The organism is Nocardia brasiliensis NBRC 14402 (assembly GCF_000308475.2).
Classification (GTDB): Bacteria; Actinomycetota; Actinomycetes; order Mycobacteriales; family Mycobacteriaceae; genus Nocardia; species Nocardia brasiliensis.
In genome coordinates this window covers 1-57,355 of sequence record NZ_BAFT02000016.1, presented here as the reverse complement: position 1 = coordinate 57,355, position 57,355 = coordinate 1, and the positions used below count along the sequence as shown (strand labels likewise).

Annotated in this window: 54 protein-coding genes and 1 pseudogene (1 of these 55 cut by a window edge); 32 read left to right on the top strand and 23 right to left on the bottom strand. The window is 68.3% G+C overall.

Annotation, left to right across the window (positions count from 1 at the left end):
• The 4 genes in view from TY25_RS03200 to TY25_RS03185 are tightly spaced (each overlapping or abutting the next) and all read left to right on the top strand, a layout consistent with a single transcriptional unit that may run on beyond the window.
• Nucleotides 1-7,705 carry the 3' portion of a non-ribosomal peptide synthetase gene (locus TY25_RS03200; protein ID WP_042253990.1) on the top strand. It extends 5,624 nt beyond the left edge of the window, so only the last 7,705 of its 13,329 coding nucleotides appear in the window; the start codon falls outside the window, past its left edge; it ends in the stop codon at nt 7,703-7,705.
• Nucleotides 7,702-8,694 (top strand): ATP-binding cassette domain-containing protein, encoded by a 993-nt coding sequence (locus tag TY25_RS03195; RefSeq protein WP_042253989.1) that lies wholly within the window; start codon nt 7,702-7,704, stop codon nt 8,692-8,694. Before TY25_RS03200 ends, TY25_RS03195 begins: the two co-directional genes overlap by 4 nt.
• Nucleotides 8,691-9,509, top strand: coding sequence for an ABC-2 transporter permease (locus tag TY25_RS03190; protein ID WP_042253987.1), 819 nt, complete (start codon nt 8,691-8,693; stop codon nt 9,507-9,509). The genes TY25_RS03195 and TY25_RS03190 overlap by 4 nt, the downstream gene beginning before the upstream one ends.
• Nucleotides 9,509-10,324, top strand: a complete 816-nt coding sequence (locus TY25_RS03185) for an ABC transporter permease (RefSeq protein WP_042253986.1) — start codon at nt 9,509-9,511, stop codon at nt 10,322-10,324. Before TY25_RS03190 ends, TY25_RS03185 begins: the two co-directional genes overlap by 1 nt.
• Before the next feature lie 35 nt (nt 10,325-10,359).
• Here TY25_RS03185 and TY25_RS43870 read toward each other — a convergent pair whose 3' ends face one another.
• The 3 genes from TY25_RS43870 to nrdF form a co-directional block, all read right to left on the bottom strand.
• Nucleotides 10,360-10,572 (bottom strand): hypothetical protein, encoded by a 213-nt coding sequence (locus tag TY25_RS43870; RefSeq protein WP_226887215.1) that lies wholly within the window; start codon nt 10,570-10,572, stop codon nt 10,360-10,362.
• Between the two features lie 144 nt (nt 10,573-10,716).
• Entirely contained in the window at nt 10,717-11,175 is a 459-nt protein-coding gene (locus TY25_RS40300) for a hypothetical protein (RefSeq protein ID WP_146154172.1), read from the bottom strand.
• Nucleotides 11,176-11,314: 139 nt separating this feature from the next.
• Nucleotides 11,315-12,277 (bottom strand): class 1b ribonucleoside-diphosphate reductase subunit beta, encoded by a 963-nt coding sequence (nrdF, locus tag TY25_RS03170; protein ID WP_029898323.1) that lies wholly within the window; start codon nt 12,275-12,277, stop codon nt 11,315-11,317.
• Between the two features lie 328 nt (nt 12,278-12,605).
• Here nrdF and TY25_RS03165 point away from each other — a divergent pair, with 328 nt between their 5' ends.
• The 3 genes from TY25_RS03165 to TY25_RS03155 all read left to right on the top strand — a co-directional run bounded on the left by TY25_RS03165 (nt 12,606) and on the right by TY25_RS03155 (nt 15,399).
• The gene (locus tag TY25_RS03165) at nt 12,606-13,004 is read left to right on the top strand and encodes a DUF7144 family membrane protein (protein ID WP_042253983.1); all 399 of its coding nucleotides are present in this window, start codon (nt 12,606-12,608) and stop codon (nt 13,002-13,004) included.
• A gap of 987 nt (nt 13,005-13,991) precedes the next feature.
• Complete coding sequence (locus TY25_RS03160) at nt 13,992-14,870, top strand: helix-turn-helix domain-containing protein (RefSeq protein WP_052382783.1); 879 nt, start codon at nt 13,992-13,994, stop codon at nt 14,868-14,870.
• 55 nt (nt 14,871-14,925) lie between these two features.
• On the top strand, nt 14,926-15,399 hold the full coding sequence (locus TY25_RS03155) for a GNAT family N-acetyltransferase (RefSeq protein WP_042253979.1): 474 nt from the start codon (nt 14,926-14,928) through the stop codon (nt 15,397-15,399).
• Between the two features lie 42 nt (nt 15,400-15,441).
• On the opposite strand, the gene dprE1 is transcribed toward TY25_RS03155, so the two are convergent.
• Nucleotides 15,442-16,827 carry a decaprenylphosphoryl-beta-D-ribose oxidase gene (dprE1, locus tag TY25_RS03150; RefSeq protein WP_042253976.1) on the bottom strand — a complete coding sequence of 462 codons (1,386 nt, stop codon included), beginning with the start codon at nt 16,825-16,827 and terminating at the stop codon, nt 15,442-15,444.
• Nucleotides 16,828-17,044: 217 nt separating this feature from the next.
• Between dprE1 and TY25_RS03145 the strand changes: the two genes are divergently transcribed.
• Together TY25_RS03145 and TY25_RS03140 are read left to right on the top strand one after the other, a co-directional pair.
• The gene (locus tag TY25_RS03145) at nt 17,045-17,701 is read left to right on the top strand and encodes an SRPBCC family protein (RefSeq protein ID WP_042254202.1); all 657 of its coding nucleotides are present in this window, start codon (nt 17,045-17,047) and stop codon (nt 17,699-17,701) included.
• Entirely contained in the window at nt 17,701-18,096 is a 396-nt protein-coding gene (locus tag TY25_RS03140) for an ArsR/SmtB family transcription factor (RefSeq protein ID WP_042253975.1), read from the top strand. The genes TY25_RS03145 and TY25_RS03140 overlap by 1 nt, the downstream gene beginning before the upstream one ends.
• Before the next feature lie 4 nt (nt 18,097-18,100).
• Here the strand turns inward: TY25_RS03140 and mraY are convergent, their stop codons facing one another.
• From mraY to TY25_RS03115, 5 genes are all read right to left on the bottom strand, one after another.
• Entirely contained in the window at nt 18,101-19,177 is a 1,077-nt protein-coding gene (gene mraY / locus TY25_RS03135; protein ID WP_042253974.1) for a phospho-N-acetylmuramoyl-pentapeptide-transferase, read from the bottom strand.
• A gap of 130 nt (nt 19,178-19,307) precedes the next feature.
• Complete coding sequence (locus TY25_RS40295) at nt 19,308-20,297, bottom strand: CAP domain-containing protein (protein WP_052382767.1); 990 nt, start codon at nt 20,295-20,297, stop codon at nt 19,308-19,310.
• Between the two features lie 140 nt (nt 20,298-20,437).
• The gene (gene mgtE / locus TY25_RS03125; RefSeq protein WP_042253972.1) at nt 20,438-21,802 is read right to left on the bottom strand and encodes a magnesium transporter; all 1,365 of its coding nucleotides are present in this window, start codon (nt 21,800-21,802) and stop codon (nt 20,438-20,440) included.
• 281 nt (nt 21,803-22,083) lie between these two features.
• Nucleotides 22,084-22,593, bottom strand: coding sequence for a hypothetical protein (locus TY25_RS03120; protein WP_042253971.1), 510 nt, complete (start codon nt 22,591-22,593; stop codon nt 22,084-22,086).
• A 64-nt stretch (nt 22,594-22,657) separates the two neighbouring features.
• The gene (locus TY25_RS03115) at nt 22,658-23,248 is read right to left on the bottom strand and encodes a DJ-1/PfpI family protein (protein ID WP_042253970.1); all 591 of its coding nucleotides are present in this window, start codon (nt 23,246-23,248) and stop codon (nt 22,658-22,660) included.
• Between the two features lie 245 nt (nt 23,249-23,493).
• On the opposite strand from TY25_RS03115, the gene TY25_RS03110 reads away from it, so the two are divergent.
• Both TY25_RS03110 and TY25_RS03105 read left to right on the top strand, forming a co-directional pair.
• Complete coding sequence (locus TY25_RS03110) at nt 23,494-24,879, top strand: glycosyltransferase (RefSeq protein WP_052382766.1); 1,386 nt, start codon at nt 23,494-23,496, stop codon at nt 24,877-24,879.
• A 66-nt stretch (nt 24,880-24,945) separates the two neighbouring features.
• Nucleotides 24,946-25,938, top strand: a complete 993-nt coding sequence (locus TY25_RS03105; protein ID WP_042253968.1) for an LLM class F420-dependent oxidoreductase — start codon at nt 24,946-24,948, stop codon at nt 25,936-25,938.
• A 61-nt stretch (nt 25,939-25,999) separates the two neighbouring features.
• Here TY25_RS03105 and nrdE read toward each other — a convergent pair whose 3' ends face one another.
• The 4 genes from nrdE to TY25_RS03085 form a co-directional block, all read right to left on the bottom strand.
• Nucleotides 26,000-28,081, bottom strand: coding sequence for a class 1b ribonucleoside-diphosphate reductase subunit alpha (nrdE, locus tag TY25_RS03100; RefSeq protein ID WP_052382765.1), 2,082 nt, complete (start codon nt 28,079-28,081; stop codon nt 26,000-26,002).
• 62 nt (nt 28,082-28,143) lie between these two features.
• Nucleotides 28,144-28,653, bottom strand: coding sequence for a class Ib ribonucleoside-diphosphate reductase assembly flavoprotein NrdI (gene nrdI, locus TY25_RS03095; RefSeq protein WP_042254199.1), 510 nt, complete (start codon nt 28,651-28,653; stop codon nt 28,144-28,146).
• A gap of 36 nt (nt 28,654-28,689) precedes the next feature.
• Nucleotides 28,690-28,923, bottom strand: coding sequence for a redoxin NrdH (locus TY25_RS03090; RefSeq protein WP_014987271.1), 234 nt, complete (start codon nt 28,921-28,923; stop codon nt 28,690-28,692).
• Nucleotides 28,924-29,333: 410 nt separating this feature from the next.
• On the bottom strand, nt 29,334-29,903 hold the full coding sequence (locus TY25_RS03085; RefSeq protein ID WP_042253965.1) for an NAD(P)H-dependent oxidoreductase: 570 nt from the start codon (nt 29,901-29,903) through the stop codon (nt 29,334-29,336).
• Between the two features lie 141 nt (nt 29,904-30,044).
• On the opposite strand from TY25_RS03085, the gene TY25_RS03080 reads away from it, so the two are divergent.
• A complete protein-coding gene (locus TY25_RS03080) occupies nt 30,045-30,650 on the top strand; it encodes a TetR/AcrR family transcriptional regulator (RefSeq protein ID WP_042254198.1) in 606 nt (201 codons plus the stop codon).
• A gap of 22 nt (nt 30,651-30,672) precedes the next feature.
• A complete protein-coding gene (nadE, locus tag TY25_RS03075; RefSeq protein WP_042253964.1) occupies nt 30,673-31,500 on the top strand; it encodes an NAD(+) synthase in 828 nt (275 codons plus the stop codon).
• Nucleotides 31,501-31,517: 17 nt separating this feature from the next.
• On the opposite strand, the gene TY25_RS03070 is transcribed toward nadE, so the two are convergent.
• The 5 genes from TY25_RS03070 to moaA all read right to left on the bottom strand — a co-directional run bounded on the left by TY25_RS03070 (nt 31,518) and on the right by moaA (nt 35,696).
• Nucleotides 31,518-32,765, bottom strand: a complete 1,248-nt coding sequence (locus TY25_RS03070; protein ID WP_081868641.1) for an RNA polymerase sigma factor — start codon at nt 32,763-32,765, stop codon at nt 31,518-31,520.
• Nucleotides 32,766-32,767: 2 nt separating this feature from the next.
• The gene (locus TY25_RS03065) at nt 32,768-33,481 is read right to left on the bottom strand and encodes a YciI family protein (protein WP_042253962.1); all 714 of its coding nucleotides are present in this window, start codon (nt 33,479-33,481) and stop codon (nt 32,768-32,770) included.
• A 116-nt stretch (nt 33,482-33,597) separates the two neighbouring features.
• A complete protein-coding gene (locus tag TY25_RS03060; protein ID WP_042254193.1) occupies nt 33,598-34,311 on the bottom strand; it encodes a YciI family protein in 714 nt (237 codons plus the stop codon).
• Between the two features lie 91 nt (nt 34,312-34,402).
• Nucleotides 34,403-34,645, bottom strand: coding sequence for a MoaD/ThiS family protein (locus TY25_RS03055; RefSeq protein ID WP_014987278.1), 243 nt, complete (start codon nt 34,643-34,645; stop codon nt 34,403-34,405).
• Complete coding sequence (gene moaA, locus TY25_RS03050; protein ID WP_226887214.1) at nt 34,638-35,696, bottom strand: GTP 3',8-cyclase MoaA; 1,059 nt, start codon at nt 35,694-35,696, stop codon at nt 34,638-34,640. The genes TY25_RS03055 and moaA overlap by 8 nt, the downstream gene beginning before the upstream one ends.
• Before the next feature lie 139 nt (nt 35,697-35,835).
• Here moaA and TY25_RS03045 point away from each other — a divergent pair, with 139 nt between their 5' ends.
• The 4 genes from TY25_RS03045 (at nt 35,836) to TY25_RS03030 (ending at nt 39,689) form a co-directional block, all read left to right on the top strand.
• Complete coding sequence (locus TY25_RS03045) at nt 35,836-37,083, top strand: molybdopterin molybdotransferase MoeA (protein ID WP_042253961.1); 1,248 nt, start codon at nt 35,836-35,838, stop codon at nt 37,081-37,083.
• Nucleotides 37,084-37,123: 40 nt separating this feature from the next.
• The gene (gene moaCB, locus TY25_RS03040) at nt 37,124-38,122 is read left to right on the top strand and encodes a bifunctional molybdenum cofactor biosynthesis protein MoaC/MoaB (RefSeq protein ID WP_042253959.1); all 999 of its coding nucleotides are present in this window, start codon (nt 37,124-37,126) and stop codon (nt 38,120-38,122) included.
• Entirely contained in the window at nt 38,109-38,546 is a 438-nt protein-coding gene (locus TY25_RS03035) for a molybdenum cofactor biosynthesis protein MoaE (protein WP_042253957.1), read from the top strand. Before moaCB ends, TY25_RS03035 begins: the two co-directional genes overlap by 14 nt.
• A 162-nt stretch (nt 38,547-38,708) precedes the next feature.
• Nucleotides 38,709-39,689, top strand: a complete 981-nt coding sequence (locus tag TY25_RS03030) for an AraC family transcriptional regulator (RefSeq protein ID WP_042253956.1) — start codon at nt 38,709-38,711, stop codon at nt 39,687-39,689.
• Here TY25_RS03030 and TY25_RS03025 read toward each other — a convergent pair.
• The 3 genes from TY25_RS03025 to TY25_RS44760 all read right to left on the bottom strand — a co-directional run bounded on the left by TY25_RS03025 (nt 39,679) and on the right by TY25_RS44760 (nt 42,568).
• Nucleotides 39,679-39,870: a hypothetical protein gene (locus TY25_RS03025; protein WP_042254190.1), complete on the bottom strand. Its 192-nt coding sequence runs from the start codon at nt 39,868-39,870 to the stop codon at nt 39,679-39,681. The genes TY25_RS03030 and TY25_RS03025 overlap by 11 nt on opposite strands.
• 215 nt (nt 39,871-40,085) lie before the next feature.
• A complete protein-coding gene (locus tag TY25_RS03020; protein ID WP_042254189.1) occupies nt 40,086-41,135 on the bottom strand; it encodes a CobW family GTP-binding protein in 1,050 nt (349 codons plus the stop codon).
• Nucleotides 41,136-41,212: 77 nt separating this feature from the next.
• A complete protein-coding gene (locus tag TY25_RS44760) occupies nt 41,213-42,568 on the bottom strand; it encodes an N-acetylmuramoyl-L-alanine amidase (protein ID WP_042253953.1) in 1,356 nt (451 codons plus the stop codon).
• A gap of 360 nt (nt 42,569-42,928) precedes the next feature.
• On the opposite strand from TY25_RS44760, the gene TY25_RS03010 reads away from it, so the two are divergent.
• Complete coding sequence (locus TY25_RS03010) at nt 42,929-43,528, top strand: hypothetical protein (protein WP_042253952.1); 600 nt, start codon at nt 42,929-42,931, stop codon at nt 43,526-43,528.
• A 37-nt stretch (nt 43,529-43,565) separates the two neighbouring features.
• On the opposite strand, the gene TY25_RS03005 is transcribed toward TY25_RS03010, so the two are convergent.
• On the bottom strand, nt 43,566-44,060 hold the full coding sequence (locus tag TY25_RS03005) for a sigma-70 family RNA polymerase sigma factor (protein WP_042253950.1): 495 nt from the start codon (nt 44,058-44,060) through the stop codon (nt 43,566-43,568).
• 274 nt (nt 44,061-44,334) lie between these two features.
• On the opposite strand from TY25_RS03005, the gene TY25_RS03000 reads away from it, so the two are divergent.
• From TY25_RS03000 to TY25_RS02975, 6 genes are all read left to right on the top strand, one after another.
• Entirely contained in the window at nt 44,335-44,706 is a 372-nt protein-coding gene (locus tag TY25_RS03000; RefSeq protein ID WP_042253948.1) for an Rv1352/Rv1906c domain-containing protein, read from the top strand.
• 27 nt (nt 44,707-44,733) lie between these two features.
• A complete protein-coding gene (locus tag TY25_RS02995) occupies nt 44,734-45,483 on the top strand; it encodes an SDR family oxidoreductase (RefSeq protein WP_042253947.1) in 750 nt (249 codons plus the stop codon).
• Nucleotides 45,484-45,707: 224 nt separating this feature from the next.
• On the top strand, nt 45,708-46,400 hold the full coding sequence (locus TY25_RS02990) for a DUF8020 domain-containing protein (protein WP_042253946.1): 693 nt from the start codon (nt 45,708-45,710) through the stop codon (nt 46,398-46,400).
• A 364-nt stretch (nt 46,401-46,764) separates the two neighbouring features.
• The gene (locus TY25_RS02985; protein ID WP_042253944.1) at nt 46,765-47,889 is read left to right on the top strand and encodes a transcription termination factor Rho, short form; all 1,125 of its coding nucleotides are present in this window, start codon (nt 46,765-46,767) and stop codon (nt 47,887-47,889) included.
• Between the two features lie 85 nt (nt 47,890-47,974).
• Entirely contained in the window at nt 47,975-49,189 is a 1,215-nt protein-coding gene (locus TY25_RS02980; RefSeq protein ID WP_042253942.1) for an MFS transporter, read from the top strand.
• 36 nt (nt 49,190-49,225) lie between these two features.
• Complete coding sequence (locus TY25_RS02975) at nt 49,226-49,627, top strand: PaaI family thioesterase (RefSeq protein ID WP_042253941.1); 402 nt, start codon at nt 49,226-49,228, stop codon at nt 49,625-49,627.
• A 118-nt stretch (nt 49,628-49,745) separates the two neighbouring features.
• On the opposite strand, the gene TY25_RS02970 is transcribed toward TY25_RS02975, so the two are convergent.
• Entirely contained in the window at nt 49,746-50,183 is a 438-nt protein-coding gene (locus tag TY25_RS02970; RefSeq protein ID WP_042253939.1) for a DoxX family protein, read from the bottom strand.
• A gap of 116 nt (nt 50,184-50,299) precedes the next feature.
• Between TY25_RS02970 and TY25_RS02965 the strand changes: the two genes are divergently transcribed.
• The 8 genes and pseudogenes from TY25_RS02965 to TY25_RS02930 all read left to right on the top strand — a co-directional run bounded on the left by TY25_RS02965 (nt 50,300) and on the right by TY25_RS02930 (nt 57,030).
• Nucleotides 50,300-50,866, top strand: coding sequence for a TetR/AcrR family transcriptional regulator (locus TY25_RS02965; protein ID WP_042253938.1), 567 nt, complete (start codon nt 50,300-50,302; stop codon nt 50,864-50,866).
• A 109-nt stretch (nt 50,867-50,975) separates the two neighbouring features.
• Entirely contained in the window at nt 50,976-51,347 is a 372-nt protein-coding gene (locus tag TY25_RS02960) for an SUKH-4 family immunity protein (RefSeq protein ID WP_042253935.1), read from the top strand.
• 134 nt (nt 51,348-51,481) lie between these two features.
• Nucleotides 51,482-51,847, top strand: a pseudogene (locus tag TY25_RS44755) (DUF7134 domain-containing protein); the annotation flags it as partial.
• A gap of 232 nt (nt 51,848-52,079) precedes the next feature.
• Nucleotides 52,080-52,523 (top strand): sensor histidine kinase, encoded by a 444-nt coding sequence (locus TY25_RS02950; RefSeq protein WP_052382763.1) that lies wholly within the window; start codon nt 52,080-52,082, stop codon nt 52,521-52,523.
• The gene (locus TY25_RS02945; protein ID WP_042253932.1) at nt 52,520-53,182 is read left to right on the top strand and encodes a response regulator; all 663 of its coding nucleotides are present in this window, start codon (nt 52,520-52,522) and stop codon (nt 53,180-53,182) included. Before TY25_RS02950 ends, TY25_RS02945 begins: the two co-directional genes overlap by 4 nt.
• Before the next feature lie 83 nt (nt 53,183-53,265).
• A complete protein-coding gene (locus TY25_RS02940) occupies nt 53,266-54,939 on the top strand; it encodes a nitrilase-related carbon-nitrogen hydrolase (RefSeq protein WP_042253930.1) in 1,674 nt (557 codons plus the stop codon).
• A gap of 49 nt (nt 54,940-54,988) precedes the next feature.
• Entirely contained in the window at nt 54,989-56,305 is a 1,317-nt protein-coding gene (locus TY25_RS02935; RefSeq protein ID WP_052382762.1) for an MFS transporter, read from the top strand.
• A 236-nt stretch (nt 56,306-56,541) separates the two neighbouring features.
• On the top strand, nt 56,542-57,030 hold the full coding sequence (locus TY25_RS02930; protein WP_042253927.1) for a hypothetical protein: 489 nt from the start codon (nt 56,542-56,544) through the stop codon (nt 57,028-57,030).
• The last annotated feature ends 325 nt before the right edge of the window (nt 57,031-57,355 follow it).

Below are 57,355 nucleotides of genomic sequence, written 5' to 3'. Positions count from 1 at the left end.
GGCGCTCGACATCGCGGGCATGCGGGTGCTCGACGTGGCAGGCACCGACGCCACGCCGTACCCGTTGAACCTCATGGTCATTCCGCTGCGCGGCGACAACGGCCGCGACACCCTGCGGATCACCTTGAAATTCATGGCCGACCAGCTCGAGCCCGCCGCGGCGCGACCGCTGCTCGATCGTTTCGTCCGGCTGCTCACCCAGCTCGCCGACAATCCGCGGGCGCTGGTCTCGCAGGTGCAGTACTGCGACGCGGCCGAGCGCGCGGCGCTGCTGCCGGTGCACGGGCCCGAATCGCTGGCGCTCAGCACACTTCCGGAGATCCTCGCCGCGGGTGCGGCGATCGATCCCGACGCCATCGCGGTCAGTGCGGGCGAACTCACCATGTCCTACGGCGAACTCGACGCCTGGTCGAACCGCTTCGCGCGGCTGCTGCTGAGCCGCGGTGTCGGCCGCGAGGTCTTCGTGGTGCTGGCGCTCACCCGCTCGCTGGAATCGGTGGTGGCGGTCTGGGCACTAGCCAAATCCGGCGCGGCCTTCGCGCCGCTGGACCCCAACTATCCGGTCGAGCGGATCGAGCACATGCTCACCGACTCGAAAGCGCCCATCGGGGTCACCGTCACCGCGACCGGTGAGACGCTGCCCGGCAGCATCGACTGGCTGCTGCTCGACGATCTGAACACGATCCGCCGGGTGATGACCGTGTCCGCCGACCCGATCACCGACGACGAACGCGGCGGCCCGATCGACCTCGACCAAACGGCGTACCTCATCTACACCTCGGGCTCCACCGGGAAACCGAAGGCGGTGCTGCTCAGTCACCGCGGCATCGCGAATCTCGTGTCCGCCCAACGGGAAACACTCGCCCTCGATCCGACGGCGAGTGCCCTGCAGGTGGCCTCGCCGAGCTTCGACGCCTCGGTCTTCGAACTGCTCACCGCGCACGGCGCGGGCGGCAGGCTCGTGGTGTCGCCGCCGGACGTCTACGGCGGCGCCGAGCTGGAACAGCTGCTGCGCACCGAACGGGTGACCCACGCGGTGATCACGCCCTCGGCGCTGGCCACCATGGAACCCACCGGACTCGACCAACTGCGCGTGCTCGCGGTGGCCGGCGAGGCGGCCACCCCAGAGCTCATCGACCGCTGGTCGATCGGGCGGCGGATGGTGAACCTCTACGGACCGACCGAGTTCAGCATCTGGGCGACCGGGCCCGCCGAACTCGTCGCGGGCGAACCGATCACCATCGGCGGCCCGATCCGCGGCGCCGCCACCATGGTGCTCGACACCTGGCTGCGCGCGGTCCCGGTCGGGGTACCGGGCGAGTTGTACCTGGCCGGACCGGCACTCGCCCGCGGCTACTTCAATCGTTTCGAGATGACCGCCGGTCGCTTCGTCGCCGATCCCTACGGCGCGCCCGGCGCACGGATGTACCGGACCGGGGACATGGTGCGCTGGGTCGTCGGGCAGCGCGGCGACTACGAACTGGAATACCTGGGCCGCAGCGACTTCCAGGTCAAGATCCGTGGCCTGCGCATCGAACTCGGCGAGATCGACGCCGTGCTCTCGCGCGACGAGGAGGTCGAGTACGCGGTGACGATCGGCCGCGCCGGGCCCGCCGGGGCGACGGTGCTGGTGTCCTACGTGCTGCCCGCCCCGGGCGTGCGGTTGGACACCGAAAGGCTGCGCGTGCGGGTGGCAGGCGAGCTGCCGGGATACATGGTGCCCGGCTACCTGGTCGTGCTCGACTCGATTCCGCTCACGCCGGTCGGCAAGCTGGACCGCAAAGCGCTTCCGGTGCCCGACTTCTCGGACGCCAACCGGCCGTATCTGGCGCCTCGCACGCCCGTGGAGCAGGCGGTGGCCGAGGTGTTCGCCGACGTGCTCGGCACCGAGCGGGTCGGCGTCGATCAATCGTTCTTCGAACTCGGCGGCAACTCGCTGAGCGCGACAAAGGTTGTCGCACGGGTCAATTCGGCCCTCGGCTCGACCATCGCCCTGCGCGACCTGTTCGACGCGCCCACCGTCGCGCAGCTGTCCGCCCGCGTCGTCCCAGCCACCGACGGTGCGCCGGGCCGGTTCGCGCTCGCACCGCGCATCCGCCCGGACCGCATCCCGCTCTCCCCCGCGCAACAGCGGATGTGGGTGCTGAACCGGCTCGACCCCGGCTCGCCCGCCTACAACATCGCTGTCGCACTGCGACTCACCGGCACCCTCGACGTCGATGCGATGCGCCACGCGTTGACCGATGTGGTGCGCAGGCACGAGAGCCTGCGCACGATCTACCCGGCCGATGCGGAGGGTCCGCGCCAGGTGATCATGAACGCCGAATCGGCGGATCCCGGGCTGGTCGTCGTCGACACCGAAGACGGTACGGCCCTGCGTACTCGGATCAACGCCCTCGCGGACACCGGCTTCGACATCAGCCATGAGCCGCCGTTGCGGGTCGGATTGTTCCGTGTCACAGCAGGTTCCGTCGCGGCGACCGATACCACGCGAGCGGCGGGGCCGGTGTCGTCCGGTGCGGTCGGCGGTGCTCCGGCAGTGTCGTCGGGTGCGTTCGCGGGCGTGCCCGCCGTAGCGTCCGGTCATGCCACGGCGGAGCCGTCGCCGGTCGCCGAGGCCGCGGCGGTGCACGTCGTTGTCCTGGTGGTGCACCACATCAGCGCGGACGGCGCGTCGATGGCGCCGCTGGCCACCGATCTCGTCGCCGCCTACTCCGAGCGTGCGGCGGGCGCCGACACCACACGGGTGCCGTTGACGGTGCAGTACGCCGATTTCGCGCTGTGGCATCGTGAGGTGCTCGGCAGCGAGACCGATCCGGATTCCTTGGCGGCACGCCAGATTCGGTACTGGACCGAGACCCTCGCCGACGCCCCCGAGGTGCTGGAGCTGCCCGCCGATCGCCCGCGCCCGGCCGTGCAGTCGATGCACAGCGCCGACGTCGAGTTCACGATCGAGGCCGAACTGCACAGCGCCCTGGTCGAATTCGCGGCGACGCAACAGACGAGCCTGTTCATGGTCGTGCACGCGGCCCTGGCCGTGCTGCTGGCACGGCTCGGCGGCACCGACGACGTGGTGATCGGCACACCCGTGGCGGGCCGCGGGGAGGCCGCGCTGGACGAATTGGTCGGCATGTTCGTCAACACGCTCGCGTTGCGCACCGTGGTCGATCCGGGGCTCGGCTTCGCCGAGTTCCTGCATGCCGTGCGGACGGCCGATCTCGACGCGTTCGCCCACGCCGACGTGTCCTTCGAACGTCTCGTGCAGGCGTTGAATCCGGCCCGGTCGACGGCCCACCACCCGCTGTTCCAGGTGTCGCTGTCGCTGCAGAACTTCGTCGAGCCGGTGCTGGAACTGCCCGGGCTGCGGCTGGAGGTGGAGGACTTCGACCGGCGCGCTTCGCAATTCGATCTGACCCTCGATCTGCGCGAACGCTTCGACGCGTCCGGCCCGGCGGGTCTCGCCGGTGTACTGACCTATGCGACGGACCTGTTCGACGCGGCGACCGTGTCCTCGTTCGTCACCCGCTGGCGCCGGATCCTGGCCGCGGTACTGGCCCGGCCCGACGTGCGGGTCGCCGATATCGAGCTGCTCGACGACCAGGAACGCGCGCAACTGATTCCGGTGCGCGGCTTCGACAGCGTCGGAGCGACGACGCTGCCCGCCTTGCTCGCGGCTACCGTGGCTCGATATCCGCAGCGGCCCGCCGTGGTCGCGGCCGGTGACACGACCACCTATCGCGAACTCGACACGCACGCCAATCGATTGGCCCGGCTCCTGCTCGAAGCGGGCGCCGGCCCGGAAACCGTGGTGGCCCTGGGCCTGCCGCGCTCGCCCGACCTGCTCACCGGTATGTGGGCGGCGGCGAAGATCGGCGCGGCCTTCCTGCCGGTCGATCCGAAGCACCCGATCGAGCGCATCGATCACATGCTCACCGATTCCGGTGCGCGCGTGGGACTCACACTGCGGGCCTACCGGGACCTGCTGCCGGACAGCACCGATTGGCTGGTGCTCGATGATCTCGACGTCGTGCAGCGGTGGTCCGCCGCGGACGCCCGTCCGGTGCGCGACCAAGAATTGCCGCGACCGATCCGGCTGGACAATCCCGCCTGGCTCATCTACACCTCCGGCTCCACCGGCACCCCCAAGGGCGTGTCCGTGACGCACCGCGGCATCGCCGATTTCGTCGCGGCCCAGGGCGATCTGCTCGATCTGGACGAGGAGTCGCGGGTACTGCACGTCGCCTCACCGAGTTTCGACGCGTCGATACTCGAGGCGCTGATGGCGTTCGGCTGGGGCGGCGCTTCGGTCGTCTCGCCCGCAGGGGTGTTCGGCGGCGGTGCGCTGGCCGAACTGATCGACGCCGAGCACGTCACGCACGTGATGATCACGCCGTCCGCGCTCGCCACCATCGATCCCGCCGGCGTGCCGGAGGTGCGGGTGCTCGCGGTGGGCGGCGAGGCGGTCGGCGCCGAACTCGTCGAGCGGTGGTGCGGTCATCGCCGCGGCCTGCGGATGGTGAACCTGTACGGGCCGACCGAGTTCACCGTCGTGGCAACCGGTGCCGCGGTGCGCGTCGGCGCGCCCGTCTCGCTCGGACCGCCCATTCGCGGCGCGGCCGCCATGGTGCTCGACGCCAGGCTGCGACCGGTCCCGATCGGCGTCGCGGGCGAGCTGTACCTCGCCGGGCCCGCGCTGGCGCGCGGCTACCACGCCAGGCCGAGCCTGACCGCCGGTCGTTTCGTCACGAATCCCTATGGCGCGCCGGGCGAACGGATGTATCGCACGGGCGACCTCGTGCGGTGGACGCGGGCCGATACGCATGGCGGGCCCGTGCTGGAGTATCTCGGCCGCACCGACTTCCAGGTGAAGGTGCGCGGGCAGCGGATCGAACTCGGTGAGATCGACGCGGTGCTCGGCCGGGCGGACGGCGTCGATTTCGCACTCACGCTGGGCGTCTCAGGCCCTGCGGGCACTACCGTATTGGCCGCGTATCTTGTCCGGAAGCCCGGTGTCGAACTCGATCTCGCACAGATCCGCGAGTTCGCCGCCGAGGCGCTGCCCGGCTACATGGTGCCGGCAGCGTTCGTCGTCCTGGACGAGATCCCGCTCACCGCGGTCGGCAAGCTGGATCGAAAAGCGTTGCCCGCACCGCAGTTCAGTGCCGCGGAGACCGAATACCGGGCGCCCCGTACGGCGACCGAGGAAGCCCTGGCCCAGATCGTCGCCGGGCTGCTCGGACTCGACCGCGTCGGTATCGACGCGTCGTTCTTCGAACTCGGCGGCGACAGCATTCTCGCGATCCAGCTGGTGTCCCAGGCGAAGCAGCGGGGCATCGACTGCACGCCGCTCCAGGTGTTCGAGCACCGCACCGTCGCCGCGCTGGCCGCGGCCGTGGATGGGACCGGTGCGGTCGCGCCGCTGGCGGAGCTGCCCGGTGGCGGCGTCGGTGACCTGCCGCTCCCGCCGACGACGCGGTACCTGCTGGAGCAGGACAGCGGTTTCCTGCGCGCCGCGCGCATCGCGACGCTCGAACTGCCGATCGGCATCGAGCGTGCGCAGCTGGACACCACCCTCGCGGCGGTGATCGACCGGCACGACATGCTCCGGGCCCGGCTGCGACGCGCGGGCGGCGACTGGCGACTGCAGGTGGGCGAACCCGGCTCGGTAGCGGTCGGCGCGCTGGTGCGCCGGGTCGAGTTCGATGCCGCGGCCGATTCGGTCGATCTGCGCGAATACGTACTGGCCGAACTGGATTCGCCGGCCAACCGGCAGGACCCGGCGAACGGCGTTGTGCTGCGGTGCCTCTGGCTCGATCCGGTCGGCGACGCCGGCGCCCGGACCAGCGCCGGTCGGCTGCTCGTGCTGGCGAGCCGACTGCTGATCGACGAGGCCTCGTGGGCGATTCTGCTGCCGGACCTGATCGCGGCGTGGGCGCAGGTGCGCGTCGGCAACACCGCGGTGCTCGCGGAGACCGGAACATCCATGCGCCGGTGGGCACACGCGCTCGTCGACGAAGCCCACAGCGCCACCCGCGTTCTCGAGCTCGGGTATTGGCAAGGTGTGCTCGCCGGCGCGGACCCGATGGTCGGCAGCCGGGCACTGGATCCCGCCGTCGATCGGACGCGTCGGCTGCGCACGGTGCGCTGCGAAGCGTCCGCCGAGGTCACCGCGACCGTGTGCACGGACCTGCCGAGACTGTTCGCGGCCGACACCGAGCACGTCCTGCTGACCGCGCTCACGTTGGCGCTGCTGCGCTGGCGGGCCCAGCGATCCGGGGCGGCGGGCACGGATACGCTGCTGCGCCTGGAAGGACGAGGCAGGCAAGCCGATGTCGTCCCCGGTGCGAGCTTGTCGCGCACGATCGGTTCGCTCGCCGGGCACTACCCGGTGCGGCTCGAACTCGCGCAGGTCGACGTCGACGCCGCGCTCGCGGCCGGTCCTGCGCTGGGCACGGCGATCCGTACGGTGAAGCAGCAGCTGAACGCGGTGCCGGACAACGGGATCGGGTTCGGGATGCTGCGTTACCTCAACCAGGACACCGGTGCTCAGCTGCGCACCGCCAAAGGTGCGCCGGGGCAGATCGGTTTCCGTTATCACGGGGCCGAGTCCGCTTCGGATGTCCCGGCCGGACTCGACGGCCTGGGGTGGACACGGACCGGCGAGTTCGGTGAGCTGTTCGCCGCGGCCGATGCCGACCTGCCTGTGCTCTCGGTGCTGGAGGTGCACGCGACAGTGGTCGACGGCAAGCTGCGCGCGGACTTCACGTTCCCGCAAACCCTGCTGCACCGTGCCGAGATCGCCGGGCTGGCCGGTCTGTGGCTCGATGCGCTCGGTGCCGCAGCCGAATTCGCGCGCACCCCCGCCGCGAAACTTGCGGCGGAGGAGGAAGCGGCGGCGGCCCGGCCCGCACCGGACCTCGCGCTGGGACTGGACGTGGTGTTGCCGATCCGGCCGGACGGTACCGAGCCCGCGCTGTTCTGCATCCACCCGTCGTCCGGAATCTCCTGGAGTTACTTGGGATTCGCGCAGACGCTGCGGCCGGGGCGGCCGATCTACGCCCTGCAGGCGCCGGACCTCAGCGGCCGCGAACCGTCGCTGCGCTCGATCGAGGAATTCGCCGACCGATATGCCCGCGAGATTCGGGCGCTGCAACCATCCGGGCCGTACCACCTGCTCGGCTGGTCGTTCGGCGGCGTGCTCGCACACGCCGTCGCGGCCCGGTTGCAGGCGGACGGACACCGCGTCGGCCTTGTCGCCCTACTGGATTCGGATACCGCCGACGTCGACGGTTCGGACGTCGAACAGCTCACGGCGGGCGCCTTCGTCAACAGTTTCGGCGCGATCTTCGGGATCCACGACGTGCCCGCCGAGGCCACCGCGAGCGAAGCGGCCGAGCGCATCCGCGCACGGCTCGGCGGTCTCGCGCTCGTCGACGCGGACATGATCGAGCGGCTGACCGAGTCGTACAACGCGGCCGCCCGCTCCCGCGCGGGGTATCAGCGACCCGTATTCGACGGCGACCTGCTGTATTTCAGCGCGACGGTGGACAGCTCCGACATCGTCGGACCGGACGGCTGGCGGCCGTACGCGACCGGGTCGGTCGTCAACCACGACATCGAGGTCACCCACAACGAGCTGACCGCACCACACGTGCTGCCGATCATCGCGCGCGTGCTCGACGAACATCTGGAAGGACAACAATGAATTCCGAGCAGGGAGTGGTGGTCGAGGGCATCGAGAAGTCGTTCGGTGCCGTGCAGGCCTTGCGCGGCGTCGATTTCGTGGCGACGCCGGGCGAGATCCTCGGCATCCTCGGCCCCAACGGCGCAGGCAAGACCACCACGGTGAACATCCTCTCGACGCTCATCGCCCCGGACCGCGGCCGCGCGCTCGTCGCCGGGCACGACGTCGTGACCGACCCGGCGGCCGTGCGCCGCTCCATCATGTTGACCGGGCAGTACGCCGCGCTCGATGACATGCTCAGCGGCTACGAGAATCTCGTGATGTTCGGCAGACTGATGGGCCTGCGCAAGCGCGCCGCCCGGGCCCGGGCGGACGAGTTGCTCACCGAGTTCGATCTAGTCGGTGCGGCGGGACGCCGGGTCTGCACCTACTCGGGCGGCATGCGGCGGCGCATCGATATCGCGTGCGGCCTCGTCGTCCGTCCGGACGTGGTGTTCCTCGACGAGCCCACGACCGGGCTGGATCCACGTAGTAGGCAAGGGGTTTGGGATCTCGTGCGCAGCTTCAAGAAGGCGGGCATCACCACCCTGCTCACCACCCAGTACCTCGAGGAGGCCGACGCGCTGAGCGATCGCATCATCGTGATCGACCACGGCGTGGTGATCGCCCAGGGCACCGCGGACGAGCTGAAATCCCGGACCGGCGGCAGCTATTGCGAAGTGGTGCCGCTGGATCTCACCGACCTGAACGTCATCGCCGCCGCCCTCGGGCCGCTGCTGCCCGCGGAGAATCGGGCCGCGCTGACACCGGATTCGGATCGCATCACCATCCCCGCGCCCGACGGGGCGAAGACACTCGCGGAAGCGTTGCGGCGGTTGGACGGGGCACAGGTGGAACTGGTCGACATCGCGTTGCGCAGGCCGTCGCTCGACGATGTGTTCCTGCAGTTGACCGGGCACCTCGCCACCACCGACGAGGCGAAAGCCGTTGATGTGGAGGTGGTCTCATGACCACCGGAGCTTGGCTCGCCGAGGTCGGCGCGACACCGGCGCGCGCCCGGCAATGGTGGGTGCTCACGTCCCGGCTGATCGTGCCCTCGGTCAAAACCGGTGAGGTGCTGACCTCGATCCTCGCCCCCGCGACGTTCACCGCGGGCTTCTACATTCCGCTGAAGACCGTGATGACGTTCGCGGGCACCGGATTCAGCAGCTACGCGCAGTTCATGATGCCGCTCGTCGTGCTGCAGGCCGCCGCCTTCACCGCCATCTCGGCCGCGTTCCGCGCGGCCACCGATTCCGTGGCCGGACTCAACCGGCGCTTCGGGTCGATGCCCGTCGGCCGGCTCGTGCCGGTCTCGGCGCGGATGTCGGGCAACATCTTCCGGCTGGCCCTGTCGCTGTGCGCGGCCGTCGTATGCGGGCACGTCATCGGGTTCCGGTTCTATCTCGACACCGCGCACACCCTCGGCTTCCTGCTGCTGTCGATGCTCATCGGCACCGCGCTGACGCTCGGCGCGGACGTGATCGGCACCCTGTCCCGCAGCCCGGAAGCCACCACGCAGGCATTGGTGTTGCCGCCCTTGATCTTCGGCATGCTGTCGACGGGATTGGCTCCGGCACATCAGTTTCCGGCTTGGGTCCAGGCGTTCGTCCGCAACCAGCCGGTCTCGCAGTTCGTCATCGGGCTGCGGGCGCTGGCCGGCGACTCGCTGGGCAACGCGGGCCGGGTCAGCTGGTCGCTGATGGGGCCGTCGCTGGCCTGGACGGCCGCGATTCTGCTCGTGTGCATACCGCTGACCATCCGGTTGAGCGCAGGGAGGGCATGATGGCACTGCTCGCCGATCGAAGCGAGGGCGTGCGCGCCTCGGAGGTGTCCGCCGCGGCGCTGCTGCGGCACACGCTGATCCAAACCCAGCGGCTGTTGCTGCGCTGGGCGCGCAATCCGGTCACCCTGCTGGAAGCCCTGATCATCCCGTGCCTGCTGCTGATCATGCTGGAAACGGTGGTCGGCGGGCAGATCCAGCGATTCACCGGTGAAAGCGCGCTCTACGGTTCGGTGCCGATGGTCACCATCGCCGGTGCCGTCTCCGGCGCCGTCGCGTGCGGGGTGCTGCTCGGACGGGAACGGGAAGCGGGGCTGCTCGCTCGCTTCTGGGTGCTGCCGGTGCATCGGGCGTCCGGACTCGCGTCCCGCATCGTCGCCGAAGGCTGCCGGATCTTCGCGGGCACCCTCGCCATCATCCTGGTCGGGTTCCTGCTCGGCTTCCGCTTCCACCAAGGGTTGCTGCCCACGCTCGTATTCCTGCTCATCCCGGTGCTTTTCGGCTTGGCCTTCGCGACCGTGGTCACCTCGGTCGCCGTCTTCAACGCCAAAGCCGCACTGGTCGAGGGGATCACCATCCTCACCTCGCTGATGATGTTCTTCAGCACCGGTTTCGTCCCCCTGGCCGCCTACCCCACCTGGATCCAACCGGTCGTCCGCAACCAGCCGATGTCGGTCGCCGTCGACGCCATGAAAGCCCTCGCCCTCGATGGCCCCCTCGCCCGCCCCCTGACCCTCACCTTCCTCTGGTCCCTAGGCGCCATCACCCTCTTCGCCATCCCCGCCACCATCGGCTACCGCCGAGCCAGCAGAAGGTGAAAGGTCGCCGGCTCCGAGCGAAACGACCTGCCATGTCAGTCGGTCTGTTTGGGATGCCCCGACCCGGCGAGCACCACCCACACGATGCGGACGTCGGGATCAGGGCAATACCAGATCCGGCCACCGGCCGTGACCTCGTATTGCCACTGCTCCAACACCTTTCCGCCGATGAGGCGGGTGGCGAAACGATCCCGAAGCCGGTGTTGCCGAGTCGGATTCTCCGGCGCCGTCGGGCGTTCGGTGAGCACGATCCAGGCCTCCCACGTGTTGGATCGCGCTGTCCGACACAGGTCTTCCCAACCCTTGGCAGCATCGGTCGTGGCAAATCGCGCTTCCCATGCGCCGGGACGGGCAGGAGGCGCGACCCGGTCACCCCGTTTGGCAGACATGTGTCATTCCCCCACCGGCTCGGGAACCGGCCCGAAGTCGTCATCCAGCGGATCGGACAGTTGTTCGGCAAGCACCGGATCCGCGTATACGGCTGCGGTGCTTCGCCATTCGACAACTACCTGCGCAAGTAGAGCCCATTGACCGAGCTCTGCCGAGGCTTGGAATGCACGGGCGAAGTCCTTCACGAACCGTCCCTGAGCGTCGGGCGGCAGGACATCTACCCAAGGAAATTCGTCCAAGAGTGCGCGAGCCGCGACGTCGGTCGGCAGGTGCACCAGTACGTTGCGTAGCGCCCGCGCCGCGGTCACCGAACCCTCCGAGGTTTCCTGCACCCGATCCTCCCGGATCAGCAGCAGCGGCGCACCGTCGCGGCGCCACACCCGGACATAGCCCTGATCAGCCAGTTTGGCGACCGACTTCGGGTCCCGCTGTAGCTCGCTCCACTGCACCTCAGTAACCATGGTCTCCATTCTGAACTTTTTCAGAACTCTTGCCAAGTCTCTGCACTGAGCGGTCCGAACTGCCGATCAAGGGGTGGCGAGGCGCAGGCACGGAAAACGGCGGCAGAGCGTTCTGCCGCCGTTTTCGGGTTGGGGTGGTTCAGAACTCCCAGTCTTCGTCTTCGGTGTTGACGGCCTTGCCGATGACGTAGCTGGAGCCGGAGCCGGAGAAGAAGTCGTGGTTCTCGTCGGCGTTGGGCGAAAGTGCCGACAGGATGGCCGGATTCACCTCGGTCTCGTCCTTGGGGAACAGGCCCTCGTAGCCGAGGTTCATCAGCGCCTTGTTGGCGTTGTAGCGCAGGAACTTCTTGACGTCCTCGGTGAGACCGACCTCGTCGTAGAGGTCCTGGGTGTATTCGACCTCGTTGTCGTACAACTCGAAGAGCAACTCGAACGTGTAGTTCTTCAGCTCGTCGCGCTCGGCCTGGCCGACCAGCTCCAGACCCTTCTGGTACTTGTAGCCGATGTAGTAACCGTGCACGGCCTCGTCCCGGATGATCAACCGGATCAGGTCGGCGGTGTTGGTGAGCTTGGCCCGCGAGGACCAGTACATCGGCAGGTAGAAGCCGGAGTAGAACAGAAAGCTCTCCAGCAGGGTCGAGGCGACCTTGCGCTTGAGCGGATCGTCGCCGTTGTAGTAGTCGAGCACGATCTCGGCCTTGCGCTGCAGGTTACGGTTCTCCTCCGACCAGCGGAACGCGTCGTCGATCTCGCGGGTGGAGCACAGCGTCGAGAAGATCGAACTGTAGCTCTTGGCGTGCACCGACTCCATGAACGCGATGTTGGTGTACACCGCTTCCTCGTGCGGGGTCAGCGCATCCGGGATCAGGCTCACCGCACCGACGGTGCCCTGAATGGTGTCCAGCAGCGTCAGACCGGTGAAGACGCGCATGGTCAGCTGCTTCTCATCGGTGGTCAACGTGCCCCAGGAGGGGATGTCGTTGGACACCGGAACCTTCTCGGGCAGCCAGAAGTTGCCGGTCAGCCGATCCCAGACCTCGGCATCCTTCTCGTCGGGCACCCGATTCCAGTTGATGGCCGATACCCGATCGATCAGTTTCATGCTGCCTCCACACCTTTCCCGAGCCCGCGGCCGTCACGGAATTTCTCTCCCCCGGACACTACTCCTTGGGGGTGACAAGTCCGTGCAGCACAACACCTTGTGTCGCAGCGATGTGTGTCACCTGGACGGAAACGGCCGGGAGCCACCGCGTGCGGCCCCTATTGTGCGCCACCGGCACCCGAACGACCACATCGATGCTGGCGCGCCGCGCGAGATCGCGGAAAGTTTGCCACAGCGGTTCCCATCCCCCGATCTGCGCCGGTTTCGCCTGATCAGGGGCTACGTTGAGGCGATAGGTGTACCACGCGTTTCGGAAGGAGTGTGTGTTATGACCAGTCCCGGACCCGTCCGCACCGGCCCGGTGCTCAACGACATGACCATTTTCGCCGGTGTCCTGATCCTCGTCACCGGTCTGCTGCATCTGATGAGCGCCGTCGCCGCGATCGCGGGACGCGACATCTTCGTCGTCACCGAAGACCAGGTGTTCCTCGTCGACGTCTCGACGTGGGGTTGGATCCACCTGGTGATCGCGATCCTCGTCCTGGTCGCGGGTTTCGGCATCGTCACCGGCAAGACCTGGGGTTACCTCGCGGGCATCGTCATGGCGGCGATCAGCATCCTGGACAACTTCCTCTTCGCTCCTATCTATCCGTTCTGGGCCCTGGTGATCATCGCGATCGATGTTCTGGTGATCTGGGCGCTGGCCCGGCAACTCGCCGCGCAGTAAGCGCGCACGTTTTCGACCCCAGCGTTGCTCGCCAGCGCTGGGGTCAACGTGTGTCGGCGTCCAAACAAATTGGGGCGCAGCAAATTTCACGTCCAGGAACGCTCACTGCCACGGACGACGCAGTCCACCACCGCTACCGCGGATCAGAGTCGGGCAATTCGCAACAATGCTCGGCCAGTCCAGGAGGGTTCAAGAGCCACCTTCGGCGCATCACACTCGCTCTGCCACGCCAAAACGGGTGCTACACGCCAGAAAACCCATAACGGCTCGACAGCGTCCGCTGCCCCCAACTCCCACATAACCCCGACCATTCGCCAACGGTGGCGTCCTCGGCTTGCCATTCGAACCGACCGCCGCCCACAGTGTTCGCGCACCCTTCACGATTTCACGCACCCCTTACAGGTTCGCGCACCTCCTTCCACTCGCCAGAACGGGTGCGACAACACAAAACGGGTGCGACGAGCCGAATTGCACGGGTGCGGCGGGTGCGGCACACCGAAAAGGGTGCATGGGAATCAGGATGCGCGCCAAATCGGGCAGCAATGCCGAGTACAGGAACGCCCTGAATGCGGACGATCGCATTGGAACGTTCCACTTTGTGCCGGACGTACGCCGGGAAAAATGCGTCTACCGTCCGGTCAAATGGCGGCAATAACCCACCCGCGAGGGAAATCGCGATTCTGGAATGTTCCAGTTGGAACGCGACATTTTTCTACCCTGCGGGGTCGATTCACTTGACGCAGTGAGCAATTCGGTGAAATGGCAATCCTCCTATACAGTCGCCTGGTTGGATGATCGCGGAAACCGAAACGGGATGGCGGGCCGGTCGGGTTTCCGCGAACACCAGCAATGCAACAGCACAGCCACCCGATTGGGACCCGGCACCACCGAGTTTGTCGAGCATTTTCGGCAAGGTTCCAAAATCGGCGCCATATTCAGGTTCCAAAACGGACCCAATCCATTAGCAACCCTTCGGAGATGCTGCCCATGACGACTGGCTCGACCCTGCCCCGCCGGCTACTGGCCCGCGAGCTCCGCCGCGCACGCCTCGAGGCATGCGTGACCGCGGAGGTCGCACGGAACGAGATCGGCGTCAGCAAACAGACCTTCTGGCGGATGGAGAACGGCGTCCAGATCCGCCTGAATCCGCTGTACATCAAGCGGTTGTGCGAGGTCTACGAGTTGCCGACGAGTCTGACCCGCACGCTACTGGGCCTCGTAGAGGAGACGCAGACCAAAGCGTGGTGGCACGGCTACGACGACGCGCTGCCTTCCCACGGCGGACTGTTCGTCGGGTTGGAAGAGGCCGCGCATCACGTCATTTCGTATCAGCCGACATTGCTGCCCGGACTGGTGCAGACCGCCGACTACCGCCGCGCCGTAACCTGGATGCTGCACCCCAACTGGCCGACCGCCGACATCGAGACGAACGTCGAGGTGATGGCGCGGCGACAGTCGCGGCTCACCGACAGCACGAACCCGCTCAGGTTCGATGTTTTCATCGACGAAACCGCGCTGCGGCGGATGGCGAGCAGCACGCGGGTGATGGCCGATCAGCTGACCCATCTCGCCGATCTTGCTCGGCTGCCGAACGTTTCGGTGCGGGTCCTGTCACGAACGGCCGGCGCCTACCAGGGTCTGCTCGTGGGCACGTTCGCGCTGCTGGAGTTCCCTCCGCATCCGACCGCGTATCTGTCCGAGCCGCCGGTCGTCTACGTCCAAGGATTCACCGGCGACCTGTACCTGGAACGTCCCGAAGAGATCGCCACATACCGAGCGATATGCATCGATCTCAAACGTCTGGCGCTGAACGAGGCCGACAGCCGCGCGCACATCCTCGACGTCGCCGCAGAATTCACCGACTGACCCGAACCTCTTCCTACGGTGCCGACTGCGGGGCACCGGCCTTAGCCTGACCCGTATGGAACTGGTGGCGCGGGCTTATGACAGTCCGGACGCGCGGAAGTTGATCGCGGAGGTGCAGCAGGAGTATGTGGTGCGGTATGGCGGGCCGGACGAGAGTCCGACCCATCCGGGTGAGTTCGCGCCGCCGTTGGGCGCGTTCCTGATCGGGTACGTCGAGGGGATCCCGGTGGCGTGTGCCGGGTGGCGGGCGCACGAGGGCGACGAACCCGAATTCCGGGACGGGGACGCCGAACTCAAACGGATGTATGTGGCGCCGGAGGTGCGCGGCCGCGGGCTCGCCCGGCAGCTACTGGCCGCCATCGAACACGATGCGGCGGCCGCCGGACGCCGCCGCATCGTGCTGGAAACCGGTACCCGCCAACCGGAAGCCATCGCCCTCTACACCTCCGCCGGCTACCGCCCCATCCCCGGCTTCGGCCGCTACCGCGAAGAATCCGGCAGCCGACACTACGCGCGAGACCTGACCTGACCTGACCTCACCGTTGCCCGTCACGGGCAACGCTTCCGCCGGTCATCGACGAGGTCCGACCCATTCGTCATTGGTCAAGCGCAGGCGGCGGGCGAGGTCGGAGACGAAGAGGTGCTCCGGATCGACACCGTCACGGACTCGACGCCACGCGTCCAGTTGCGGATACATGGCGCGAACCGTCTCCGGTGTAGTGCGCGAGTCTTTAGCGAAGTACAGGCGGCCTCCGGCGCTGAGGACACGCTGATCCAATTCGATACAGAGACGGTCGAGTCCGGGTTTCAGCGCAAAGTCGAGGCTGAGCATGAAGCCCGGATGGGGCCAGGACAACGGCGCGCGGTTTCCCGGGCCCATCCGTTTGAAGACGTTGAGAAACGACCGATGACCGGAATGAGCGATGACGCGAACAGCGTCGGCGAGTTGGTCCTCGGCACCGAACGGCATCGAGAACTGGTACTGCATGAATCCGCGGCCGCCGTAGCCGCGATTCCATTCACCGAGCAGATCCAGCGGATGCAGGAACTGGGTGATGTTCTGGATCAAGCCCCGCCCGCGCTTCGCGAACGTGCGATATGCGACTCCGCCGCCGACGCGGGTGGTCAGGTTGTTCACCATGCCCGCTGGGAAGATGTCCGGCACCGTGAACAGCTGCGGCGCACGGAAACCCAGCGGATCGCGACGCAACTTGACGGGCAGTTGGTCCACTTTTGCCAGGTTCCCGCGACTGAACCCCGCTCGCCCCGACTTCGCGCCGGTGCTGATCGTGTCGGGTACGGCCACCGAATATTCGTAACCTTCGTCGGAGCCACCAGTCAGTAGGTCCATCGTCTCGTCGAGATCGGCGGTGCGGTCGCTGTCTACCAGAAAGTACGCGGTTTCGGTGCGCTTCATTCGTAACCGCGCGCGTACGACGATGCCGGTGAGACCCATACCGCCGACCGTGGCCCAGAACAGCTCCGCCTCAGCACCTTCCGGCGTCAGGGTACGCACAGAGCCGTCCGCGGTCAGCAGGTCCATCGACAGCACATGGTTACCGAAGCTGCCCTGTGAATGATGGTTTTTACCGTGGATATCAGAGGCGATCGCACCGCCGACGGTGACCTGCCGGGTGCCCGGTAAAACCGGAACCCACAGGCCGTGTGGCAGCACCGCGCGCATCAACATATCCAGGCTGACACCGGCATCCACGTCGACCACTCCGGTGTCCGGATCGATGGTGTGAATGCGATCGAACGCGGTCATGTCGACGACAAGGCCACCACCGTTCTGTGCCGGATCACCATAGCTGCGCCCCAGTCCCCTCGCGATGACCCCACGCGCACCCGCTGTGCGCACACTCTCCGCAACGATGTCCAGGTCGGGCGTCGAAAGCACTTGCGCGACAGTTGGTGCGGTACGGCTCCAACCGGTCAATGGGCGCTGCTCGAGCACGGATCCCCCTCTTGTGAACTGCACTTCGCCACGGTAGCGGTCGGATACTGAGGAACAGCTGTGAATGCGGCCGAGTTCGGGTACCGGTGAGACCGCGGCGACCCCACCCCTACTGTTCGCCGACTTGCGGTTCTCTTACGGGCAATAGACGAGTGCACTCCGGGCGTGGCAGTATGGTGGCGTCTAATATAAGTTGAAACTTATTAAGGAGAGGATGATGGCTTTGTTGAGCGACCCTGTCACTCTTGCTGGACTGGTGACGCGGGAGATTCGTAGTGGGGTGCGCGATGGCGTGCCGACGAAGGTCGCGGTGGCGCGGCGGAACTATTCGACCGATCAGGCCGATCTGTGGGCGGCGCTGACCGATCCGGAGCGGATTCCGCGCTGGTTCCTGCCGATCAGCGGGGAGTTGGCGCTCGGCGGGCGCTACCAGCTGGAGGGGAATGCGGGCGGGGTGGTCGAAGAGTGTGACGAGCCCAAGGGTTTCGCGGTGACCTGGGAGATGGGACCACAGGTGTCCTGGGTGCGGGTCGGCCTCACACCGGGCGAGGCGGGCACGCTGCTCGAACTGGCGCACGAGGCGCCCGTCGACCCGGGCTTCTGGGCGCAGTACGGTCCCGGCGCCGTCGGTGTCGGCTGGGATCTCGCGCTGGTGGGCCTCGGGCTGCATTTGGCGAGCGGCGAGCCGGTGGACCAGGCCGAGGCGCTCACCCTGCACACCACGCCGGAGGGCAAGGAGTTCATCCGCACGGCCGCGGCGGGCTGGGCGGAGGCCGCGATCGGCGACGGCGACGAGCCGGACGCGGCGCGCGCGGCCGCGGCGAATACGGTGACCTTCTACACCACGGAATCCGAGGAGAGCCCCGAGTCCTGATGGACCGTTCTACCGCAAGCATTTTCGAGGCGCTCGGCGACCCGATCCGCCGCTACATCCTGGAGCTGGTGGCGGCCGGCGAGCAGCCGGCGGGCGCGGTCGTCGCGGCGGTGCAGGAGCAGGCGCAGATCTCCCAGCCCGGCGTCTCCCAGCATCTCAAGGTGCTGCGCGACGCCGGGCTGGTGCGCGTCCGCGCGGCGGGCACCCGGCGCTTCTACACGCTCGACGAGGCGGGCTTGGCGGCCGCGAAGACCTGGCTGAGCGCGCTCGCCGACCCGCTGCACCAGCTCGCGCAACCGCTGGACGCGCTCGCCACCGAGATCGCCCGCGGCAAACGCGCCCGTCGCACCGCGGCACCGCACCGCGACCTGGACCGCGACGCCCGCCACGCCTGACACCTCAGCCGACGACGGCCAGATACTCCCCGTAGAAGAGCATCAGCCCGACCGCGGCGGCGATCCCCGCGAGCAACCAGAACCGAATGATGACAGTGGTTTCGGCCCACTTGCCCAGTTCGAAATGGTGGTGGAACGGCGCCATCCGGAACAGCCGGTTGCGCGTGGTCCGGAACACCACGATCTGCAACAGCACCGAGAGGATCTCGGCGAAGAACAGCGCACCCACCACCGCCATCAGCAGCTCGGTGCGGGTGGTGATGGACAGCCCGGCGAGCAGACCGCCGAGCGCCAGCGAACCGGTGTCGCCCATGAAGATCTTCGCGGGCGCCGCGTTCCACCACAGGAATCCGATGCACGCGCCGGCGCCGGCCGCGCAGACCACGGCGAGGTCGAGCGGGTCGCGCACGGTGTAGCACCCGGCGACGGGGGTGCTCACGCACGAATTGGTGTACTGCCAGAAGGTGATGATCACGTAGGCGCCGAGCGCGAAGCTCATCGATCCGGCGGCCAGCCCGTCGAGGCCGTCGGTGATGTTCACCGCGTTCGACCAGGCCACCACGAGAAAGCAGACGACGAGCAGGAAGCCGATCACGCCGAACGACACCGTGGTCACGTCGCGGACGTAGGACATGTGCCTGCTGGCGGGGGTGAGCCCCATGTCGCCGGGGAACCGCAAGGCGAGGATGCCGAAGATGACTGCGGCGAGCAGCTGTCCGATGTACTTCCCGGTGGCGGTCAAGCCGAGATTGCGTTGCTTGCGGATCTTGATGAAATCGTCGAGGAACCCGACGAAGCCGAGCGCGGTGGCCAAGCCGAGCACGAGCAGACCGGAGACCGAGATCTCGGCTTCGTCGTGCCGGCTGTCGAGCAGATGCGCCCCCAGGTATCCGGCCCACATGCCGATCAGGATCGCGATGCCGCCCATGGTCGGGGTGCCGCGTTTGGACTGATGGCTGGCCGGGCCGTCGACCCGGATCTCCTGGCCGACGTTACGTCTCGTGAAAAGCTTGATCAGCAATGGCGTCAACGTGATCGACACCACGAGCGCGATCATCGCCGAGAACAAGATCTGTCTCATTCGCCCCTCATGTTGTTGTTCGAGCGCTCCGACGTTAGCAAGCTCGCGGGGGCAGTGCGGTAACGAGCGGTGGCGCAGACGTGACGGGGCCGCGACCGCCCTGCTGGACGGACGCGGCCCCGGGCGCCGATCACCTGTTCCAGATGGCCGCGACGAAGGTCTGTCCCCGCACCTGGTACCGGTGCTCGTGCACGAGACGGTAGCCCTGCGCGGCGAGCTGGGCCGCGGTGCCGTTATAGGCCTGCACCGAGATGTCGTGGCGCGCTTGCCAAGCCCGGCCGTCGTTGCGCTCCCAGATGCCGACGAAGCGCGACGCGCCGTTGACCTCGTAGCCGCGGACCAGGGTCAGGCGGTAGCCCTGCGCCAGCAGCTTGTCGAATTCGGCCTGGTAGGTCTTGGCGTCCAGGCCGTGCCGGGCCTGCCACGCGCGGCCGTCGTTGCGGACCCAGGTGCTGGAATAGCGCGGATCGTTACCCCCGGTGACCCGGATATCGCCGATCCGGTAGCCCTGGGCGACCAGTTTGTCGAATTCGGCCTGATGCTGCGCACCGCTCAGGTTGTCCCGGGTGACGGTCGCGGGCAGGGCGGGCGGCGGGGTGGTGTGGTCGGCGGCGAAGGTGACTGTCCAGTGCCGCCGGTCGCCCTGGTAGATCACCGCGACGCCGACCTTGTCCAGTTTGCCGTCGAGGATGATCGCCCGGTGCCCAGGCGAATTCGACCAGAACCGGATGGCGTCGGCCGGCTCGACGTTGCGGCCGTAGAAGTTGATCTCGGCGATCTTGGGCGCGTTGGCGGGCACGCCGCACTGCGCGAACCGGGTCTTGATATCGCGGCCGAGGGTGTCCACATGGTCGGCGGGTGAACTGCCCCGGCGCGCACTGTCGTTGCTCGCCCATTCGGCGGGCCGCGCCAGCACCTCGCTGTGCGTGACCGCGGCCAGGCCCGCGTCCTTGCGCAGCTTGTTGATCTGGTTGAGCACGACGCCTTCCTCGCCGCGCAGCGCGAGCGCGGCGGATTCGACATCGCAGTTGGTGTAGGTCGTCGCGGACGCGGCGGGCAGCGCGAACAGGCAGGCGCCCGCGGCGATCGCGAGGGTGGCGGCGGTGGATTTGACGTTCATCGGTGGCTCCGTGTGCTGGTATCCGGGTGATCGCACACAGAGTCGCGCCGGGTCCTAACCGGAAGTCAACGAAGCACTAACGGAGCTGCCCGCGCCGATCTCCGGTGGCCGACCGCGCTTGCGCCGAGCGGTGTTCGGGCTCAGATGCCGAGCACCAGCTTGGCGGTGGTGAAGTAGATGACCAAGCCGGTGGCGTCCACCAGGGTTGTCACCATCGGGGCGGACACCACCGCCGGATCGATCCGCAGCTTCTTGGCGAGCAGCGGCATGGTGCCACCGATGGTCGCGGCCCAGCCACAGATCAGCACCAGGGTGATGCCGACGACCACCGCGACGCGCGGGCCGACGAACAGCCCGCCGATCACCAGTCCCGCGGCGGCGAGCATGGCGCCGAGCACCAATCCGACCCGGCATTCCCGCCAGATCACCTTGAACAAGTCCGAGACCCGCACCTCGCCGACGGCGAGCGCGCGCACGCAGGCGGTGGCGGCCTGCGCGCCGGCGTTGCCGCCCGCGCCGATCAGCAGCGGGATGAACAGCGCGAGATGCGCGGCCTGCTGGAGAGTGCCCTCGAACATGTCGGTGACGCTGACCGTCAGGGTCGCGGCGAACAGCAACAGCACCAGCCACATGGCGCGATACCGGGCCAGCTGGAACACCCCGGCGGCCATGTAGTGGCCCTCCCACGGCGCCGAACCCGCCTGCCGGGCCACGTCCTCGCTGTCGGCGGCCTCGATCACCTCGACGGCGTCGTCGATGGTGAGCAGCCCGACGAGCCGATCCTCGCTGTCCACCACGGGCAGGTTGATGTCGTTGGTCTCGCGCATCAACCGGGCGGCCTTCTCCGCCGAGTCGGTCGCGCGCGCGAAAGCCGGTTCGGTGACGACCAATTCGGCGATCATCGTGTCCGGCTTGCTGAGCACCAGTTCGCGCAGTTCGACGATGCCGGTCAGCCGCCGGCCCCCGTCGACCACGGGCAGCGTGTAGACGGTTTCCGCGTCGGCGCCCTTGGCCCGCACCACGGTCAGCGCGTCGGCGACGGTGAGGTCGCGGGGCAACGCCACCAGGGCAGGCGTCATGTACTGCCCGGCCGAGCCTTCCGGGTAGCCGAGCAGCGTGGCGGTCATCCGCCGTTCGCGCGGGCTCAACCCGGCCAGCACCTTCTTGGCCACCTTCGCGGGCGCCTCGCGCAGCATGCGGGCGCGGTCGTCGGGGGCCATGCCCTCGACCAGGTCGCGGAAGCTCTGGTCGCGCAGGCCCTGCAGGATCTGCTGCTGGTCGACCGGCTCGAGTTCCTCGAAGACGGCCAGCGCCAGATCCTTGTCGAGCAGCCGGAACGCCATACCGGCCTGGACGGCGTCCATCCGGGCCAGCTGATCGGCGATGACATGCGGCGGGCGCTCGTCGAGCCACGCCAGCGCGGCGTCGACCCGGTGGGTGTCGACGGCGTCCTGCAGGGACTCGGACAGCGTCGGACGAACTTCGATTACGTCGGTCTGCGACATGGGGGATCCTCAGCAAATACGCGTGAGTGAACAAGAGCGGGCGCGAAGAGTCACACCGCGGGCGCCGGCCCCCACCGTCGCTGATTACTCAGGAATGCGAAGGGGCGACGCCGCGCGGCCTTCGACTGGGAGGTTCGCTGCGCATGGCAACCCCACCTCCTCTTCGTCGCGGCCGCAGACCTGGGCGTCTACACCGTCTTCACCATTGATCGGACGCGAATGCATCCCTACGCAGGATACAGGCATCCGTCCAGATTCTTCACCTCGACCGTGGCTGGGCGCTACTCGGCGACGGCGGCTGTGACGGCCGTCTCCACCGCGATCCAGGTGGGCACGTGGCATACCCAGTCGGGCACGGGTGCGGTTTGCGGGCCGAACAGGTACAGGTGCGGGACCAGTCCGCGCAACGCGTGATGCACCTCGAGCCGGTCGTCGATCATGTGCGTGATGCCGAGTTCGGCGCAGTGCGCCGCCTTGTGCGCGCGCTCGCGGCAGAACCGCAGGTGGTCGCGCGGCATCCCGGTGCGCGTGAAGAAGTGGTGATGGTCGAGCCACTGCCGAGTGCGCTGCTCCACCTGCGGACCGCATTTGGAGATGACCCACGCCTGCCCGGCGAAACGCTCGACCAGACGGGTCAGCACTTCGAAAGCGTTGGGGCTGGGCGGAGTTCGCATCGCCTCGGCATGTCCGCCGGAGAGGAAGACCGTGTCCGGCGCGCCCGGCCGTAGGGCCGCCCCCTGGATGACCCGGCCGAAGTCGACGCCGAGTCGTGGTTGTCTTGCGTTGTTCATGTGCGTTCCAGGATGACTCGGCACCCCGCGCGCTGTCGAGCGAATTACGCTCGCGGGCAACGACTCACACCGGCGGGGCCGGGTCGTACTGGATCGTGTGCCGGACCTGACGGGCGCGTTCGGCACCGGCGAGCCGGCGCACGAGGTGCAGCGCCATGTCGATGCCCGCGGAAACACCAGAGGACGTGATGATGTCGCCGTCGTCGACGAATCGTTCGTCGGCGCTGACCGCGATGGTGGCGTCCAGTTCACGCAGGTGCTCTATCGAGGCCCAGTGGGTGGTCGCCGGGCGGCCGGCCAGCAGTCCCGCGGCGGCGAGCACCAAGGAACCGGTGCAGACGCTGGTGATCAGCGGGGTCGTCGCGCGCTGTGCGCGCACCCAGTCGAGGGCGGCGGCGTCTTCGAGCATCGGCCGCGTGCCCATGCCGCCTGGGATGATCAAGACGTCGCGCCGCGGCGCGGTGGCGTAGGAGTACTGTGCCTCGATCCGCATGCCCTTCGCGCACTCGACCGGGCCCTCGTGCTCGGCGAAGGTGAAGACGGTGTAGCCGTCGTCGGGGAAGTACTGCGTCCAGACCGACAGCACCTCCCACGGACCGACCGCGTCCAGTTCTTCGACGCCGGGGAACAGCAGCAGACCGATGGCGCTCGTCATGCTCCTTGCTTAGCACACCCACTCAGCCGGGCGTTTGCTCGATGATTGCGAATGGAACATCAGTACTTCATACCGGAAGCTTGTCCTTGTTGAACCTTTCAGCCCCGGCGACCAATAGTCCGCCGCGAATTGGGCACTACTTGCGGAAACAAACGCTGAAGCCAGCCTTGTAGACGCGTTGCATCTGCCGATAACGGTTCACCAACACCCTCTGCACATCCATTTGCTATGCGTTAGCGTGTGGCATGACCAAGATACTGGCCTTCACCTCACCGGCAAAGGGACATCTGTATCCGGTCGCGCCTGTACTGTCCGAGCTGGTTTCCCGCGGCCACTCCGTCACCGTGCTGACGATTCCCGGTAGCGAGCGGGAGCTCGGCCCCCTCGGCCTCACGGTGCGCGAGCTGCCACCGGCTTTGGCGATGGACACGCTCAACGACTGGGCCACCACCGCCAAGATCCCCGCCCTGCGCGCCGCGCTGCGCGCGCTCGTCGCCCGCATCCCCGACGAGATCCAGGCGCTGCGCAGCGCGATCATCGCCGAACGCCCCGACGCGCTGCTGATCGACATCACCGCGCCGGGCGCGCAGATCCTCGCCGCGGCCAGCGGGCTGCCATGGGCCTCCTGGGCGCCGAAGCTGCTGCCACTCCCCTCCGTCGACACACCGCCCTTCGGCCCCGGATTGGCCCCGCGGACCGATCTGTTCGGCCGCCTGCGCGACAACGGCCTGCACTGGTTCCTGGAACGAAGATGGAACGAGGTGCTCCCCGAGCTCAATCACATGCGCCAGTACTACGGCCTCGACGCCCTGGACAGCATCGTCGACTACCTGCGCAAACCGCCGCTGACCCTCAACTTCACCGCGCCGCCGTTCGACGACGTGCGCTCGGACTGGCCGGAATCCGTCGCCCAGGTCGGCCCCGGACTGTGGGCCCCGGACGCCGAACCGCCCGCGTGGCTGGCCGCGATCGATCGTCCCTTGGCGCTGGTCACCTGCTCGACCGAATTCCACGACGACGGCAGGATCGCCCAGACGGCGATGGACGCGCTGACCGACAGCGGGATGTACACCGTGGTCACCTCGGGCGCCATCGATCCCGAAACCCTCACCGCCGCACCGAATGCGCGAGTCGAACGGTTCGTGCCGCACCACCTGCTGCTCGACCGCGCCGCCGTGGTGGTCTCGCACGGCGGCATGGGCCTTGTCCAAAAGGCTTTGGCCACCGGCGTTCCCGTGTGCGTCGTGCCGTCCGGGCGGGACCACTTCGAGGTCGCGCGCCGGGTGGTCGGCAACGAGGCGGGCAGCTGCGTCGCGCCGAAACGGCTCACCGTCGCCACACTGCGCGCCGGGATCGAGCGGGCGCTGGCCTGCCGCGACGGCGCCGCCCGGGTGGCCGCCGGGTTCCGCGGTGCGACCGGCACGCTACACGCCGCCAACCTGCTCGAACACCATTTCGCCGGGGTCGAGACCGGGCACCCGGCCCGCTTCGGCTCCCTACCGGTCTACGAGTCCCACCACTATCCGACGAACGAGATCGCTCCGGAGATCGTCCCCGGCGAACCCGATCCGGTGGTCCTGCCACCCAAATCCGCTCCAGCACAACAGGAACGGCCCCACCGCGAGCGCTGACCGGCGCCAACCAGCCGAGCACGGGATGATTGGTTGGGTTGTGGCAAACATACGAAGGAGAAATCTGTGCGCTTCGGCATCTTCATCCCGCAGGGTTGGCGGCTCGACCTCGTCGGTATCGACCCCGCCGACCAGTGGCGGGTGATGCGGGACCTCGCGCAACGCGCGGATGCCGCCGACATCTGGGAATCCCTGTGGGTGTACGACCACTTCCACACCGTGCCCGTGCCCACCGAGGAGGCGACCCACGAGGCGTGGACGCTGATGTCGGCGTTCGCGGCGTCCACCTCGCGGGTGCGGCTCGGGCAGATGTGTACCGCGATGAGCTACCGGAACCCGGCCTATCTGGCGAAGGTCGCCGCGACCGTCGACCTGATCTCCGGTGGCCGGGCGGAGATGGGCATCGGCGGCGGCTGGTACGAACACGAGTGGCGGGCCTACGGTTACGGTTTCCCGTCGGCGGGTGAGCGGCTCGGCCGGCTCGACGAGGGCGTGCAGATCTTCCGGCAGGCGTGGACCACCGGCAAGGCGACGCTGGACGGCAGGTACTACCAGGTCGACGGGGCGATCGTGCAGCCGCTTCCGTTGCAGGAGAACGGCATTCCGCTATGGATCGCGGGCGGCGGCGAGAAGAAGACGTTGCGGATCGCGGCGAAGTACGCCCAATACACCAACTTCAGCGGCGCGCCCGACGAGTTCGCCGCGAAGTCGGACATCCTGCGCGCGCACTGTGCCGACGTCGGCACCGATTTCGCCGCCATCGTGCGCTCCTCGAACTTCAACGCGATCATCGCGAGTACCGAAACCGAAGTCGAAGAACGCCTTTCGGCGGTGCAAGGCAAGCTGGCCACGGTGATCGGCGACGATCAGGCCAAGGGTTTCGTGGACGGCATGTTCCGCACCTCCGCCGCCGTCGGCACCCCGGAGCAGGTCGCCGAGCGCCTCGCCGGCCTGTGTGACCTCGGCCTCGGCTACGCCATCCTCAACTTCCCCGAAGCCGCCTACGACACCTCCGGCATCGAGCTCTTCGAACGCGAAGTGGCCCCCACCCTGGCCTGAACCGTAGACCGAGAAAGCCCCGGCGCCATTGCGGCACCGGGGCTTTCGGCGTTGTGCGGTGTTACAGCATGCAGGAGACGCAGCCTTCTACTTCGGTGCCCTCCAGCGCCATCTGGCGCAGGCGGATGTAGTAGAGGGTCTTGATGCCCTTGCGCCAGGCGTAGATCTGGGCGCGGTTGAGGTCGCGGGTGGTGACGGTGTCCTTGAAGAAGAGGGTCAGCGACAGGCCCTGGTCCACGTGCTGGGTGGCCGCGGCGTAGGTGTCGATGATCTTCTCGTAGCCGATCTCGTAGGCGTCGTCGTAGTACTCGAGGTTGTCGTTGTCGAGGTAGGGTGCCGGGTAGTAGACGCGGCCGATCTTGCCTTCCTTGCGGATCTCGATCTTCGACGCCACCGGGTGGATGGAACTGGTGGAGTGGTTGATGTAGGAGATCGACCCGGTCGGCGGAACCGCCTGCAGGTTCTGGTTGTAGATGCCGTGCTCCATGACCGACGCCTTCAGCGCCCGCCAGTCGTCCTGGGTCGGGATGTGCACCCCGGCGTCGGCGAAAAGCCGCGCGACCCGTTCGGTTTTCGGCTCCCACACCTGCTCGGTGTACTTGTCGAAGTACTCACCGCTGGCGTACTTCGACTCGGGGAAGCCGCCGAAGTAGGTGCCGCGCTCCTGCGCGATCAGGTTCGACGCCCGGATCGCGTGGTAGACCACGGTGTAGAAGTAGATGTTGGTGAAGTCGATGCCCTCTTCGGAGCCGTAGTGCACCCGCTCGCGCGCCAGGTAGCCGTGCAGGTTCATCTGGCCGAGACCGATCGCGTGGGACTCGTTGTTGCCCTGCTCGATCGAGGGCACCGAGTAGATGTGCGTCTGATCCGAGACCGCGGTCAGCGCCCGGATGGACGTCTCGATGGTCTGCGCGAAATCGGGTGAGTCCATCGTCTTGGCGATGTTCAGCGAGCCGAGGTTGCACGAGATGTCCTTGCCCACCTTGGCATAGGACAGGTCGTCGTTGAACACCGACGGCGTGGAGACCTGCAAGATCTCCGAGCACAGATTGGAGTGGGTGATCTTGCCCGCGATCGGGTTGGCCCGGTTCACCGTGTCCTCGAACATGATGTACGGGTAACCGGATTCGAACTGCAGCTCGGCGATGGTCTGGAAGAACTCGCGCGCCTTGATCTTCGACTTGCGGATCCGCTTGTCGTCGACCATCTCGTAGTACTTCTCGGTGACGTCGATATCGGCGAACGGCTTACCGTAGATGCGCTCCACGTCGTACGGCGAGAACAGGTACATGTCCTCGTTCTTCTTCGCCAGCTCGAAGGTGATGTCGGGGATCACCACGCCCAGCGAGAGGGTCTTGATGCGGATCTTCTCGTCCGCGTTCTCCCGCTTGGTGTCCAGGAACCGGTAGATGTCGGGGTGGTGCGCGTGCAAATACACCGCACCCGCGCCCTGGCGCGCGCCGAGCTGGTTGGCGTAGGAGAACGAGTCCTCCAGCAGCTTCATGATCGGGATGACGCCCGAGCTCTGGTTCTCGATCTTCTTGATCGGCGCGCCGTGCTCACGAATGTTGGTGAGCAGCAGGGCGACCCCGCCGCCGCGCTTGGACAGCTGCAGCGCGGAGTTGATGGAGCGCCCGATGGACTCCATGTTGTCCTCGATGCGCAGCAGGAAGCAGGACACCGGCTCGCCGCGCTGCTTCTTGCCCGAGTTGAGGAAGGTCGGGGTGGCCGGCTGGAAACGACCGTCGATGATCTCGTCGACCAGCTTGCCCGCGAGCACCTCGTCGCCGGCGGCGAGGGTGAGCGCGACCATGCAGACGCGGTCCTCGAACCGCTCCAGGTAGCGCTTGCCGTCGAAGGTCTTCAGCGTGTACGAGGTGTAGTACTTGAACGCGCCGAGGAAGGTGGGGAACCGGAACTTCTTGGCGTAGGCCTGCTGGAACAGCTTCTTGATGAACCCGCGGCTGTACTGCTCGAGCACCTCGGACTCGTAGTAGTTCTCGTCGACCAGGTAGTCCAGCTTCTCGTCCAAGTTGTGGAAGAAGACGGTGTTCTGGTTGACGTGCTGCAGGAAGTACTGGTGCGCCGCCTCCCGGTCCTTGTCGAACTGGATCTCACCGTTCGGGCCGTACAGGTTCAGCATCGCATTGAGGGCGTGGTAGTCGAGTACCTCGCCTGTCTCGGCATTGCGGACCGGCGGCTGCTCTAAGCGAGCCGTTTTTCCGGTCGGTGCTGTCGTTGTTGTTGCCAAAACAATCCCAATCCCTCTCGGACGCGCTCGACGTCCTCGGCGGTTCCCATGAGTTCGAAGCGGTACAGGTAGGGCACCCCGCACTTGCGCGAGATCACCTCACCCGCATAGCAGTAGGTGTCGCCGAAGTTCGTGTTACCCGCCGCGACCACGCCACGCAGCAGCGCGCGGTTGTGCGGATCGTTGAGGAACTTGGCGACCTGGCGCGGCACGAAATCCTTGTCGGATCGGTGACCGCTGATGCTGTTCGGCCGTTGCGCGTCGAGCACGTGCCGACCGCCCCCGTAGGTGGGGACGATCAGCACGTAGGGCTCGTCGACGCGCAGCGAGTCGGCGGTATGCAATGGAATGCGAGTCGCCGGGATACCCAGCTTCTCGACGAAGCGGTGCGTGTTCTCCGAGGCGCTGGAGAAGTAGACCAGTGCGCCGGGTGCGGTGCTCGAGCGATCGTCGTTGCCGGACACGCTCACCTCACCTCTCTCGGAGGAAACGGCGCGGCGTCAGGCCGCGACGGTCGCGAGCGACTTGATCCGGTCGGGCCGGAAGCCGGACCAGTGATCCTCACCGGCCACCACGACCGGCGCCTGCAGGTAACCGAGGGCCATGACGTAGTCACGGGCCTCCTCGTTCTCCGAGATGTCGATCACCTCGTAGTCCACCCCGGCCTTGTCGAGGGCCTTGTAGGTGGCATTGCACTGGACGCAAGCGGGCTTGGTGTACACGGTGACGGTCATTGAGGTCCCTCTCTCCTTGTGCCTGATCCACAGCCTGTGATCCGTATGCCGGTCATTCCGACCGACCTGCAATGCACGATCCGAGTTGCTGCGCAAACTCCTGGATCTGGCCTCGAACCTCCTGCTCAGCCCCTTCGGGCCGAGGTACGCAGGGCGGGATGTCATGCCGTCTTCCAGTACCGAAGACACTACACCTAGTGGCCGACAGATTCATCCAACACGACATGTTGCGAGTCACAAGGATGAAATTCGAAGGCGGTAAGTACCTGGACACTCGATTCGCAACCCGACACGGCCGTGGTGCAGATCACAATTTCGTACCGTAGCTGATATCCAGCAAACCCTCGGGACAAGCGAAGAGGGCCACCTCTACCGGGAGAGATGGCCCTCTTCGAGACCGGACGGGAAGCTTACACGGTGACGAGTTCACCGCGCGCCGCCTCCACCAACTCGTGCACCGAGGCCGCGAGCTCGGTCAGCGCTTCCGCGTCTTCGCGCGGGTGTGTCGCGCCGAACCGCTCGCCGATCGTCGCGAAGTGCAGATGCGCGGCCTCCACGACCGTGGCGCCGGCCACCCCGAGCGACTTGACCGTGTCGCCATGCGCCCACTGCGCGGCGCGCGGACTGATCGAGGCGCTGATCACGGCCGTCGGCTTGGCCTTGATCGCACCCGCACCGTACGGGCGCGAGGCCCAGTCGATGGCGTTCTTCAACACGCCCGGCAGCGTGCCGTTGTATTCGGGCGTCACGATCAGCAGGCCGTCGGCCGCGGCGACCGCGTCGCGCAGCGCCTGCGCCGGTGCGGGCACGGCTCCCTCGATATCGAGGTCTTCGTTGTAGAAAGGAATATCGGCGAGACCCTCGTAGAGCGTGATCTCTACGCCCTCGGGGGCGGTGAGGGCAGCGGTCTCGGCCAGTCGTCGATTGATCGACGCGGCACGGAGGCTACCGACGAGAGCGAGGATGCGGGTCTGTCCCATGACGACTCCTGGTGTACTGAGTGTGGTGTCCGAACTTTCACCTGACACTAACCGGACCACGGTCCGATTACTTCCCGCGGAGACTGCGTGAGTGCTGTGAGCTACCCCACTTCGGATATCCCGGCGCCCGAAGGCCGACCCCTGCTCGGCATCGGCGCGCCGCTGCCCGGCACGGCCGAGCCCACCGAGCGCGCCGACGCCGCGCGCAATCGGCAGTTGCTGCTCGACGCCGCGCAGCAGCTGGTACGCGAACACGACGTGGACAGTCTCACCATGGACGCGCTCGCCAAACGGGCCGGTGTCGGCAAGGGCACCGTCTTCCGCCGGTTCGGCAATCGATCCGGGCTACTGCTGGCGTTGCTCGACCATTCGGAGCGAAAGTTCCAGCACGCGTTCATGTTCGGCCCGCCCCCGTTGGGCCCCGGCGCGCCGCCGGTCGACCGGCTCGTGGCGTTCGGCCGGGCCCGGCTGCGCGATATCGACGTGGAAGGCGAGCTGTACCGCGCCGCCGAGGTCGGTGAGGCCGGCGAGCGGTTTTCCGGCGCACCCTATCTGCTGCTCAAGGCGCACGTGGCGATGCTGCTGCGGGAGGCGGGCATGCCCGGCGAGATTCCGCTGCTCGCCGACAGCCTGGTCGCGGCGCTCGGCTCGGCCCTGGTCATGCACCAGATGCACACCCAGGGGTACAGCCGCGAACAGATCGGGGACAACTGGGAAGCCTTGGTTCGCCGCGTTGTTTCGGGATGAACAGTCAGTAGAGTGGGCTGGCATGCGGAACCTGCGCGAACAGATCATTGCGGAATTGGGCGTCCAGCCGAGTATCGAACCGAAAGCCGAGGTGCGGCGCCGGGTCGACTTCCTGAAGGACTATCTGAACGCCACTCCCGCAAAGGGTTTCGTGCTCGGCATCAGCGGCGGTCAGGACAGCTCGCTGGCCGGGCGGCTGTGTCAACTTGCCGCCGAGGAACTGCGGGCCGACGGCGCGGACGCCACCTTCCTGGCGGTGCGGCTGCCCTACGGCGTACAGGCCGATGAGGCCGACGCGCGCACGGCGCTGCGCTTCATCCAGCCGGACAGGTCGGTGTCGGTGAACGTGCGCCCCAGCGCGAACGCGGCCGCCGGCGAGGTGGCCTCGGCGTTGAAGATCGACAAGCTGCGCGACTTCGTGCGCGGCAACATCAAGGCCCGCGAACGGATGGTGATCCAATACGCCCTGGCGGGGCAGGAGAATTTGCTGGTCGTCGGCACCGACCACGCGGCCGAGGCGGTGACCGGCTTCTTCACCAAGTACGGCGACGGCGGCGTGGACCTGACCCCGCTCACCGGCCTGACCAAGCGGCAGGGCGCGGCGCTGCTGCAAGAGCTCGGCGCACCGACCAGCGTCTGGTCCAAGGTGCCGACCGCGGATCTGGAGGACGACCGACCCGCCCTGCCCGACGAGGAGGCGCTCGGCCTCACCTATCGCGAGATCGACGACTATCTCGAGGGCAAGGACGTCACCGCCGAGGTGTCCGAGCGGATCGAATCCATCTTCCGCACCACCCGGCACAAGCGCGCGGTCCCGGTGACCCCGCTCGACACCTGGTGGCGCGAATAGCGGCTTGCCACACCCGGCTACGCGTCGGCGCGGATGCGGGCGGTCACCTCGTCCAGGCGGCGGGTGAGGAAGCGGCGGACCTGATCGTTCGGGGTCCGCGCCAGTGCCGCCCGATAGTTGTCGGCCGCCTCCGGATAGCGGGCGGCGCGGCGGAGCAGGTCGGCGCGGGTGGCGGGCACCAGGTGCGAGGTACCGAGGCGGGGATGATCGGCCACCTCGTCCAGCGCGGCCAGGCCCGCGGCGAAGCCGTGCAGGAAGGCGACGGCGATCGCCCGGTTCACCCGGATCACCGGCGACGCGGAGTACGCCAGTAGTTCGTCGTAGGCCGAAACCACTGCGGCCCAATTGGTTTCCGCGAAGCTGAGCGCGGTGGCGTGCGCGGCGGCGATCCGGGCCTGAATCAGGTAGGGGCCGTTGCCCGCCGCGGCGGCCGAGATCAGGCAGCGCAGTCCCGCTTCGATCGCGACCCGATTCCAGCCGGCCCGGTCCTGGTCCTCCAGCGGCACCAGATCGCCTTCGGCGCTGCGTCTTTGGGTTCGGCGACTGTCGTTCAGCAGCATCAGGGCGAGCAGCGCCCTGGCCTCCGGCTCCCCCGGCAGCAACCCGCCCAGCAGCCGTCCGAGCCGGATCGCCTCGTCGCACAACTCATCTCGGATGGCGGCCGGGCCCGCGGTCGCGGCGTACCCCTCGGTGAACACCAGGTAGACGCACGCCAGCACGGCGGGCACCCGCTCGGGCAGCAGGTGCACGGGCGGCACCCGCAGCGGAATACCGGCCGCGCGAATCTTCGCCTTCGCCCGGGTGAGCCGTTGCGCCACAGTGTGTTCCGGCTGCAGGAAGGCCCGGGCGATCTCGACCGTGCGCAGCCCGCACACCAGCCGCAGCGTCAAGGCGACCTGCGATTCCTGCGACAGCGCGGGATGACAGCAGGTGAAGATCATGCGGAGTTGGTCGTCCGGTACCGGCGTCACGTCGGGCTCCTCGTTCGGCACGGTCAGCAGGACGGCGTCCTGCTCCTTGGCGCCCCGGGCCGACTCGCGCCGCACCCGGTCCAGTGCGCGATTGCGGGCCGCGGTGGTGATCCAGGCGCCCGGGTTGGCCGGCACCCCGCGGCCCGGCCAACTGCGCAGCGCGTCGGCGAACGCCTCGTGCACCGCGTCCTCGGCCAGCCCGATATCGCCGACCAGCCGGGCGACCGTGGCCAGGGCACGACCGAATTCGGCCCGGTAGATGCCGTCGATCGCCGTGTCCTGGCCGCCGCGCACGATCAGAAGCCCACGTCGACGATCCGGCGCAGCTCGGTGCGCCCCTTCTCGCCACGCGGGATCCGCGCGCCGATCTCGCCTGCCCGCGCCGGACTCGCCGCGGTGAACACATAGAGCCCATCGACCACCTCGGCGCCCTCGGTGAACGGACCATCGGTGAGCAGCAGGGCGCCGTCACGTTCCCGCACGATGGTCGCCTCGGCCGGCGGCCGCAGTGCGCCGCCGCCCTGGATCGCCGGACCCACCTGATCGACGAACCGCTGATGCGCGGCGGCCATCGTGTCCCACTCCGGCGTATCGGGCGCCACGAAATCGCCCTGGGGCGACCACAGCAGCGCCAGCCACCAGTCGGCGCCGGGCGTCGAGTGCGGCAGCCACATCTGCATCGGCCGCACCTCGATCGAGCCCCGCGCCGCCGCCGGAATCTTCCTGGCGAGCTGGATCGCCTCGTCCGGATTCGCGCAGTCGAACACGTAGAAACCGGTGACCACCTCGTTCTGTTCGGTGAACGGGCCATCGGTGATCAACGTTTCGCCGGCGCCGCCGCGGATATTGACGGCCGTGGCCGACGGGTAGAGCGCCGCGCCGCCCGCGATCGCCGCGCCCGCCTGCTCCTGGAACGCCGCGTACTTCGCGACGCCCGCGTCGAACTCCGGTGTGCCCGGCGCGGCGCTCGGCCCGGATTCGCCGCCGACAATCGTGGCCAAGTAGTGCATGGTCGCCAACCTTCCTCGAACGGAGGGGCCCGATACCCTTCCCTACTCAGACGACGAACGCCGCGCGGATTTCTCTACACCCGGCCCGAAACTATTTCTACCCGCGGATCCCGTGCTCAGTCGTCGAGTTCGACGACCCGGCGCAGTTCCACGTGTCCTTTCTCCCCGCAGGGGATCTGGCTCGCGATCTCGGTCGCGGCGGCCCGGTCCGGCGCCGCGAAGAGATACAGACCGTCGATCACATCGGCCGATTCGGCGAACGGGCCGTCGGTGAGGGACAGCTGACCGTCACGGACCCGCACCGTGGTCGCGGTCGTCGGTGGCTGCACTGCGCCACCGCCGCGCAGAGATGCGCCGAACTTCGCGCCGAACCGCTCATGTTCGGCCACCGCGGGATCCCATTCGGGGGTGCCCGGCGCGATCACCGCGCCCGGGGCCTCCCAGAGCAGCGCAAGCCACCAGTCGGGGCCCGGATCGTCGTGCGGTGCCCACTGGACCAGCGGGCGCAGTTCGACCGCACCGTCCTCGGCCGCGGGCGCTTGCCGGGCCAGTTCGATGGCGTCGTCGAGGTCCGCGCAGTCGAACACGAGGAACCCGCCGACCACCTCGGTCTGCTCGGGGAACGGGCCGTTGGTCGTGATCAGCCTGCCGCCGGTGTGCCGGAGTTCGACGGCGGTCTCCGCCGGGAACAGCGCGACACCGCCCGCGATCGCCGCGCCCGCCGCGGCCTCGAAGGCGGCGTAGCGCGCGACCTCCGCGTCGAATTCCGGGGTGCCCGGCTGGGCGTAGGGCGCGTCCGCGGGTCCCACCAATGTCGCCAAGTACTGCATGATCGCCATCCTTCCTCGAATCGAAGGGCCTGCTGCCCCTCTATTCAAGCGACGAACACCGCCACCGGGTCTCTACATCACGCGCCAGGCCCTAGCCGCCCGCGAAGGGCGGCAGCACATCCACCCGCTGGGTCAGGGCGGCGGCGGGATCGCGGGTGAGTTCGTCACCGACCAGATAGGCACAGACCGACAGCATCTTGTCCAGGTCGGGCCCGTACGACGCGGACAGGGTGGAACGCAGGTCGCCGACGGTCGCGCCGACCGGGAAGTCCAGGTGCTCCCGGTCCTTGCCGACGGCGTCCGCGATCGCGGCGAAATAGCGGATCTCAACCACCGATGGCTCCCATCGTGCGTTCGGGCGGGACGAAGCCCTCGGCGTCGATACCGTGACCCGCCCATTTGTTCCACATCGCACCGCGCCACAGTGTGGCCAGTTCGTCGTCGTCGGCCCCCGAGCGCAGCACCTGGCGCAGATCGTATTCCTGATCGCTGAACAGGCAGGAGCGCAGCATGCCGTCGGCGGTGAGCCGGGTGCGGTCGCAGGTGTCACAGAACTTGCGGGTGACCGAGGCGATGATGCCGACGGTGGCGGGACCGCCGTCCACCAGCCAGGTCTCGGCCGGCGCGGCCGGATCGTCACGACCGGCGGGGGTCAGCGTGAACCGCGCGCCGAGCACGTCGAGCAGTTCGGCCGCGGTGACCATGTTCGCGCGCGCCCATTCATGGTCGGCGTCCAGCGGCATCTCCTCGATGAACCGCAGCGCACACTGCTCGTCGAGGCACCACTGCAGCAGATCCGCTGCGCCGGAGAGCGTTTCGCGCATCAGCACGGCATTGATCTTCACCGGTGCGAGCCCGGCGTCGCGGGCGGCGCGGATCCCCGCCAGCGCGGAGCCGAGCCGGTCGCGCCGGGTCAGCTCGGCGAAGCCCGCGCGATCCACGGTGTCCAGCGAGACGTTCACCCGGTGCAGCCCCGCGGCGGCCAGCGCGTGCGCACGGTGCTCGAGCCCGACGCCGTTGGTCGTCATCGCCAGTGGCACATCCGGCACCTGTTCGTGGCAGCCCGCGATGATCCGCTCCAGATCCCGGCGCATCAGCGGCTCACCGCCGGTGAACCGGACCTCCCGCACGCCGAGTTCGCGCACCGCGAGCCGCACCAACCGGACGATCTCGTCGACGGTCAGCAGCTCGTCCGGCGGGATCGCGGGCAGGCCCTCCTCGGGCATGCAGTAGGTACAGCGCAGCGAGCACTTCTCGGTGATGGACACGCGCAGATCGCGCGCCACCCGCCCGAAGCGGTCCAGCAGGAAGGGCGTATCGGGGCGTCCGTCGAGCGAGGGACGCCCGGACCGCACGGCAGGTATCCCCATCTCGACCAGAGTCACGTGTCCATTATGACCTCCGGCCCTCGGTGGTCAGCCGCCGAAGGTACGGAAACCGCCGCCGAGCACCGGACATTTTTCTGAGCTTCGTACAAGCGGGACAGGCGGCCGGTACCGATCGGCACCGATTACGCTGGCTCGCATGAATCCAAGGCCCGCCAGTATCTCGGCCCGGCCGGTCGACGAGTACCGCGACAGCATCGAACAGCTGTTGCGGCCGTTGGCCGCGCGGGCGGTCGAGGACGTCGCGGTGCCGCACGCGTTGGGCAGGCAGCTGGCCGACGATGTCCGCGCGCCCGTCGACCTGCCGGTGTTCCGCAATTCGGCGATGGACGGCTACGCGGTGCGCGCCGCGTCCGTCGCGGTCGCCCCCGTGACGCTGCCGCTGGCCGGTGTGGTCGCGGCGGGCAACGCGGGGCAGACGCCGCTGCCGCCGGGCGCGGCGATGAAGGTGATGACCGGCGCGCCGATCCCACCGGGCGCGGACTGCGTGGTCCCGGTCGAGGACGCGCACGCGGACGAGGGCACGGTGACGGTCGAACACGGCCGCAGCGCAGGCGAATTCGTCCGGGAGCCGGGTACCGACGTGCGCGCGGGCGAGCTGCTCGCCCGCGCGGGCACCACCCTCGCGCCCCGGCACATCGCCGCGCTCGCCGCGGTCGGGTTGCCGGCCGTCGCGGTGTTGCGCCCGGTGCTCGCCGCGATCATCACCACCGGCGACGAGCTGGTCCCGGCGGGTGCCGACCTGCGCCCCGGGCAGATCTACAACTCCAACGGGATCGCGCTGGCGGCCGCGCTCACTGCGAACGGCGTCACCGTCGTCTCGGTCGAGCACAGCACCGACGATCCCGCGCAGTTCCGCAAGCTGCTGGCCGCCGCGACCGGCTCCGCCGATGTCGTCTTCACCTCCGGCGGGGTGTCCAAGGGCGATTTCGAGGTGGTCAAGGACGTGCTCGAGCCGCTCGGCGGGCAGTTCGGGCCGGTGGCGGTGCAGCCCGGCGGACCGCAGGGACGCACCGTGGTCGACGGGGTTCCGGTGCTGAGCTTCCCGGGCAACCCGGTCAGCACCATGGTGTCGTTCGAGGTGTTCGCCCGGCCGATCCTGCGCCGGCTCGCCGGACTGGACCCGGTGCCGAGTTACGACCTGCCGCTGCACAACGCGGTGGCTCGCTCGCCACAGGGTAAGCGGCAATTCCTGCGCGGCAAGCTGATTCATCCGGAATCCGGCGGTCAGCCTGCGCCGCAACAGCTTCCGGAGGCGGTCGAGGTGGTGTCCGGTCCCGGCTCACACCTGGTCGCGAGCATGGCGTGGGCCGACGTCCTGATCGACGTTCCCGCCGAGGTCACCACGCTGCCCGCGGGCGCCGTGGTACGAGTGTGGACGCTGTGACACGCCTTGTCGCACAGCGGAGTTACCCGAGGAGTGTGTGATGAGTGAGTTGTCCCATGTGGACGGCGAGGGCCGGGCCCGCATGGTGGATGTGAGCGCGAAGGCCGACACCACCCGGGTCGCGCTCGCGGCGGGCGAGCTCCGGACCACCGCCGAGGTGATCGCGCTGGTGCGCGCCGACGACCTGCCCAAGGCCGATGTGCTGTCCACCGCGCGGATCGCGGGCATCGCCGGGGCGAAGAAGACCTCGGAGCTGATCCCGCTGTGCCATCAGCTGGCGTTGTCCTCGGTCAAGGTCGAGTTCGGGTTCACCGATACCGCGATCACCATCGAGGCGACCGCGAAGACCAAGGGGCCCACCGGCGTCGAGATGGAGGCGCTCACCGCGGTGGCTGTCGCGGGACTGACGCTGCACGACATGGTGAAGGCGGTCGATCCGGCGGCAACGCTGAACGACGTCCGTTTGCTCACCAAAGACGGTGGCAAGCACGGACATTGGGAACGGTCGACACCACCCGCATCCGCGCCCGAAACCGTCGGCGTAGAAACCGATTTCGAGTCGCGCTCGGCGGTGGTCGTGGTCGCCTCGACCGGTGCCGCCGCGGGCACCCGGCTCGACACGACCGGCCCCGTGCTCACCGAATGGCTTGCGGGCCTCGGCTTTTCGGTGCGTGGGCCGCTGGTGTACGCCGACGCGGACATCGCCGTCGGCCTGGCCGACGCGCTGCGGTTCCAGCCGTCACTGGTGGTCAGCACCGGTGGCACCGGCGCCTCGCCCACCGACGCGACCCCCGAGGCCACCCTCGCCCTGCTCGACCGGGAACTCCCCGGCGTCGCCGAGGCGATCCGCCAGCGCGGCACCGCGAAGTTTCCGCTCGCGGCGCTCAGCCGCGGCGTGGCCGGATTGTCCGGCCGGTCGGTGTTGGTGAACCTGCCGGGCTCCCCCGGCGGCGTCAAGGACGGTATCGCGGTGCTCGAACCACTGCTCGATCATCTGCTCGCGCAAGTAGCCGGAGGCGGCAACCATGACGACAACTGAACCCACCGTCCGGCTCGCGCGGATCAGCGCCCAGCCGCTCGACGCCGCCGAGGTGGCGGCCGCGGTGACCGGGCCGCACTACGGCGCGGTCGTGGTGTTCACCGGCAAGGTGCGCGACCACGACGGCGGCCAGGCGGTCGCCGCGCTGGAGTACTCCGCGCACCCGGAGGCCGAGCGCTTCCTGCGCAAGGTCTGCGCCGAATTGGCCGCGTCGTCGGAGTTGCCGGTCGCGGCCGTGCACCGGGTGGGCGAGTTGACGATCGGCGACGACGCGATCGTCGTCGCCGTCGCCGCCGCACACCGCGCGGAGGCGTTCACCGCGTGCGCCGAATTGGTGGACCGGATCAAGCACGAGGTGCCGATCTGGAAGCGGCAGTTGTTCGCCGACGGATTGTCCGAATGGGTCAATGCCTGTGGGGCGTAACAAGCCCGTGACATGAATCCTATGACGAATCAACACACCGGAGTTAGCGTTTTCGCGCGCGCAGTTCATCGACGGCAGGTCCGGCCTGCCGGACGTGCGTAGCGCAGCCGTTCAGCACAGCACCGGGGTGGCGGGAGACCCCGCGAGACACGGGAGGACGCGATGGGCACCGACCAGGTTCTGCTGCACCGCTTCGTCATCTCTCAGCTCAGCGCGGCCGGGCTCGATCGAGACCGGTTGATCAAGGAGACCGGGCTACCGGAATGGACGATGGCCGGTGACGACGTGCACCTGCCCAGCCACACCTTTTCCCGGTTGTGGGAGCTCGGCGAGCACGGATTGGGTGACCCGGATGTCGCGTTGAACGTGGCCCGGCGCTACCAACTGCCCACGCTCGGCCTCTACGACTATCTGTTCTCCACCGCGCCGACCCTCGGCGCGGGCCTGGCCACCTGCGGGCCGTACGTCACCGCGGTGACCACCAATCACCGTTTCGATCTGGTCGCGGAGAACGACGAGGAAGTCACCCTCTATCTCGACATGATCCGGGGCGAGGGCCGCGGCCGCGACCTCACCCAGCTGTGGGGCCTGACCGCCGTGCTCAGCCGCGCCCGCCGGGTGGTCCGTGAACCCCTTGTGCCGCTGCGGGTTTCGCTGCGCCAATCGGCACCCGCGCAGGTGCGCACATTCGTCGAGGTGTTCGGCACCACCGCGATCGAGTTCGACGCACCGGTGGACGCGATGGTCTTCCGCGCGGCCGACATGGACCTGCCGCTCACCACCAGCGACCCGGTGCTCGCCGCCATCCTGCGACCGCTGGCCGAGGCGCTGCCGCCCCCGCCGCCGCTGGCCAGCGCGTGGCCCGAACGCGTCGCGGCCGCCTTGGCCGACGCCCTGGAGTCCGGCGACGTGTCCTTGGATCGGGTGTCCCGCAGCCTGGCCACCAGCCCACGGACGCTGCAACGGCGCCTGATGGAGGCGGGCACGACGTGGCGGCAGGAACTGGACCGGGCGCGCACCGCCCGGCTCGACGCGGCGACCGCCACGGGCAAGTTGAGCCGAGCGCGCCAAGCCGAACTCCTCGGCTATTCGGACGCGGGCTCGATGCGACGCGCCGCGCGCCGCTGGTCGGTCACGGCTTGAGGAAACGCGCCGCGATCCCCCAGAACGTGGTGTCCTCGATACCGCGGAAATCCCAGCCGTTGGCGACGGCGTGCGACTCGGCCACAATGCTGGGCACGTCGAAGTCGTAGCGCGTGGCGGTCCCTTTGGCCTCCAGCACCTCGATCACATACGCGGTGGCGCTCTCCTGCGAATCCAACACGGAAAACTCCCATCGGTCGCCAAACGGATCTACTCGATCGTCAATCGGTGCGCCGACCCCGACACGTCGCGCGGCATGCTCGCTCCATTGCGCACGTGCCGACGCGGCGGGCACCAGGACAGTCTCGTGTCCGCCGCGCGCCGCCGCCACAACCGAACGCGCCAGGTTCGGACCGAACGCGCCAACTTTCGCGGAATCGATGCCAAATCGTGGGATCAGTGCGGTGTGTAGCGCCAGACGCCGAGCAGCGACTGCGGATCGAGCCAGTCCGCGGCGGTGTGCACGGTGTCGTCCAGCCGCTTGCGGACCAGTTCGACGTCCATGCCCGCGCCGATCAGCACCAGCTGGGTGACGCGCTGCTCGCCGCGCGCCCAGTGCTGCGGCTCGAACACCAGGTGCCGCCCGACCAGATGCATGCCGAACTTGCGGCGCTCCTCGGCGACGGCGAACGTGGCGAAGCCCTTGGCCCGGAACAGGCCGGGCGGCGGATCCTCCAGGAACTCGATCAGCCGGCGCGGGTCCAATTCCCGCTCGCTGGTGAAGGAGACGCTGACATAGTCGTCGTGCAGATGGCGATGCTCCGTGTGCCCCGGTTCGTGCTCGTGCTCGTGCAGCAGCGCGTCGAAACTCAATTGCTCGGCGACGCGCGGAGTTTCCCGCAGCGGTTCGTCGAACAGCAGGCCCGCCTCGAGGCTGCCGTGTGTGGTGGCGTACACCGGGACCTGCCCGACCACCGCCGAAATATCCTGTCGCAGTGCGGCCAGCTCGGTCGCGGGCACCCGATCGGCCTTGTTCACCACCACCAGATCGGCCAGCCGCAGGTGCGTGCTCAGCTCGGGATGGCGCGCACTGCTCGCCGGGAACTGCTCGGCGTCGACCACCTCGACCAGACCGCCGTAACGGATGCGCGGATTGTCGCTGCCCACCACCATGCGGATGAGGTTGCGCGGCTCGGCCAGGCCGCTGGCCTCCACCACGATCACGTCGATCTTGGCGCGCGGCTGCGCCAGCCGGGTGAACATCTCGTCCAGTTCGCCGACGTCGACGGCGCAGCAGACACAGCCGTTGCCGAGCGAGACCATCGCGTCGACCTGCCCGGCCACCAGCATCGAGTCGATGTTGATCGCGCCGAAGTCGTTGACCACCACCCCGATCCGGGTGCCACGGCTGTTGCGCAGTAGATGGTTGAGCAGCGTCGTCTTCCCGGAGCCGAGAAACCCCGCGACGATCACAACAGGTATCCGGTCAGCCACGCCGACCACCATACTGCGCGGCGCGAGCACCGCCGAAGGGCCGAACGGCACCCTCGACGAGGGTGCCGTTCGATCCCGCGGGAGACGCGCTACTTGGCCGGTGCCAGGAACTTGGCCGCGAGGGCGTAGGCGAGGTTGATCAGCTCCGCGGTGACCATGTTGTTGTCCACGCCCAGCGCCTTGGCCAGCGGCATCACCAGTTCGAGCACCATGTCCATGATTTCGCGGACGGCCGCCATATCGCTCGGGGTATCCGTGGACGGGCTGGTGCCCGGCAGGCTCGGGCTCTGCTGGGTGCCCGGTGCGGACTGCTGGGTGCCGGGCGCGGGCGGGGTGAACGGCGAGGCCTGGCCCTGCGGCGCGGACTGTGCGTTCGGCGCGGACTGTGCGTTCGGCGCGGACTGTGCGTTCGGCGCGGACTGTGCGTTGGGCACCGACTGGGCCTGCGGCACGGTCTGTGCTTGCGGGGCGGCCTGTCCGGGCAGTGGGGTCAGCGTCTGCGGCGCGGCCTGTCCGCCCGGCGGATCGATCGACGCCGGATGCGGTTGCAGCGGCGAGTTCGCCGGGGCCGGCGCCGCGGCGGGCACGGGGGACGGATCCGGCTGCGGTGCGGGCGCGTTGTCCGTCACCCCGGCCGACGCAGGCGTGGTTCCCGGCGGGCCGAGCAGATAGCTGACCAACCCCGTGGTGATAGTGATCGCGTGTTTGAGCTGTCCCTCTTGGCTTTCCAGCTGCGCCGCGTCGTCGAGGTTGGCACCGTTGCCCATTTCGATGAACACATCGGGGATCTTGGTGAGCGCGGGACCGGCGATATCCCTGCGCGACATCAGACCATCGGCACTGGCGTACGGCGCGGGAACGAAGCCCGACTGCAAGTACGCGTCGCGCATCGCCTTGGACGCCGCCAGCCCCGCACCCGACTGGACCTTGTCGATCATCGCGTCGGGAATGGGGAGTTCGGGCACGATCAGATGGAAGCCGCGCTGGTCGGCGGGCGCGCTGTCGGCGTGGATGCTGACCGCGACATCGGCGCCCGACTTGTTCGCGGCCGCGGCCCGCTCATCTATACAGCCGCCCCAGCCCTGGTCGTCCTGCCTGCTCAGCACCACGCGCGCGCCGAGACTCTCCAACGAGGTCTGCACCAGCTGCGCGACGTTCCAGTTGATGGTGTGTTCCGGGACGCCGTGCACCGTGGTCATCCCGGTGGTCTGGCAGTCCTTCATACCGCCGCGACCGTCGCTGACCTGCTTGGCCACGTTCTCGCCGTGTCCGGGCCCCTGATGACCCGGATCGAGGAACACCGTTTTGCCCGTCAGCTTCTTCGCCATCTCGGGGAAGGCGGGGCCGGCTGTCGCGGTACCCGGGACGAGCCCGGACAGCGTCACCGTGACCGCGGCCGTGACGGCGGAAGCTACTCCGGCCTTGATGATGCTTGGCTGCTTCATGTTCGGTCGGCACCCGGGGCCGGGCACCTCTCCCTTCCCATTAGTAACACCAAACCCAGTGGTTCACTCTGGCAACGCAAGCATCAGGATAGCAACACCAGTTACTGAACCGTTACCGCAGTAGATGTGTGTTCACAGTTGGTCACCTGCCCGACAGGGGCGAGTTCAGCAACCGTTCAGCCGGAACCGCCGACGCGGCTCGGGCACCCGGGAACGTCGCCGGCGAATCCGCCATCGAGAGAGCCGTTGCTGTGTAAGGTTTTTGGTGTTCAGCCGATCGCGCGGTACCGCTTCTGCGGCGCGGGTTGCGTTTCTGCCTGTGCCCGATTCCGACATTTTCCGGCACCAGGGGGCTAGCAGATGGCAGAGCACGAACCCGCACCGCCCGCCCGCAGCGGCAGCAGGTACGGATCGACGCACTTCTGGACCGTGGTCGGCAGCGCGGCGGGCGTGGTCGGCGCGCTGGCCGCGCTGATCTTCGGCATCGCGCAGTGTTCCGGGTCCGATTCCGCCGAGCCGACCGTCCCTCCGTCGCCCTCGACGCCACCCACGTCTATCGCGGCTCCGACGACCACGATCGAACCTCCGCTCGCGCAAGGGCACGCCAAACTGATCAACGTCGAGGGCATCGACCTGGACAACGGGCAGGTGCGGGATCAGAACGTGCCCGGCGTCGACATGAGTCCCTCCAAAACCGCCGACTCCCTCAACGCCATGACCGACGGCAACGCGCGCTTCGCGGTACCGCAGGATCCAACCCGTACCGGCACCGACCGCTGCGCCGCGATCCCCACCATCAGCTGGACGCAGACGCTGGACGACGTCTACCACCTGACGACCGGCAGTCACCTCTGCGTACAGACCGACCAGGGCAACCTCGCCGACCTGACCCTCACCCACATCCCTTCCGCCGCAGAGCAATACCTCGAGTTCGACTTCGTCACCCGGCGCGGCGGATAGGCGGCCGACCGCGCGGATGAGGCAGCGCTTCGCCGGCTCAGGCGCCGCGGGGCAGCCTGCGCAGGGAGCGCAGGGCGTAGTGGACACGGGTTTTCACGGTGCCCACGGGGACGCCGATATCGTCGGCCACTTCTTGATAGGCGCGGTCGCGCAGGATCACCTCGACCACCGCCTCGCGCTGCGACGTAGGCAGCCGGGAGAGCAACTCGGCGACGAGGAGACCGTCGACCAGGCGCTCCGAGAAGTCGGGGTGGGCGTAGCGGACATCGCTCAGCTCGCCGATCTCGTCCCACCCGGTGTCGCCGGGACGGGCGGCGCGCGAGCGGGCCAGGTCGATGACGACGTTGCGCAGGATGGTCAACAGCCAAGTGCGCACGGTGCCCTTGGTTTCGTCGAAGTGCCCGCAGGAACGCCACGCCCGTAGCAGCGACTCCTGCACCGCCTGTTCGGCCAGACCGCTGTCACCCAGCATCCGCACCGCGCGCCAGTGCAGCAGGGCGCGGTCGCTCGCCAATACCGCCGCAAGTCCCACGTCGGTACACAACCCCGCGCAAGCGGCAGCACAGGGAACCGGCCGCCGAGCTGTCCGGCCGGACTCGAGCCGAGCACACGTCATACCTGGGATATCGCGGCGGACCGGACCGATGACAACAGCGCGGGCGAACCGGTCATGCATCGCGACAAGAAAAAGCGAAATGCGCCACATCCGACTGCGACCTCTGGTAGATCTTGGCCCCGGAGACTCGCCGATCTCCCAGGTCAACCGCTGCGCGGCAGGCGGAGCACGATTCGAGGAGAACATCACCATGCGTGCAGGCACGCTTCTTGTCGCGGGTGCCATGGCGTCCGCGCTGACCCTGCTCGGCGCCGCGACGGCCGCCGCGGAACCCGCGAACACGATGCCCGAGGACGGCCTCTACCTGGTCGGCGTCGACATCTTCCCGGGCTGGTGGGAGGCGCCGGGCGCGCCAGACCGCGACCACCCGTGTGACTGGCGCAGGCTGTTCAAGGTCGAGGGCGACAACACCGACATGCGCAACATCATCGGCAACGACTACACCCGCGGCGGCCGCGTACTCGCGGAGATCAAACCCACCGATGTGGCGTTCAAGACGAAGAACTGCGGGCCGTGGCGGCTGGTGCCCGCACCGCCCCGCTCGGGCTCCTTCGGCGGCTGATCTCCCGTCCGGCGTTATCGTCGGGCCATGACGCGGACGAAGATTCTGATCACCGGCGCGAGTGCCGGGCTGGGCGCGGCGATGGCTCGCGATTTCGCGAGCAAGGGCCGTGATCTCGCGCTGTGCGCCCGTCGCCTGGACGCGTTGACCGAGCTGCGTGCCGAACTTCGCGCGGCACACCCCGGCATCACGGTCGCCGTCCGCGCGCTCGACGTCGACGACCATCCGGCGGTACCGCGGGTGTTCGGCGAATTGCGCGACGAACTCGGCGGACTGGACCGGGTGATCGTGAACGCGGGCATCGGCAAGGGCGCGGTGCTCGGCACCGGCCGTGCGGATGCCAATATCGCCACGGCGACAACGAATTTCGTCAGCGCGCTGGCCCAGGCCGAGGCGGCGCTGGAGATCTTCCACGCCCAGCACGCCGGGCACCTGGTGCTGGTGTCGTCGATGAGCGCGATCCGCGGGCTGCCGGGCAAGAAGGCCGCGTACTCGGCGAGCAAGGCCGGTCTCGCCGCGCTCGGGCAGGCGCTGTCCACCGAACTGGCGAACTCGCCGATCGCCGTCACCACGCTGCTGCCCGGGTTCATCGCCACCGACATGGCCGCCAAAGCCGGTGACGCGCGCTTGGTGGCGCCGCTGGCGAAGGGGGTCGCGGCGATGGTCGGCGCGATCGAAAAGGAACAGCGCCGGGCGTGCGTGCCGGCGTGGCCGTGGCGGCTGATCGATCTGGTGCTGCCGCGGCTGCCGGGCGCGGTGGTCCAGCGCCTCAGCTGAAAAGTGCGGTGCGCCACATAAATGGACGCTGAGAGTTAGCTGAATGTCCGAATTTATATTTCTTTAACACTTGCGGTCGCTATTTGACGCTTCCTTTGCAGTGCTTGTTACGTTCGCGTAATAAACCCCGACGAACCTGTGCGGAGGTTCGTATTTATGGGCCGCGCCGGCTCGAGCCCCCGAGGGGCCGAAGGTGCTCCTGCTGAGGAAAGTGTTTGAGGTACATGAAGGTCAAGAAGTTTGCTGCCGCGTCCACCCTGGTCATCGCGGCTATCGGCATCACGAGCGGTACCGCCTACGCGGCGCCCGTCGACCCGGCCCCGGCCCCCGGGACGACCGTGCAGACCGATATTCTGCCCGGCATCCATTACACCGCGAATGTGGTGGACAAATCGGTTGTGCTGAAGACCGACGCCGGTTCGCTGACCACCCAGGGCACGCAGTTCCAGGTGCTGGACAATCAGGGACATCTGGTTGCCGGAATGCCGCTGACATATCTCAAAGACGGCCTGGAATGGCCGATCGCGGCCCAGATCGACGGTAACACCGCCACTTTCACGCCGAGCACCGACCCGGCGACAGCCCGCCCCGCCGCCATGCTGAAGCCGGCTGAGGCCAAGGACATCGCGGGCGCCGACTTCAACACCGCGCTCAGCACCGCCGCCACCCAGTTCGGCCTGGCCACCGCGATCGGCACCCTGGTCGGCACCATCGTCGGCGGCATCCTCGGCTGCGTCGCCGGCGCCATCATCGGCGCTCCGCTCGTGGTGCCGACGTTCTTCGCGGGCCCGATCGGCCTGTGCCTGGCCGGCGCGGGCGTCGGCATCGCCCTCGGGGCGGCGGCGGGCATGGTGCTGCTCGGTGTCCCGGTCGGCATCGCCAGCGCGATCCAGTTCTTCAGCGCCGTCTACGGATAACCCCCGCATCACCTTCCTTCCGATGCCCGGTACGGGACGCTTTTCGCGTCCCGTACCGGGCATCGTCGTGTTCGACGGCCGGCACGATCGCGCGACGCGGGGAATACCCATGCGTCGCAGGTCGTTCTCCCTGCTACACGCACCACCCTTGCGTGGTGTAGATCGCCCAGGTACTCTCGGGCAGGTCTTCTCCTTGTGGACGTAGGTAGCTCCTCCCACAGGAATTCCGAGATCCCTCTCCGAATCCGGCTTTTCATCGCCGTTCCGGTATCCCGAGGATCCCACCTCTGACGACGCGTCTCGCCGCGCCGTCGTATATCCGGCCGTTCGCCGTACCCACGAACCATCACCTGAAGGAAAACCCATGAACACCAATACTTCTGCGCAGTCGACGCGCTCGGTCACCGGCATCCTCGACATCGTCGGAAACCGTGCCACCCTGCGCGTCGACGGCTACGCACCCAGCCCGCTCGACCTCATCGTGCCCCAGCGCCTCGTCCGTTCACACCACCTGCGCCGCGGCGACTTTCTCACCGGCACAGCGCAATCCGCGAGTACAGACGACAAACCCGCGCCGCTGCTGACGGTCGCGACGGTCAACGGGCAGTCCCCCGGCAAACTCAACTCCCGGCCCGTCTTCGCCGAGCTGGTACCCGTCCACCCCAACGAACGCCTGCGCCTGGAAACCGAACAGCACGCCCTCACCACCCGGGTGACCGACCTGGTCATGCCGATCGGCAAGGGCCAGCGCGCACTCATCGTCGCACCGCCCAAGGCAGGCAAAACCTCTGTGCTGCAAGCCATCGCGCACGGCATCGCGAAGAACCACCCCGAATGCGAACTCATGCTGGTGCTGGTCGGCGAGCGTCCCGAAGAGGTCACCGACCTCAGCCGAGCGGTGCCCGCCGCTGTCGCCGCGTCCACCTTCGATCAGCCCGCCAAGGAGCACGTCGCGGTGGCCGAACTCGCCATCGAGCACGCCAAACGACTGGCCGAAATGGGCCGCGACGTGGTCGTGCTGCTCGATTCGCTGACCCGGCTCGCCCGCGCCTACAACCTGGCCAGCCCCTCCTCGGGCCGGGTGCTGTCGGGCGGTGTCGAGGCCGCCGCCCTCGCCCCGCCCAAGCGCTTCCTCGGCGCGGCCCGCAATTTCGAACACGGCGGCTCGCTCACCATCATCGCCACCGCCCTGGTGGAGACCGGTTCGGTGGCCGATACGGTGATCTTCGAGGAGTACAAGGGCACCGGTAACGCCGAACTGAAACTGGATCGCGCCGCCGCGAACCGGCGCGTCTTTCCCGCCGTCGACATCGCCCAATCCAGTACTCGCCACGACGAACTGCTGCTCGCGCCCGACGAGCGCGCCACGGTCGACACGCTGCGCCGCACGCTCGGCACGCTGGACGGACAGCAGGCGCTCGACCTGCTGCTAGAGGGTCTGCGCAAGTCCGAGACGAACGCGGAGTTCCTCGCCCCCATGCGCGGCTGAGCGGGTTTTCGCCCTCGATACGGTCCCGGCCGAAACCCGCCGGAGTCCCGCGTCGCCCGCTGTTGAACTGGGCGACGTGTCCACGATGCTCCCTACTCCCGCAACGACATCCGCGCCGAACGCGCGCACCGGCCGGCTCGCCGTCGCCGCGGTGACCCTCGCGATCTTCGCGATCGTCACCACCGAGATCCTGCCGATCGGACTGCTCACCTCGATCGGTGCCGACTTCACCGTCTCCGACGGGAACGCCGGCCTGATGATGGCCGCGCCCGGACTGATCGCCGCCGTCGCCGCGCCCGTGGTGACCGTCGCGTCCGGCCGGGTTGATCGCCGAATCATGCTGTGTCTGTTCATGTTCCTGCTCGTCACGGCGAACGTGCTGATGGCCTCGGCGTCGGCGTACCCGCTGGTGCTGGTGTCCCGGGTGCTCGTCGGCGTCACCATCGGCGGCTTCTGGTCCATCGCGGCCGGACTGGCCGAGCGCCTCGTGCCCGCCGCCGCGGTGCCCCGGGCCAACGCCGTGATCTTCGCCGCGGTGCCGCTCGGCTCCGTGCTCGGCGTGCCCGCGGGCACGCTGTTCGGCGAAATCGCGGGCTGGCGCGTTACTTTCGCAGCGCTCGGCGTGCTGTCCGCGACGGTGCTCGGCATGCTGGTACTTTTCGTGCCGCCGCTGCCCGCCCGCCGCGGCACCGACGCGGCCGTGCTGCGCCTCCTGCTGCGCGGCAGCAATATCCGATTCGCGCTGCTGGCCACGTTTCTCGTCGTCTTCGCCCACTTCGGCACCTACACCTACGTGACGCCGTTTCTCGAGCAGGTCCCCCGGCTCGGCCCGGGGCTCGTCACGCTCGTGCTGCTGAGCTACGGGGTCGCGGGCATTCTCGGCAATTTCCTGGGCGGTGCCACGATCTCCCGGTATCCGCGCACCACCTTCGGGTGCGCGGCGGCGCTGATCGCGCTCGCCGCCCTGCTGCTGCCGGTGCTCGGCCGATCGCTACCGGGCGCGCTGTGCCTGCTCGTCGTCTGGGGCCTCGGCTACGGCGCGGTGCCGGTGTCCTCGCAGGCCTGGTTCGGCAAGGCCGCGCCGACGGTGCCGGAGGCCGCCGCCGTGCTGTTCACCGCCGCGTTCCAGGCGACGTTCGCCCTCGGCGCGCTGGCCGGGGGCGGCGTCCTCGACCGGACCACGCCCAGCACGTTGCTACTGCTCGGCGGGCTGACCGCGGCACTCGTGCTCGTCACGGTGGCGGCGCACGCCCTGCGACGCAACACTTGGCCGGACCCCACACCATTACCCCGGGGATAATCGACTCGGCCCCGCCCCTCGGGCAGGATCGTCACCATGATCGACGAGACGGGCACCATGCTGTTCCACCAGACCATGCCGTTCACCGCGCGGCTCGGCATCGAGGTGCTCGAGCACGGCCCCGCCCTGGTGCGCAGCCGCCTCGCCTGGGACGAATCGCTGTGCACCCTGGGCGGTGTCGTGCACGGCGGCGTGCTGATGTCGCTGGCCGACGCGACCGGTGCGGTGTGCGCCTATCTGAACCTGCCCGAGGGCAAGCAGGGCACGACCACCGTCGAATCCAAGACGAACTTCCTGCGCGCGGTCCGTTCCGGCTATGCCACCGCCTCGGCCACGCCGCTGCACGCGGGCCGCTCGTTCATTGTCGTCGAAACCGAAATACGCGACGACGCCGGGAAACTCGTCGCCAAGGTGACGCAAACCCAGGCGGTGCTGTAGGCGCGCGGCCACCGTTCCTGCGGCGCACCATCGCGAAGGCCCGCACCACCGGCCGACCCCCGGCACCCGAAAGCCCGTCCGCGCAAGCACATTCGCCGCGCAGACGGGCTTTTCCCGATCAGCCGAAGAGTACGACGCTCAGCGCGGCGATGAAGACCAACTGGACCACCGTGCGCAGCGGCAGCGGCATGGTCTTGATGCCGGTGCCCGCCTTGGCCGCTCGGATATTGGCCGGGAACATCAGGACCATCATCGCGATCAGCGCCACCGCGGCGAGATCGGCGGTGGCCGGGATGAGCAGCCCGGCCGCCCCCAGCAGTTCCAGTACGCCGGTGAGCGTGACCAGCGCGGCGGGGCCGGGCAGTTGCGGCGGCACCATGGCGATCAGGGCTTCGCGGCGCGGCGACAGGAAGTGCGCACTGGCGGTGAGCACGAACATCGCCGCGAGGCCGAGCGCGGTGGCGTGCGGCCACGAATCGAGCCACTCGGGTCCGGCCAGCCCACCGATGAGCCGAGCCGCTGCGGTGATGACGACGAGAACGATCAGCGGTGCCATCAGGCCTCCTCCATGTCTTGCGCTGGATCAGCTGCCCGCGCTCAATCTTGACAGTGGAAAGATTAGGACGAGCTCGCAAACTTGTCAATGACTAGATTCTCGGGCACCATCGAGACATGGCGAAAACCGGCTACCACCACGGCGATCTGCGGGCCACCATCCTGGCCGCGGCCGCCGCGCAGATCGCGAGCGACGGCGTCGACGCGGTATCGCTACGGGAACTGGCCCGCCGGGCGGGCGTCTCGCACGCGGCGCCCGCGCATCATTTCGGGGACCGCGCGGGCGTGCTGACCGCGCTGGCGGTCGAGGGTTTCGAATTGCTCGGGAACGCACTGGAAGCCGCGGGGCCGGACTTCCGGGAGGTCGCCGTCGCCTACATCCGTTTCGCGCGCGAGCATCCCGGTCATTTCGACGTGATGTTCCGCCACACGCTGTTACGCGGCGACGATCCGCGCTTGGCCGAGGCCCGGCTGCGAGCCGGTGCGGCGTTGCGCGTCGGCAGCGTCACCATCCACCCCGGCGACGCCGACCGCCAGCAGTCGACCCAGCTCGCGGCCTGGTCCCTGGTGCACGGCTTCGCCGCGCTGTGGCGGGAAGGGGCACTGGACAATTCGAGTCTCGCCGCCGGCGCCGATCCCGAGACGCTGGCCCGCCGGATGCTGGCCACGGTGCACTTCGACTGACCGGCAAACTTCCCCGCCGGACAGCAAATCCCGGACAACGTGAACAACCACCGCGCCCGTACGGCACAGTGGGGCAGCAGGATTGCGGAAAGGAGCTGGCGCCACACCCGTGGCCGCCGTCGACACGATGGACATCCATGCTTACCCGACCGAGTGCACCACCCCGGTGACCCTCGCCGAAGCGGAGCGACTCGCCGAGCGGTACCTGGCCTTCGACGCGGACGCCGGGCGCGGTGTCACCAACCGGATCACCGAGTTCGACAGCTGTTTCGTCGTCGTGGCCACCTTCGCGCCCCCGGCGCCCACCGAATCCCGCACCCCGCCCGGTCCGCTGCCCATCGGCGGCACCGTGAGCACGATCGACAAAGCCTCCGGCGCCATCACCTTATGGCCGACCTACCCACCCGACGTGGTCGCCGGGCACCACGCCGCCGCCGTCCAGAACGGCACCCTCATCGTCGAGGAGACCTGGCCCAGCTGAGTGCTGCGGCGACTCATCCGTAAGGGGGAGGCGGGGATCGGTCCGGAGGGTGAGGCGGGGCAGGGCGGGCGCGGCCCAGACTGATCGCTGTGCGCAGGAACGTGAGGGTGGCCGTCGACGAGACGACCCGGCGAATGATCGAGCGATTGCCGGTCGGCGCGGTCGATCTCGGCTTGACCGCGGTGGTCACCGCGGCGAGCGTCGGACCGACGGTGCTGGCGCGGCAGCCGTGGTGGGTCGTGCTGCTCTCGGCCCTCGCGTCCGTGCCGGTGTGGTGGCGGCGGCGCGCGCCCGTGACGACGTTCTTGATCGTCGGCCCGGCGATCACGTTGCTCGCCTGCGCGCACGCGATGCCCGCACTGCCGTACGGCACCATCGTCTGCGCCTACACCATCGCGGCCTACAGCCCGTCCAGGCGACGGCACGTGGCCTTCGTCGCGGGCGCGGCCGGCATCCTGCTGTCGCTGATCATCCCCGACGAGAGCCCCGACTCGTACGCCTACGCGGCCATGTCCTTCCTCACCGCGTGGGCGCTCGGCACCGGGGTGCGGGCCCGCCGGGCGCAGATCGAGATGCTCGAGGAACGCGCCCGCAGGCTCGAGGAGGAACGCGGCGCGGCACTGGACCGCGAACGCCTGCGCATCGCGCAGGACCTGCCCCCTGTTCACCGGCGCCGACCCGGCCCGCGCCGACGCGGTCTTCGGCGACATCGCGGAGACCGGACGCGTTGCGGTGCACCAGCTTCGGCGCTCGCTGGGCGCGCTGCGCGGCGAAACGGCCGACCCACCACATCAACCGGGTATCGAGGCGATCGCCGACCTCGTCGCACTGTCCGAACGCACGGGTCTCAGCGCGTCCCTGGACGAGGACGGTGCGCGACGCGCGATCCCCGACGAGGTCGCGGTCACCGCGTACCGGGTCGTGCAGGAGGCCCTGACCAACACGGCGAAGCACGCGCGGGCCAGCCGCGTGCGTGTGCTGCTGCGCTGGTCGGATCACGCACTCACCGTGCGTGTTTCGGACGACGGCGCGGGTCCCGCGAGCGTGCCCCGGCCCGGATACGGACTACTCGGCATGCGTGAGCGGGTCACCGGCTCCGGCGGCACGCTGCGGCACGGCCGCAGCGCCGACGGCTTCGCGGTCGACGCCGAACTTCCACTCGGACAACGGGGTTGAGCATGCGCGTACTGGTGGTCGACGACCAGGACCTGTTCCGAGCGGCGTTCCGGCTGATCCTCGACGCGGATCCCGGCATCACGGTGGTCGGCGAGGCCGCCGACGGTCTGGAAGCGATCGACAAGGCGGACTCGCTCGCCCCCGACGTGGTGGTCATGGATGTGCGCATGCCGCGGCTGGACGGCGTCGCCGCCACCCGGCGCATCTGCGCCCGAACCTCAGCGAAAGTGTTGGTACTGACCATGTTCGATCTCGACGAGTATGTCTACGACGCACTACAGGCGGGCGCCAGCGGGTTCCTGCTGAAGGATCTGCGCCGCGAGGAGCTGATCGACGCGGTGCGCGTGGTGAACGCGGGCGAGGCGCTGCTGGCGCCCACCGTGACCCGGCGCCTGATCGCCGAGCTGAGTCACCGCGGCAGCCCGCGCCCCGAGCTGGCCCGGCGCCTCGACGAGCTGACCGAGCGCGAACGGGATACGTTGCGCGAGCTGGCGCGCGGGCTGTCGAACGCGGAACTGGCGGCGGCGCTGACGGTCAGCGAGCACACGGTGAAAACGCATGTCAGCTCGGTGCTTTCGAAGCTCGGCCTGCGGGATCGGGCGCAGGCGGTGGTATTCGCCTACGAGGCCGGGCTGGTGGTGCCGGGCGGGCGCCGCTGACCGCGTTCTCCGCCGTAGGAGTGAGTCGCAGACCGCTCGTCTCGGCGATGTGCCCCACCCTGCGCAGCTCGAATATTCATGGGGTGAAACGTTTTCTCCTCGCCGCTCTGGCGATCTCGACCTCCGCGCTGCTCTGGCATCTCGGCACCGGGTTACGGCCGCTGCCCGGCCTGGCGATCCTCGCTCCGCTGCCGGTCCTGCTGCTCGTCCCGCGGGTGTCCGCCGCAGCCGCCTTTTTGGCCGGAGCGCTGTCCTGGCTCGGCGTGGTAGCCCAGCTGTGGCCTTATTTTCTCGGCACGCTGGAACAACCGGCTCCCGTGACGGTCCTGCTGCTCGGCGGGACCACCGTGCTGTTCGGCGGCGTCGTCGTGCTCACCCGCGCACTGTTGCTGCGCGGGCGTGCGGGTTTCGCGGTGCTGGCGCTGCCCGCGGGGTGGGCGGCCGTGGAATTCCTGCTGGCGGTGGCGGGTCCGTTCGGCGCCTGGTGGAGTGTCGCCTACAGTCAGGCCGACCTGCTGCCCCTGATCCAGACGGCCTCGCTCACCGGCATTTGGGGCATCACCTTCCTGATGCTGCTCCCGGCTGCCGCGGTCGCGGTCCTGTACGCGCCGGAAATCACTCGGGCACAGCGCCTTCGCACGACGGCGGCGGTATCTGCCGGTGTGGTCGCGTTGGTCGCGTTCGGCTGCTGGCGACTGGCCGCGACGCCCGAAACCGACACGGTCGCAGTGGGGTTGGTCGCGGTGGCACAGCCGCCGGAATACGTCCCCGTGGACTCCGCGGATGGACGTGCGATGGTCTCCCGTGTTGTTCGCGAGATCGAGCAACTCGCCGAGCGCGGGGCCGAGGTCGTGGTGCTGCCCGAAAAGGCCTGGCGGGCCGACGATGCCACACTCGCGCTGCTCGCCGAACCGCTGACCGAGGTCTCGCGGCGACGCGATGTCCACGTGGTGGCCGGTCTCATCCTGACCACCGGCGGCACCAGCTACAACGCCGCCATCGAATTCCCCTCCGGCGTGCGCTACGCCAAACACTTCCTGATCCCGGGTCTGGAGGACGAACACCGGCCCGGCACCCAATGGCAGCAGGTGCCCGGCCGACCGTGGGCCTTGGCGATCTGTTACGACCTCGACCATCCTGATCTGGTCCGGGCGAACCAGCGCCGCGGTGCGCGCTTGCTCCTGGTGCCCGCGCTCGACTTCACCGACGACTACTGGCTGCACAGCCGGATGGCCGTGCTGCGCGGCGTCGAATCCGGCCTCGGCGTGGCCCGCGCGCCGCAACTCGGCGAAGCGGTGGCCAGCGACAGTCGCGGCCGGGTCCTCGCTTCCGCGCACCGATATCGGCGTCACGCGGACCGCGTTCGCACGGATACCGCTGACCGCAGCGGCCACGGTGTACGCGCGGTTCGGGAACTGGTTCGGCTGGGTCTGCGTGGCGGTGTGCGCCGGCGCTGTCGTCGCGGCGGCCGTAGGGCGCAAAGCCGATGGGTAGCGCACCGATTTGCCGGGTTGATGCGCACAGCGCAACCCTGCGCACACAGACCGTTATCGTTCTGTGACCATTCACACAGTGGCCCCCTTCGTCGCAGGTCACACCCACTGCGGACCGAATCCGCCCGCGGCACCGCCTGTTTGCGCTGGTTGAAACCTGGGTATCGGTCTATTTCGTGCCCAGTCTCTGGCCGTCAAGACCCCCGGAGGTTGGAAGCGAGGTCAACGTCCGTCCGCGGACTGGAGAGGATATGCAGTGACTGATCAAAAACCGGAGAGTTTTCCGTTACGGCGATCGGTCGCCGCGTCCGCGATGGGCAACGCCACCGAATGGTTCGACTACGGCGTCTACGCGGCTACCGCGACTTACCTCACCGATGCCTTCTTCCCCGGCGAACTCGGCACCCTCGGCACCATGCTCGGGTTCGCCGTCTCCTTCGTGCTGCGCCCGCTCGGCGGCATGGTGTGGGGACCGCTCGGTGACCGGATCGGCCGCAAAGCCGTGCTGGCCACGACGATCCTGCTGATGGCCGCGGCCACCGGCGCCATCGGCATCCTGCCGACGCACAGCAGCGTGGGCGTGTTCGCCCCGATCCTGCTCATCGGCCTGCGAGTCGTGCAGGGCTTCTCCACCGGAGGTGAATACGGCGGCGCCGCAACATATCTGGCCGAATGCGCGTCCGACAAACGTCGCGGTTTCCTGGGCAGCTTCCTGGAATTCGGCACGCTCGCGGGCTTCGTCGGCGGTTCGGCCACGGTGCTCGCCTGCCAGCTCGCCATCGGCTCCGACGCGATGCACGACTGGGGCTGGCGCATCCCGTTCCTGCTGGCCGTCCCGCTCGGACTGGTCGGCTGGTACCTGCGTTCGCGGCTCGACGAGAGCCCGGTGTTCACCGAGGTCGCGGAGGTCGCCGAGCAGACCGATCAGGAGCATCGGCCCGGCGGCCTGCACGGGCTGCGCGAACTCGTCACCACCTACCGGCGGGAGCTGCTCACCCTGGGCGGGCTCGTCGTCGCGCTCAACGTCGTCAACTACACGCTGCTCACCTACCAGCCGACCTACCTGCAGAAGACCATCGGCATCAGCGAATCCGGCACGACCGCGATGATGCTGATCGGCCAGACGGTCATGATGGTCACGCTGCCGTTCTTCGGCCGCCTGTCCGATCGGGTCGGGCGCCGCCCGATGTGGCTGTTCTCACTGGTCGGCCTGGCGGTGCTGGCCCTGCCCATGTACTGGCTGATGGGCCAGGGCACCGCGTGGGCGATCACCGGATTCATCGTGCTCGGCCTGCTGTACGTCCCCCAGTTGTCGACGATCAGCTCGACCTTTCCCGCCATCTTCCCGACCCAGGTCCGCTACGCGGGTTTCGCGCTGGCCTATAACGTTTCCACCGCGGCCTTCGGCGGTACCGCTCCGCTGGTCAACGAGGCCGCCATCGAGTCGACCGGCTGGTCACTGTTCCCGGCCGCGTACATGATCGGCGCCAGCCTGATCGGCCTGGTCGCCTGGTGCTTCCTGCGCGAAACCGCGGGCACCTCGCTGCGCGGCACGGAAGTGCCCGACGCGGGCGAGGACGCGCCGGCCATCATCCCCGCCGGACCCGCGGGAGCCGCCCTGGCGCCCTGACCCGAACGGCAGCACGGAAATGGCCTAGGCGATTCTCGATTTTCGCCTCGGTCATCTCCTGTTTTTCCGGACCGGTCAATTCCCTCGAAATTGCGGTAGCCCCCGATAAACGAGCCGATCATGCGGACTTGCCAGCGGTACCGGTGGTTATCCCAGATCACCGCGCGCCCGCACTAGCGTGTTGAACGTTTGATATCCACGCAGATGTACCACTTCGATCAGAGAAGGGGCTACACATGATTTACAAGCTAGGAACCGCGGTCGCCGCCGGGGCGGCCGCAGCCCTGCTGTTCTCCGGCGCCGCCGGAGCGTCCGCGTTCGAGCCCGGATCGGACGCCACACCGCCGACGACCGAGCAGTGCAAACAAGGCACAAGCCCGCAATCGGGCGACGTCCCCGCCGGCGGCGCCGACAGCCAGCAGTCCAGCACCCAGCCGAGCGGTACCTCCGATCCGCTGAGCGGCATGCTGGACAGTGGCAGCGCGAAAGCGCCGATCGCGGAGCCGACCAACCCGAACGGCAGCGCTGACGCGCCGGTATGCCCGAACCAGAGCGGTACCGGCAACGGCACCCAAGAGGGTACGAGCACGGGACCGGGCGCCGCCCCGAAGAGTGGCGGAGACCAGAAGAGCGGTGGCGCGGACCAGAGCGGTGGCGCAGGCCAGAACGGTGGCGCGAGCCAGGGCGGCACGGAGAAGAACGGGTCGGGCAAGAAAGCCCAATGACCGGCCGTCATCGATAGACGATCCGTTCCGCGCGGCGAAGTCGGCACCGCGCGGCAAAGGCGGAATCCATCAGCGTCGCCGCCCGGGCACACATCCGGGCGGCGACGTTTTTTCGACACCGATTCGGTGACTTTTCCGTGTTTCATACCGACCAGTTTTGCTCATAGTGATCTGAGCCACTATCGTGTTGAACGTTTGATCAGCACGTACGCATGTACCACTTCGATACGAGAAGGGGCTTTACATGAAACGCATGATCGGATCGGCGGCGGCTGCTGGTGTAGCCGTATCACTCATATTCACCGGCGTCGCCGGGGCCGTGCAG

Coding starts and splice junctions, on each gene's coding strand:
- TY25_RS02975 (WP_042253941.1), top strand. CDS start 49,226: ATGATCGACGAGACGGGCACCATGCTGTTCCACCAGACCATGCCGTTC.
- TY25_RS03065 (WP_042253962.1), bottom strand. CDS start 33,481: ATGCACTACTTGGCCACGATTGTCGGCGGCGAATCCGGGCCGAGCGCC.
- moaCB (WP_042253959.1), top strand. CDS start 37,124: ATGAGTGAGTTGTCCCATGTGGACGGCGAGGGCCGGGCCCGCATGGTG.
- TY25_RS02935 (WP_052382762.1), top strand. CDS start 54,989: ATGGGCAACGCCACCGAATGGTTCGACTACGGCGTCTACGCGGCTACC.
- TY25_RS03085 (WP_042253965.1), bottom strand. CDS start 29,903: ATGGGACAGACCCGCATCCTCGCTCTCGTCGGTAGCCTCCGTGCCGCG.
- TY25_RS03190 (WP_042253987.1), top strand. CDS start 8,691: ATGACCACCGGAGCTTGGCTCGCCGAGGTCGGCGCGACACCGGCGCGC.
- TY25_RS02990 (WP_042253946.1), top strand. CDS start 45,708: ATGAAGGTCAAGAAGTTTGCTGCCGCGTCCACCCTGGTCATCGCGGCT.
- nrdE (WP_052382765.1), bottom strand. CDS start 28,081: ATGCTGAACCTGTACGGCCCGAACGGTGAGATCCAGTTCGACAAGGAC.
- TY25_RS02995 (WP_042253947.1), top strand. CDS start 44,734: ATGACGCGGACGAAGATTCTGATCACCGGCGCGAGTGCCGGGCTGGGC.
- TY25_RS03000 (WP_042253948.1), top strand. CDS start 44,335: ATGCGTGCAGGCACGCTTCTTGTCGCGGGTGCCATGGCGTCCGCGCTG.
- TY25_RS40300 (WP_146154172.1), bottom strand. CDS start 11,175: ATGGTTACTGAGGTGCAGTGGAGCGAGCTACAGCGGGACCCGAAGTCG.
- TY25_RS03035 (WP_042253957.1), top strand. CDS start 38,109: ATGACGACAACTGAACCCACCGTCCGGCTCGCGCGGATCAGCGCCCAG.
- TY25_RS03140 (WP_042253975.1), top strand. CDS start 17,701: ATGGACCGTTCTACCGCAAGCATTTTCGAGGCGCTCGGCGACCCGATC.
- TY25_RS02930 (WP_042253927.1), top strand. CDS start 56,542: ATGATTTACAAGCTAGGAACCGCGGTCGCCGCCGGGGCGGCCGCAGCC.
- TY25_RS02985 (WP_042253944.1), top strand. CDS start 46,765: ATGAACACCAATACTTCTGCGCAGTCGACGCGCTCGGTCACCGGCATC.
- nadE (WP_042253964.1), top strand. CDS start 30,673: ATGCGGAACCTGCGCGAACAGATCATTGCGGAATTGGGCGTCCAGCCG.
- TY25_RS02965 (WP_042253938.1), top strand. CDS start 50,300: ATGGCGAAAACCGGCTACCACCACGGCGATCTGCGGGCCACCATCCTG.
- TY25_RS03020 (WP_042254189.1), bottom strand. CDS start 41,135: ATGGTGGTCGGCGTGGCTGACCGGATACCTGTTGTGATCGTCGCGGGG.
- TY25_RS03115 (WP_042253970.1), bottom strand. CDS start 23,248: ATGACGAGCGCCATCGGTCTGCTGCTGTTCCCCGGCGTCGAAGAACTG.
- TY25_RS02980 (WP_042253942.1), top strand. CDS start 47,975: ATGCTCCCTACTCCCGCAACGACATCCGCGCCGAACGCGCGCACCGGC.
- TY25_RS03010 (WP_042253952.1), top strand. CDS start 42,929: ATGGCAGAGCACGAACCCGCACCGCCCGCCCGCAGCGGCAGCAGGTAC.
- TY25_RS03045 (WP_042253961.1), top strand. CDS start 35,836: ATGAATCCAAGGCCCGCCAGTATCTCGGCCCGGCCGGTCGACGAGTAC.
- TY25_RS03195 (WP_042253989.1), top strand. CDS start 7,702: ATGAATTCCGAGCAGGGAGTGGTGGTCGAGGGCATCGAGAAGTCGTTC.
- TY25_RS03120 (WP_042253971.1), bottom strand. CDS start 22,593: ATGAACAACGCAAGACAACCACGACTCGGCGTCGACTTCGGCCGGGTC.
- TY25_RS03110 (WP_052382766.1), top strand. CDS start 23,494: ATGACCAAGATACTGGCCTTCACCTCACCGGCAAAGGGACATCTGTAT.
- TY25_RS03030 (WP_042253956.1), top strand. CDS start 38,709: ATGGGCACCGACCAGGTTCTGCTGCACCGCTTCGTCATCTCTCAGCTC.
- mraY (WP_042253974.1), bottom strand. CDS start 19,177: ATGAGACAGATCTTGTTCTCGGCGATGATCGCGCTCGTGGTGTCGATC.
- TY25_RS44760 (WP_042253953.1), bottom strand. CDS start 42,568: ATGAAGCAGCCAAGCATCATCAAGGCCGGAGTAGCTTCCGCCGTCACG.
- TY25_RS03060 (WP_042254193.1), bottom strand. CDS start 34,311: ATGCAGTACTTGGCGACATTGGTGGGACCCGCGGACGCGCCCTACGCC.
- TY25_RS03160 (WP_052382783.1), top strand. CDS start 13,992: ATGACGACTGGCTCGACCCTGCCCCGCCGGCTACTGGCCCGCGAGCTC.
- nrdF (WP_029898323.1), bottom strand. CDS start 12,277: ATGAAACTGATCGATCGGGTATCGGCCATCAACTGGAATCGGGTGCCC.
- TY25_RS02970 (WP_042253939.1), bottom strand. CDS start 50,183: ATGGCACCGCTGATCGTTCTCGTCGTCATCACCGCAGCGGCTCGGCTC.
- TY25_RS03185 (WP_042253986.1), top strand. CDS start 9,509: ATGGCACTGCTCGCCGATCGAAGCGAGGGCGTGCGCGCCTCGGAGGTG.
- TY25_RS40295 (WP_052382767.1), bottom strand. CDS start 20,297: ATGAACGTCAAATCCACCGCCGCCACCCTCGCGATCGCCGCGGGCGCC.
- TY25_RS03145 (WP_042254202.1), top strand. CDS start 17,045: ATGGCTTTGTTGAGCGACCCTGTCACTCTTGCTGGACTGGTGACGCGG.
- TY25_RS03165 (WP_042253983.1), top strand. CDS start 12,606: ATGACCAGTCCCGGACCCGTCCGCACCGGCCCGGTGCTCAACGACATG.
- TY25_RS03090 (WP_014987271.1), bottom strand. CDS start 28,923: ATGACCGTCACCGTGTACACCAAGCCCGCTTGCGTCCAGTGCAATGCC.
- mgtE (WP_042253972.1), bottom strand. CDS start 21,802: ATGTCGCAGACCGACGTAATCGAAGTTCGTCCGACGCTGTCCGAGTCC.
- TY25_RS03155 (WP_042253979.1), top strand. CDS start 14,926: ATGGAACTGGTGGCGCGGGCTTATGACAGTCCGGACGCGCGGAAGTTG.